Annotated in this window: 40 protein-coding genes and 3 pseudogenes; 24 read left to right on the top strand and 19 right to left on the bottom strand. The window is 54.0% G+C overall.

The window, feature by feature from the left end:
* Positions 1–184: 184 nt before the first annotated feature.
* Together J4D97_RS21145 and J4D97_RS21140 are read left to right on the top strand one after the other, a co-directional pair.
* A complete protein-coding gene (locus J4D97_RS21145) occupies positions 185–493 on the top strand; it encodes a hypothetical protein (protein WP_208309312.1) in 309 nt (102 codons plus the stop codon).
* A 1-nt stretch (position 494) separates the two neighbouring features.
* On the top strand, positions 495–1,265 hold the full coding sequence (locus tag J4D97_RS21140; protein ID WP_208309311.1) for a DUF4113 domain-containing protein: 771 nt from the start codon (positions 495–497) through the stop codon (positions 1,263–1,265).
* Between the two features lie 240 nt (positions 1,266–1,505).
* Here J4D97_RS21140 and J4D97_RS21135 read toward each other — a convergent pair whose 3' ends face one another.
* Together J4D97_RS21135 and J4D97_RS23645 are read right to left on the bottom strand one after the other, a co-directional pair.
* Positions 1,506–2,411, bottom strand: a complete 906-nt coding sequence (locus tag J4D97_RS21135; protein WP_243900449.1) for an IS3 family transposase — start codon at positions 2,409–2,411, stop codon at positions 1,506–1,508.
* 8 nt (positions 2,412–2,419) lie between these two features.
* On the bottom strand, positions 2,420–2,806 hold the full coding sequence (locus J4D97_RS23645) for a hypothetical protein (protein ID WP_243900445.1): 387 nt from the start codon (positions 2,804–2,806) through the stop codon (positions 2,420–2,422).
* Between the two features lie 256 nt (positions 2,807–3,062).
* On the opposite strand from J4D97_RS23645, the gene J4D97_RS21130 reads away from it, so the two are divergent.
* Both J4D97_RS21130 and J4D97_RS21125 read left to right on the top strand, forming a co-directional pair.
* Positions 3,063–3,611, top strand: a complete 549-nt coding sequence (locus tag J4D97_RS21130) for a hypothetical protein (protein WP_208309309.1) — start codon at positions 3,063–3,065, stop codon at positions 3,609–3,611.
* A complete protein-coding gene (locus tag J4D97_RS21125) occupies positions 3,601–4,296 on the top strand; it encodes a nucleotidyl transferase AbiEii/AbiGii toxin family protein (RefSeq protein WP_208309308.1) in 696 nt (231 codons plus the stop codon). The genes J4D97_RS21130 and J4D97_RS21125 overlap by 11 nt, the downstream gene beginning before the upstream one ends.
* A gap of 119 nt (positions 4,297–4,415) precedes the next feature.
* Here the strand turns inward: J4D97_RS21125 and J4D97_RS21120 are convergent, their stop codons facing one another.
* From J4D97_RS21120 to J4D97_RS21100, 5 genes are all read right to left on the bottom strand, one after another.
* Positions 4,416–5,828 (bottom strand): toll/interleukin-1 receptor domain-containing protein, encoded by a 1,413-nt coding sequence (locus J4D97_RS21120; protein WP_208309307.1) that lies wholly within the window; start codon positions 5,826–5,828, stop codon positions 4,416–4,418.
* A 71-nt stretch (positions 5,829–5,899) separates the two neighbouring features.
* The gene (locus J4D97_RS21115) at positions 5,900–6,226 is read right to left on the bottom strand and encodes a 5-methylcytosine restriction system specificity protein McrC (protein ID WP_208309306.1); all 327 of its coding nucleotides are present in this window, start codon (positions 6,224–6,226) and stop codon (positions 5,900–5,902) included.
* A gap of 60 nt (positions 6,227–6,286) precedes the next feature.
* Positions 6,287–6,523 carry a hypothetical protein gene (locus J4D97_RS21110; RefSeq protein ID WP_208309305.1) on the bottom strand — a complete coding sequence of 79 codons (237 nt, stop codon included), beginning with the start codon at positions 6,521–6,523 and terminating at the stop codon, positions 6,287–6,289.
* Between the two features lie 66 nt (positions 6,524–6,589).
* Positions 6,590–6,940, bottom strand: a complete 351-nt coding sequence (locus J4D97_RS21105) for a 5-methylcytosine restriction system specificity protein McrC (protein WP_208309304.1) — start codon at positions 6,938–6,940, stop codon at positions 6,590–6,592.
* Positions 6,937–7,215: a S1 family peptidase gene (locus tag J4D97_RS21100; RefSeq protein WP_208309303.1), complete on the bottom strand. Its 279-nt coding sequence runs from the start codon at positions 7,213–7,215 to the stop codon at positions 6,937–6,939. Before J4D97_RS21100 ends, J4D97_RS21105 begins: the two co-directional genes overlap by 4 nt.
* Positions 7,216–7,562: 347 nt before the next feature.
* Between J4D97_RS21100 and J4D97_RS21095 the strand changes: the two genes are divergently transcribed.
* The 3 genes from J4D97_RS21095 (at position 7,563) to J4D97_RS21085 (ending at position 13,491) form a co-directional block, all read left to right on the top strand.
* Entirely contained in the window at positions 7,563–10,502 is a 2,940-nt protein-coding gene (locus tag J4D97_RS21095) for a toll/interleukin-1 receptor domain-containing protein (RefSeq protein ID WP_208309302.1), read from the top strand.
* Between the two features lie 140 nt (positions 10,503–10,642).
* Positions 10,643–11,998 (top strand): DUF4062 domain-containing protein, encoded by a 1,356-nt coding sequence (locus J4D97_RS21090; RefSeq protein WP_208309301.1) that lies wholly within the window; start codon positions 10,643–10,645, stop codon positions 11,996–11,998.
* A gap of 26 nt (positions 11,999–12,024) precedes the next feature.
* Positions 12,025–13,491: an argonaute/piwi family protein gene (locus tag J4D97_RS21085; RefSeq protein ID WP_243900444.1), complete on the top strand. Its 1,467-nt coding sequence runs from the start codon at positions 12,025–12,027 to the stop codon at positions 13,489–13,491.
* 65 nt (positions 13,492–13,556) lie between these two features.
* On the opposite strand, the gene J4D97_RS21080 is transcribed toward J4D97_RS21085, so the two are convergent.
* A complete protein-coding gene (locus J4D97_RS21080) occupies positions 13,557–17,474 on the bottom strand; it encodes a hypothetical protein (protein WP_208309299.1) in 3,918 nt (1,305 codons plus the stop codon).
* A gap of 799 nt (positions 17,475–18,273) precedes the next feature.
* Here J4D97_RS21080 and J4D97_RS21075 point away from each other — a divergent pair.
* Positions 18,274–19,287: a tetratricopeptide repeat-containing protein gene (locus J4D97_RS21075; RefSeq protein ID WP_208309298.1), complete on the top strand. Its 1,014-nt coding sequence runs from the start codon at positions 18,274–18,276 to the stop codon at positions 19,285–19,287.
* Between the two features lie 674 nt (positions 19,288–19,961).
* On the opposite strand, the gene J4D97_RS21070 is transcribed toward J4D97_RS21075, so the two are convergent.
* The gene (locus J4D97_RS21070; protein ID WP_208309297.1) at positions 19,962–20,504 is read right to left on the bottom strand and encodes a hypothetical protein; all 543 of its coding nucleotides are present in this window, start codon (positions 20,502–20,504) and stop codon (positions 19,962–19,964) included.
* Between the two features lie 14 nt (positions 20,505–20,518).
* Here J4D97_RS21070 and J4D97_RS21065 point away from each other — a divergent pair, with 14 nt between their 5' ends.
* Positions 20,519–20,755: a hypothetical protein gene (locus J4D97_RS21065; RefSeq protein WP_208309296.1), complete on the top strand. Its 237-nt coding sequence runs from the start codon at positions 20,519–20,521 to the stop codon at positions 20,753–20,755.
* 194 nt (positions 20,756–20,949) lie between these two features.
* On the opposite strand, the gene J4D97_RS21060 is transcribed toward J4D97_RS21065, so the two are convergent.
* Positions 20,950–21,891 (bottom strand): helix-turn-helix transcriptional regulator, encoded by a 942-nt coding sequence (locus J4D97_RS21060; protein ID WP_208309295.1) that lies wholly within the window; start codon positions 21,889–21,891, stop codon positions 20,950–20,952.
* A gap of 98 nt (positions 21,892–21,989) precedes the next feature.
* Between J4D97_RS21060 and J4D97_RS21055 the strand changes: the two genes are divergently transcribed.
* Entirely contained in the window at positions 21,990–23,162 is a 1,173-nt protein-coding gene (locus tag J4D97_RS21055) for an FAD-dependent oxidoreductase (RefSeq protein ID WP_208309294.1), read from the top strand.
* 292 nt (positions 23,163–23,454) lie between these two features.
* On the opposite strand, the gene J4D97_RS21050 is transcribed toward J4D97_RS21055, so the two are convergent.
* Positions 23,455–24,027, bottom strand: coding sequence for a transposase (locus tag J4D97_RS21050; RefSeq protein WP_208309293.1), 573 nt, complete (start codon positions 24,025–24,027; stop codon positions 23,455–23,457).
* The gene (locus J4D97_RS24050; RefSeq protein WP_208309292.1) at positions 23,984–24,229 is read right to left on the bottom strand and encodes a transposase; all 246 of its coding nucleotides are present in this window, start codon (positions 24,227–24,229) and stop codon (positions 23,984–23,986) included. Before J4D97_RS24050 ends, J4D97_RS21050 begins: the two co-directional genes overlap by 44 nt.
* A gap of 204 nt (positions 24,230–24,433) precedes the next feature.
* Between J4D97_RS24050 and J4D97_RS21040 the strand changes: the two genes are divergently transcribed.
* The 7 genes from J4D97_RS21040 (at position 24,434) to J4D97_RS21010 (ending at position 32,513) form a co-directional block, all read left to right on the top strand.
* Positions 24,434–24,886 (top strand): hypothetical protein, encoded by a 453-nt coding sequence (locus J4D97_RS21040; RefSeq protein WP_208309291.1) that lies wholly within the window; start codon positions 24,434–24,436, stop codon positions 24,884–24,886.
* A gap of 282 nt (positions 24,887–25,168) precedes the next feature.
* Positions 25,169–25,468, top strand: coding sequence for a hypothetical protein (locus J4D97_RS21035; RefSeq protein WP_208309290.1), 300 nt, complete (start codon positions 25,169–25,171; stop codon positions 25,466–25,468).
* A gap of 296 nt (positions 25,469–25,764) precedes the next feature.
* Positions 25,765–26,265, top strand: coding sequence for a hypothetical protein (locus J4D97_RS21030; protein WP_208309289.1), 501 nt, complete (start codon positions 25,765–25,767; stop codon positions 26,263–26,265).
* 465 nt (positions 26,266–26,730) lie between these two features.
* Positions 26,731–27,717, top strand: coding sequence for a hypothetical protein (locus tag J4D97_RS21025; RefSeq protein ID WP_208309288.1), 987 nt, complete (start codon positions 26,731–26,733; stop codon positions 27,715–27,717).
* Between the two features lie 16 nt (positions 27,718–27,733).
* Complete coding sequence (locus tag J4D97_RS21020; protein WP_208309287.1) at positions 27,734–29,428, top strand: serine protease; 1,695 nt, start codon at positions 27,734–27,736, stop codon at positions 29,426–29,428.
* 303 nt (positions 29,429–29,731) lie between these two features.
* Positions 29,732–31,072 carry a TIR domain-containing protein gene (locus J4D97_RS21015; protein ID WP_208309286.1) on the top strand — a complete coding sequence of 447 codons (1,341 nt, stop codon included), beginning with the start codon at positions 29,732–29,734 and terminating at the stop codon, positions 31,070–31,072.
* A gap of 43 nt (positions 31,073–31,115) precedes the next feature.
* Positions 31,116–32,513: a TRAFs-binding domain-containing protein gene (locus tag J4D97_RS21010; protein ID WP_208309285.1), complete on the top strand. Its 1,398-nt coding sequence runs from the start codon at positions 31,116–31,118 to the stop codon at positions 32,511–32,513.
* A 130-nt stretch (positions 32,514–32,643) separates the two neighbouring features.
* Here the strand turns inward: J4D97_RS21010 and J4D97_RS21005 are convergent, their stop codons facing one another.
* Complete coding sequence (locus J4D97_RS21005; protein WP_279592472.1) at positions 32,644–33,177, bottom strand: IS630 family transposase; 534 nt, start codon at positions 33,175–33,177, stop codon at positions 32,644–32,646.
* Entirely contained in the window at positions 33,159–33,572 is a 414-nt protein-coding gene (locus tag J4D97_RS21000) for a transposase (RefSeq protein ID WP_208309284.1), read from the bottom strand. The genes J4D97_RS21005 and J4D97_RS21000 overlap by 19 nt, the downstream gene beginning before the upstream one ends.
* Before the next feature lie 284 nt (positions 33,573–33,856).
* Between J4D97_RS21000 and J4D97_RS20995 the strand changes: the two genes are divergently transcribed.
* A protein-coding gene (locus J4D97_RS20995; protein WP_432207223.1) for an IS3 family transposase occupies positions 33,857–34,964 on the top strand; the annotation gives its coding sequence in 2 pieces (ribosomal slippage) (positions 33,857–34,114 and positions 34,116–34,964; 1,107 coding nt in all).
* Positions 34,965–35,000: 36 nt separating this feature from the next.
* On the opposite strand, the pseudogene J4D97_RS20990 reads toward J4D97_RS20995, so the two are convergent.
* The 3 genes and pseudogenes from J4D97_RS20990 to J4D97_RS20980 form a co-directional block, all read right to left on the bottom strand.
* A pseudogene (locus J4D97_RS20990) lies at positions 35,001–35,237 on the bottom strand (DDE-type integrase/transposase/recombinase); the annotation flags it as partial.
* Positions 35,238–35,305: 68 nt separating this feature from the next.
* Positions 35,306–35,515, bottom strand: a complete 210-nt coding sequence (locus tag J4D97_RS20985; RefSeq protein ID WP_208309283.1) for a hypothetical protein — start codon at positions 35,513–35,515, stop codon at positions 35,306–35,308.
* 200 nt (positions 35,516–35,715) lie between these two features.
* Positions 35,716–35,859 carry a hypothetical protein gene (locus J4D97_RS20980; RefSeq protein ID WP_208309282.1) on the bottom strand — a complete coding sequence of 48 codons (144 nt, stop codon included), beginning with the start codon at positions 35,857–35,859 and terminating at the stop codon, positions 35,716–35,718.
* Between the two features lie 296 nt (positions 35,860–36,155).
* Between J4D97_RS20980 and J4D97_RS24045 the strand changes: the two are divergent.
* The 6 genes and pseudogenes from J4D97_RS24045 (at position 36,156) to J4D97_RS20945 (ending at position 41,235) form a co-directional block, all read left to right on the top strand.
* Positions 36,156–37,159: pseudogene (locus J4D97_RS24045) on the top strand (IS701 family transposase).
* A gap of 212 nt (positions 37,160–37,371) precedes the next feature.
* A complete protein-coding gene (locus J4D97_RS23930) occupies positions 37,372–38,175 on the top strand; it encodes a J domain-containing protein (protein ID WP_208309279.1) in 804 nt (267 codons plus the stop codon).
* A gap of 26 nt (positions 38,176–38,201) precedes the next feature.
* The gene (locus J4D97_RS20960) at positions 38,202–38,993 is read left to right on the top strand and encodes a hypothetical protein (RefSeq protein WP_208309278.1); all 792 of its coding nucleotides are present in this window, start codon (positions 38,202–38,204) and stop codon (positions 38,991–38,993) included.
* Between the two features lie 151 nt (positions 38,994–39,144).
* A complete protein-coding gene (locus tag J4D97_RS20955; RefSeq protein ID WP_208309277.1) occupies positions 39,145–39,471 on the top strand; it encodes a transposase in 327 nt (108 codons plus the stop codon).
* Between the two features lie 340 nt (positions 39,472–39,811).
* Positions 39,812–40,651: pseudogene (locus tag J4D97_RS20950) on the top strand (IS3 family transposase); the annotation flags it as partial.
* A gap of 305 nt (positions 40,652–40,956) precedes the next feature.
* Entirely contained in the window at positions 40,957–41,235 is a 279-nt protein-coding gene (locus J4D97_RS20945; protein WP_208309275.1) for a helix-turn-helix domain-containing protein, read from the top strand.
* A gap of 314 nt (positions 41,236–41,549) precedes the next feature.
* On the opposite strand, the gene J4D97_RS20940 is transcribed toward J4D97_RS20945, so the two are convergent.
* Both J4D97_RS20940 and J4D97_RS20935 read right to left on the bottom strand, forming a co-directional pair.
* Complete coding sequence (locus J4D97_RS20940) at positions 41,550–42,065, bottom strand: hypothetical protein (protein WP_208309274.1); 516 nt, start codon at positions 42,063–42,065, stop codon at positions 41,550–41,552.
* The coding region (locus J4D97_RS20935) for a hypothetical protein (protein WP_208309273.1) at positions 42,066–43,169 on the bottom strand (1,104 nt) is incomplete at its 5' end. It abuts the gene before it with no gap.

Here is a 43,169-nt window from a genome sequence, read left to right as displayed (position 1 = left end):
GGTGAAAGTCTCACGCACGGTTCTGAAGTGGCAGCCGGGGGAGCGATTCCCCGGCTGACCATAACGTCGTGAGCCGCTCCCTAGAGGCCAAGCAGCTCGGCATTCCCATGGGTGCCGCGCGCTATTACGCCAGCACCAGGGCCACGCCCTGAGCTCCAATTACCCGCTCTCGCTCTACGGGGACATGAGCCGGCGCGTCATGGCCCGCCTGGCCGAGCAGGTCCCCGCCGTGGAAGTCTACAGCATCGACGAAGCCTTTCTGGATCTGCAGGGCCTGACCACCTGGTACGGCACGCTCGACACCCGCGCCCAGGCCCTGCGCCGGGATGTGCTGGCTTGCACCGGTATTCCCACCTGCGTGGGCATGGCCCCGACCAAGACCCTGGCCAAGGTGGCCAACCGCTTGGCCAAGAAGTATCCCGAGCTGCACGGCATCCTGCGCCTAGACACCGCCAGCCGCCGCGAGCGGGCCCTGCGCGCTGCCCGCCGCTGATGTGTGGGGCATCGGCCGCCAGTACGCGCAGCTGCTCACGGCCCACGGCATCCGCACAGCGTGGGAGCTAAGTCACGTCTCGGAAGTGTGGGCCCGCAAATACCTAGGTGGGGTCGTTGGCTGGCGGCTCGTGCAGGAGCTGCGCGGGCAGCCCTGCCAGGGACTGCAGCCGAGTGAAGAGGGTACTCTCGCCCGGCAGAGCATTAGCTGCTCGCGCAGCTTCGGCCAGCGGCTCACCGCTTTCGAGGACTTGTGGGGGGCGGTGAGTACCTACCTGAGTCGGGCGGCTGAAAAGCTGCGCGCCCAGGGTGACCAGGCCCACCTGCTCACGGTCTTCGTTAGTCAGGACCGCTACGACACTAGTGTTCCGCCGCCCTACACCCGCTCGGCCACGCTCACGCTGCCCGGTGGTCCAACCAACGATACGCTGCGGCTGCTGGCCTACGGCCGTCGGCTGCTGGAAAAGATTTATCAACCGGATCGCCGCTACGTGAAAGCCGGCGTCGTGCTCGACGGGCTGGAGCCGCCGGGCCGGGGGCTCCAGCTGAGGCTGTTTGACTCGGCTTCCACCGCCACCATCACCGTGCCCGATGCTCGTGTGCAGCAGTTGATGCACTGCATGGATACGCTCAACCACCGCTTTGGTCGGGGTACCGTGCGCCCGGCGGCCGCAGTAGCGCAAGCGGGCCAGCTCACTCCCTGGCAAGGCAATTCTCAGTACCGTAGCCCGGCCTACACTACCCGGCTGACGGATCTGCTCCTGGTCGGATAAGCAGCGCTATTTTTCTCAAGAAGTCAAGGAACGCGAAGACGGCTAGTCGTTGATTCGTGAGAACAAGCAATAGGACAATCGGCAGTAGCTTTTGGGGGTACCAAGTAGCTGGGCTAGGCATCTTGAGAAACCTCCGTTTCGCGGGACGGGCGAGACACTGTGACTCGTCCTGAAATAAGTTGACCGTTTGAAGTTAGTCCGTCCCTACGTTGACCACTTTTTCGGTAGTCCTAAGATAGCTCATTTCGCGCTTACAGGGGCGGGTGGTTTGTAGTAGTTTTTCCATCGTCTTTCCAACGGCCCCCAACTGCCGTGGGCCTCGTTCGGGCTCTGCATGTCGCAGCTCAGGTGGGGGCGTTTGTAGTTGTAGAGAAACACGGCTTGTTCTACATGCTGCTCGGCTTCTAGCAGCGTGTGCACGGGTTGCTGGCTGAGGTATTCCTGCTTGAGAATACCGTTGACGCGCTCGGCGATGGCATTTTCCAGCGGATCAGAGTTCTCCGTCATGCTCACCTGGATGTGAAACGGGGCCAGGGTTTCCTGGTATTCCTGGCTGCAATACTGAATGCCGCGGTCACTATGGTGAATCAAGTTCCGCCCCGCCCGTTTGCTGATCTGCCGCAGGGCCATCTCCAAGGCGCGGCGCGTATGCACCGTGGCCAGCGTCTCGGCCACGGCGAAGCCCATGATGCGCCGCGAGTAGGCATCCGTGAGCAACGAGATGTACAGGCAGCCCGCCTGGGTGAACCAGTACGTGATGTCGGCCACCCATACCTGATTGGGCCGCAGCAGGGTCAGCTCCCGGATCAGGTTGGGGTATTTGCGAAAACGGTGCCGCGAGAAGGTCGTTAACGCTTTCCGGCGGCGCTTGCGAATCAGCAAGTTATGCGCTGCCAGCAGCGAGAACAGCGCATCTCGGCCCATTTTGATGCCCTGCTCGCGCAAGCCCTGTTCCAGCAGGTGGTAGAGCTTACGGCCACCCATACGGCCGTGCTCTTGACGCAGTTGCGCGACCTGGTCCAGGATATACTGCTCGCGCTCCTGGCTGCTCCACTGACGCGTTTGGTGTTGATAATAGGCCTGCCGGCTAAACCCAAGTACCCCGCTGATCCGCCGCAGGCAAAAGTGCGGACAGCTTACTCGCAGGAGCTGGACTACTTGGTAGCGGACTTTTTTTCGATGCTTAGGCCCAGCTCCTGCTCGGCCACCCGGATCACGTTTTTGTAGTAGAGCACCTGCAACTCGGCTTGCTCGAGCTGTTGTTGCAACTGCTTGACTTGCCCAGTGAGCGCATCGGCATGCTGCACGACGTGCTCGACCAGGGTGGTAGGCGGCTTCTTTCGGTTGTCTTCCATGGCGTGGGTACGAGCCTGCTCTTCCTGGCGGACACGTTCCAGCCACTTGGTGACGGTTGAGCGGGTGAGCACCTGGTACTTGCTCATCGCTGACTCAATCGTGTGGCGGCCGCAGGTGATTTCCTCGACCATCTGACGCATTTTCAACTCGTGCGCCTGCTTGCGAAACAAAAATAAGTGTTCCATCTGACTGAAATTGATGGTCAACTCATTTTAGGACGAGACACTGCTTAGAGTAGGTTTATCTCCCCCGCTGCTATATAAAGGGCATTTACCGCACATCATGCAGAGAATATTCTATAGCCACAAACTCTGATCCTGGACAACATTTGGCGGACAGCCGGCCCGCCCAAGGAAGGTTGCTGGGTGAGGTGCGCTCCCAGCCAGACGGGGGGACACAGAACGACAATGTGTTATATTCGCAATTCGCAAATCAAGAATCATGCGTAAGTTCAACGGGCTTCGGCCCCAGGATATCGTTGTGTTACTGAAGCTGGTGGCCAGCGGCAGCCAGCGAGTCTGGTTAGGGAAAGAGTTAGCCCGTGAGCTATCGCTAAGTGCTTCTGAAGTATCGGAAGCACTGGCCCGGTGTCGCTATAGCCGCCTGTTAGCTCCGGACCCTGGCATCCATCAGCCACGCGCGCGGGCAGTGCTGGAATTTCTCTTGCATGGCTTGCCCTACGTATTCGCCGTGCATGCTGGAGCGCATGTACGCGGTACGCTGACGGCCTCCAGTGCGGCTCCACTCGATAGAACGTTCGGCGTGGAGCCGGCTTACGTCTGGCCCAATGCCGCGGGCGAGGCTTGGGGAGCCGCCGTGGAGCCGCTCTACCCAGGCGTCGTAGAAGCCGTGCAGAAAGATGCCCGCCTGTATGAACTGCTGGCGCTGGTAGATGCCTTGCGGCTGGGCCGGCCCCGTGAACGGCGGGTAGCAGCGCACCTATTGGAAGCCGCCCTTACCGACAATAATCATTTATTGCATGCCAGCTGAATCACGCAACTTGCCCCGACTCATGGCCGTGGCCCACGCCCTGGGTACGCTGCGCGAGCGAGTCGTTTTCGTTGGCGGAGCCACGGTGAATCTGTATAGCACCAGTGCCACGCCCCCGCCCGAGCCCCGCGTGACGGAAGACGTGGATTGCATTGTGGAAATAGCCCCGCGTACGGCGTACGATGTCTTGGAGGAGGAATTACGGGCGCTGGGGTTCATCAACGACATCGCCTCGGGCGTGATTTGCCGGTGGAATTATCAGGGCCTGACCGTGGACGTGATGCCCACCGAGCCGGAAATCCTGGGTTTTAGCAACCCCTGGTATCCCGCCGGATTTGCCCAGGCCACCGCGTACCAGTTGCCCAATGGGCTGGAAATTCGCGTACTAAGTTCCGTCTATTTTGTCGCGACTAAGCTCGTTGCGCTGCGCGACCGGGGCTGGGCTGACCTACGCTTGAGCCAGGATTTGGAGGATCTGGTGCACGTCATAGATAACCGCTTGGAACTGGTCACCGAACTGGCAGCCGCTGACGCCGCTGTACGCGTTGATATTACGCAGCGGCTGTTAGAGCTATTCGCACACCCCGATTTTTTAGAAGCCGTAGAGTGGACCCTGCCCGCCGGCTCGGGCTATGAGCGCAAGTATGAGATTGAACGGCGGCTGCAGCAGCTGATGAGCGAATGAGGATTTGAAGCTTTACTCAAAGCCCATCTTAGTACTGATAATCCTTACTTGTCGGTACTAAGAATGTGCGGAAAGGCTTTGGAAGTCTCTTTCTGTTTTAAATAGTTAAGAATTAAAAATCAATAGGATCGGATAGGCCCAAGTAGAACAGCCTTTTCGTTAGCTCCAGCAAGTGAACAGATACCCTTTACCCGCACTGTGATTGGCGCATCACGATGGCCAGCATCCCGTTGACCTTCAAAATCAATGGAAACGCTCTGGCCCTTCAGCGTTAGACTGAGGTGGAGAATGTGCTGGACCGTATTGGTGAAGTGAAGAAACCAAGTAAGGACCAACGGAGCCACTTGTTTGAAGCGAGTGGGAGAATTGCCAACCTGCCGGAAAAGCGCGGGCAGCGGTGAAGCTGCCAAATCGTTGAATCCACCATTGGAGAGCCACCGCATCGGGCTTTGTTCTGGGGGCTGCGTGTTCAACAAGAGCAGCTCGGCTCTTGCTTGGGCCTGCATATCGGGCGTGAGGTTGCTATAGGTTACCTCCGTGCGGGCAATGAGCTCCTGCGTGTCGGCGGTGAGGTGCCACGTCTCGCGGTTGTTTTCTGTCACGGCGTGCAAGTCTCGTTGCGTGCAGCGGTAGGAGTGCCACCTGAAAACCACGCTAGCTAAGCCGTCGCCGGACTGACGCAGGGTGGTTAGAAACGCTACTTGGGAAGGAGTTGCCGGGCGCAAGGCCATTTCCAGCTGCTTCCCAATTTTGGCGTGATGAACAGGTATGACTCCCCACTCCCCACTGAGTTTCACCAGCAAAGCCTGCTGGGTGCCGGATGCGCTAGCAGCTGCCCGTTTGGGTGCAGCCGTTGCTGAAGCTGCTTTTGGGAGTCCACTAGTGGTCGTCTTTTTATTCGCTTCGACTGAGGCTACCGCTGGCTTTGTGGTTGCCTTTTTTGCAACGGCAGTGGACGTAACCACCGGCCTTGCCACAGCCTTCTTGGCTGGAGCCATGAAAATCTCGTGTACCCGCTTCGCTACTTGAAACAGCGTCTGGTTGACTTGCCCCTCTGAAAGCAAGTCCAGAGGTTGGTCAGGTCCATTTACGGCCTGAAACTCACTGAGAGGCGTCAGAGAAAAGGCGCTGGTGCTCAAGAGCAAGGGCAAAATGATAGTGCCTTCCTTAGCAGCAGCTTTCAGCAGTGGGGGTAGCTCATCAGAATTGATAAAGTCCGAAGCCAGAAAATTGGAACTGATGAGCAGAATAGCTACCCGTGTTTTAGCAAGTGCACTTTCAATTTCCACCCGCCACTTATCCCCCGACCGCAGTTTGGTATCTACCCAAACATTGATTTTAAAATCACGCTCCAGCGGTTTCAGGTGCGTTTTCAGCCGTTCCATCCAGGCTTTGTCGCGCTGGCTGTAGCTGATAAAGATGTCGGTGCGGGCCACCGCTGCATTTTTAGGGGCACGCTTCACCGGAGCTGCTTTCTTGGTCGCAGCAGGAGCAGCAGATTTCTTAGAAGGCGCGGTTTTTTTGGTAGGCATACAGCAAGTAAGTTAAACTAGTAAAGTAACTTCCTAATGATGTTGAAACGGCTAAAAGCACTCATGAATACTCACCACTCCAGCAGGCCCTGCAACTCGGCTTCTACCGCTTGCCAGCCCTGGTCCAGGTTCACGGTGGCGACCCGGAGCCGATGGGCAGTGTCGAGGAGTTGGTAGGAGTGCCTTAGCTTCCTATCTACCACGGGGTAGAGTAGCAGCCCGTCCACTTGGCGGGTAGGCTCCTGACGCTGGGCGTGCTGTACATACGCAAAGAGCTGGTAGAGGTGAGCAGATATAATCTTTTCCTGATTGTAGTTCTGCTTGAGGGCCTTGCGGTAGTACTTGCAATCCAGAATAAGCTTGCGCGTCGGGCTGGTGAGCAACACATCAGTTTGCATGATGGGCAGCAATGCCTTAGCTTCATCAGTAGCCGGTTTAACCGCCCATTTTAGCGTTTCTTAACCCGCTTTATAGCTCTTTTGACGCCGCCAGTAGAAGTTGCGCACGAACCGCTCTAACAGGGCCGCCATGCGCTTGTCGTTGCCCGTGAAATTGTGAAATAACCGCTCGCCAACTTGCTGCGTAAGCAATACCACCTCGTTCACTAGCTGACAAACGCTGAGCAGAAGGCGGTAATGGACCGTGTGCCGATGCAGCACCACTTGGTCGTACACCCGGACATTAGGAACCGTCACCGGGGTCACATCGGCCAGGCGTATGTACAGCCCCCGGATTTCCCGGCGTAAGGACGTATCCAGTTCCTAGGCCGTGAGCAGATAATGCAGGGTGGACTTAAGCAGTCGGTTTACGGATACGTCGTGTCTCAGCTCATCGAAGGCGCACCAGCCACGGGCCGTGAGCAGGGTTTGCTGTCGGATAGACTCGCTAAGCGGCAGCTTGCTGCGCAGCCGCCCGGTTAGCGCTACTTCGGGCACGTAGTCGCGGGCTAGGCCGCGCTTGAGCACGTGCGTAGTGCCCTGCACTAGTACCCGCGCCAGTAGGTCCAGCAGCGAGTCGGCGGGCTCGGCCGTGACGGCTACCTCGTCGGCCTCGTAAAGCTGGTCCCAAGCGTAAGTGAGCAGGTGGTAGGGGTTCTGAACCGGGATGCTCATGCCGGGCCGTGCAACGACATAATACCTATTAGCTGCCACTGCTGGTTGAAAACTGGGCTCCCAGAACTACCCCCTACCGTGGGGGTGCGGTAGTGTATCAGTGGTTCTTGGTAGTCGAGCAACAGATTGTCTTGGAGCGACAAGCTTAGGGTACCCCCATCTGGATGGCCGATAATGTAGATACGCTGTGGCGCGTCGTGCGCTATGGAAGCCTTTTCGCCAGCGGGACCTCCCCGCAGGTAAAAGGCGATGCTGGTCCAAACCGATGTATACAACGGGGGGTGGCAACAGCAGCTGCGACAGTAGAACGTAAAGCCATTTTCACAGTGTTGAAGAGCTATGAATCAACAAGTAAAAGCAAAATGCGTAATGCCGTCGCAGCCAACAATCACACCTCACATCAAGCAGACCGTACATCAAGTTAGTTGCCATCTTCCACTAGAACAAGCCAGAGGATGGCCGGTCACCATTTACACTTGGATGCGCATTATACTAATCGAAGTAGATACACCCACCGGACCGGACCGGCCGGTGCCTTGCGCACCACAGCTATTCCTGCTCACCGTTAGCGGGGCAGTGCTTTTTCCGCTAGTCCGCCACGCTCGTCACAATTCTCTCGCCAATGCTCTCACCACCTACCCTCTTCGTTAGTTTTTCCTTTGCTGACCGGCCATTGGCAGAACAGGTTGTCGCCGAGTTGCAGGTACAGGGGATTGATGCCTGGCTTTGCACGGAGGAGTTGCGCGCAGGGGGGACCTTCGATGCCCAAATTCAGCAGGCCATTGATACACGAGACCATGGCCTGTTTCTTCTGTCTCCAGCTTCGGCGGGCAGTGAAGAATGCCACGCCGAGTGGCGCTATGTCCTGCAACAGCCTGGGCACCGTCTGTACGTAGCACAATTGGTTGAAACGCCCCCGGCCCTCATCAGCTACCGCCTGCTCATTTATCAGTACGCCGACTTAAGCCAGAACTTCTCAACTGGAATAGCCTCGTTGGCCCAAGCCATCTTGGCCAACCGCGACTTAAATCCTGATGACCCCACGACACGACGCGCGACGCGCGTGGCTGGTGAGCTGCCCGCGTGGCAGCTGTTTTTACCACTCATCGGGCGCGATGATGCCTTGCTTGCCCTACAACAGCGTCTTATCAGTGATCGACGGGTACTCGTGACGGGGGCAGGTGGGGTAGGCAAAACAAAGCTGGCCCTTGAATTTACTCTTTCTACTGCTTTTGCCGACGGCATCGTGTGGTTTCGGATTCCGGCGGCCGACTCGGTGGCACAGTCTACTACTGACTTAGGCACCTTGACTGACTTGCTGCGCGAGCACCTGCAACTGTCGGCGGCCACTGATGAGCGCGCTGTGTGGAACCAACTAGGGCAGGTGAATCTGCTGTTGGCGCTTGACAATGCAGAGGACTGTCAGCATCCGCAGCCTTACTTAGAGCGGCTGAATAACCTCTCGGACCGTGGAGGTACGGCGGTGCTCCTTACCAGCCGTCACGACGTGCCAGGCCTGCGTCATTTTTCGGTCTACACTCTGCTGCCTCCCGACCAAGAGGCATCCATCCAAATCCTATATAATCTAGTAGCACGCGATGCGAGTCGTCAGCCACTGCTAGATACCGAAGCGGCAGCAATTGCTGAGGCTGCTTATTACAACCCGCGCCTGCTGACAGCGGCCAGCCCACTATTGAAAACATATCCGCCCAGCCAAGTTGTAACCCGCCTGACAACTCTGAGGGGTAGCTCAATTGAGGTAGCAGTACAGGAGATAATCCAGCACACGTTGGAGTTAATGGCACGCCAGCCTGACGGCGCAGAGGCCTTAGCAGCGCTGCGTAAGCTGGTCGTATGCCGAGGCGGCTTCACACTTTCTGCTGCCACAGCCCTGCTCGACCAAGACCTAGACCCGCTCGAAACTCTACGAGCTTGGAGCTTGCTGCGCTTCGATGGCCAGCGGTACTCTTTCGATTCTCTCGTGTTGCGGGCGGTAACGGCCGATGACAGCATCTATCCAGAGTTTTACCGCTTCTATGGTGAGTTGACCTTGAAGCTCAATGACCAGCAGCGATACGCCGAGCTAGCTGCCGAACTAGAAAACCTAGAATCTGCTTTCGGGTGGGCTTTGCAGGCCAACCGTATTGGTAATGCGTTTGGCTTGGTGGCAATTGCGGGTGAAACACTGCATAACCAGGGCCTCTTCACCCAAGAGCTAGACTGGCTGCAGCGGGTGGAAGCGGCACTGCCCGCTGATGCCCCAGATGAGTTAGTGGCCGAGTTGGATAATTGCTGGGGGCGATATTATTTACGGCAGCCCCTAGGTGACCAGCGAGAAAAGTTGGTGACCAGCGTAGCCAAATTCGAGCGGGGGCTAACTTTCTGCTCTCCTACCCACGAGCCACAGCAATATGCGGCCATTAAGAGTAACCTAGGGGCCGCCTACTGGCGATGGGCGCAGCTTGAGCAACCGGGGATGTACCTGCGGCTAGCCATCAGTGCGCTGGAAGAATCCATTCGGGTTGGCTCCGTGACTGACAACCCATTGGGCTATGCGAATACTCAGGATAACTTGGGTAATTCATTTAAGGAGCTTTCGCAAATCGAAGACCGTCCCGGTAACCTGGCCCGCGCTTTCGCGGCTTATGAAGAGGCGTTAAGGTACCGCACCCCCATCACTGCGCCAATGGACTATGCGCATACCCAGAATAACCTAGGCACTGCTTACGTCGCGTTAGCAGATTTGCGCGACCGCAGTGCGAACCTGGAGTTAGCTATCGCTGCCTTCATCGAATCAATCCGGTACCGTACGCGACAGGCAGCTCCTAGTGCATACGCCCTGACCCAGGTTAATCTGGGAACTACTTATAGCGAGTTGGCTCAGCAGCACGATAGACAGGCAAACCTGACGTTAGCCCTCGCTGCTTTTCAGGAAGCATTGCGCGTATATGTGCCTGATGCATACCCAGTTGAATACGCTGTTGTTCAGAATAACCTTGGTAGCACGTATAATGAGCTAGCGAAAGACGAAACCCCTGAAGCCAACATTGAACGAGCCATCGGAGCTTATGAGCAGGCATTAGAATATCGCAGTGCCACCGCCACGCCTCGCTACTATGCTACCACGCTTCATAACCTAGCGGTAGCCTATCGGTCGCTCTCTAAAATTACTAATCAACTCGTGAATCTAGAGCGGGCGCTAGAGTTATATGGTCAGGTACTGGCGCTCAGAACAAGGGAGGAAGAACCAGAATCCTACGCCTTAACCCATAACAACTTAGGCAATACTTACTGTGACTTAGCCCGTGTAACTGGCCAATTCGAATACTTGTCGCAGGCTATCAGCGCCTTTGAGCAGGCTCTGACGGTCTATACGCCAACCAACTCTCCACTAGGCTATGCGCTCACCCTTTTCAACCTAGGAATGGCTTACCGGGATGCGGGCAACATTCCGTTCGCCCTCGGCAGTTGGCGAGCGGCAGAAGTAATCTACCAGCAACAGAGCGATGAGACGATGGCCAGTAATTGTGCAGAGCTGATTGCTGATTTTCAGCCTTTGTAGCCCCATAGTACAGCTACCTAGCTGGTTGTGCTAACTTCGCTGTACTGAGGTAGCCTGCATTTTAGCCACCACGTATTCGGACCGACGCGGCGCATGAATGATAAGTACTGCTGTTTCGACCAGAATCGTTTAATTCCAGCATGAAATACAGCGTTTTCATTAGCTCAACTACACAAGATTTGCACAATGAGCGCTTTGCGGCTGAACAGGCCATAGTGGCGGCGCAGTGTGTGCCTAGGATGTTTGAGAAAACTTTTCTGGCACAGGATGCTAGTTCGCTCGCGGTCTGCATGGAGGAGCTAGCTGCCGCCGATATTTATGTGCTTATCATGGGGGCGGCGTATGGGTGGGAGTATAACGGCAAGTCGGCTACGGAATGGGAATACCTGAAAGCTGTAGAGTTGGAAAAGCCGCGTATTGTTTTTACGCTGCCTTACCTAAAAAACCAGGAGGCAAAACAACAGGAATTTGCCAGCCGGGTGGGCAAGTTTGATGAGGGTCGGTTCTGGAAGTCCGTCAATAACGCGTTTGAATTGAAAGATGCCATAGAAGCGGCTTTGCGTCCCTTGGTAGAGAAGCTCAATCGCAACCGGGTAGAGCGCAGTGAAACGGTACTATCGAACCTAATTCCGGTGCGCTTTCCTACCCGCATTTATGCCGCGAGGGTTAGCTATGACCGAAAGGACATTATCGAGCAGTCGCAAAGGGCTGCCACTTGGAAGCTGCGCTGGTCTACTGGGGAAGAAACCGTGGCCGCCCGTGCCCTATCGTTCGCCACGGGTGATTCCTTTAAGGAAAAGCACTTCGACTTTCTAGTCAAGTCTGGCGTGCTCTATACTTTTACTGACCTATCGAATCTGACCAATCCTTACCGCAAAATCATAGACCTGGGGTCAATAGAAACCATCGCCGCCACTGAACTAACCGATACCCTCGACGGCGAGAACTTAGTAAAGTACCTGCTAAAAAGTTCGTTGCGCCAGAAGCTAGCTGGCCAAAACGTGGCATATATGGGCGGCGAAGACTTGTTTTACTTTGGAGGTAAGCTGGTAGTAGCCGACGTTTCCATCAACTGGGGCAATAATAAGAACGCAAAGCGTGAAGTGATCAGCTCGATATGGAATAAGGAGAAGTCACATATAGTCTGCTTTCGCCATTTTGCCATGCACGTTAGCTTTTCGCTGTTCGGAGGCATCTGGTACGCTTGCGTAAACCCTACATACATCTGCACCACGAATGGCTACCGCAAAAGCCGGTTTTCTGAGCACTACGTAACGGGCAAGAAATCCTTCGAGGACAACAGCGCCTTTTACCAGAATCTGCGCTGCTGGGCTTGGTATCTCTCGCCCAGCTACCCCAGCTTTTTACCTTACCCTTTTTTGCAGTTTGACCCCGCCATAAAGTTTGATGACCTGCCCCTATTGGACGACCGACTTTGGCTGCCAGTCAGGAAAGCAGAAACAGAAAAGACTGGCGCCCTAACATTTGATTTCTAGTCGTTCCATACATGACCAGTCACTTTTTGCCTGAACCCGAACTTATTTTTGCTAATAGCCTGCACGTATGTCCTAAGGCAGGCATGAAGGAGTCCGGTGTGTACGACCTCGACCAAATTCGGCCCGATAGCATCAAAGTTGCGGTGGTAGGACTGGGAGAGAGCGTAGACAAGGTGCTAGAATGGTTACGTGTAGCCTCGCTGCCGCTGGCCGAAAAGAAGTCAAATCAGCCCACACTGTTTCCACCTTTTCCGGGCTTTAACGCCGCTAACACGTTCTTTTCGCGGGTGGTATATGACGAAACGTACATCCGAAAAATTACCAACACGGTTTTTGACCAAGCGCTGACGACTACAACTCACAACGAATTGTTGGAAAATCTGGTCAATTTATACCTGACGGAAATAGCTTTTATTGCCAAAAATAAGAGGGCTGATGTTATTATTTGCGCTCTGCCAGAAAAGCACATTCAAGTGATTATAAGCGGTGAAACGGAAGAAAATAACGGGACCACTGCCGATGAGGACACCTTGAAAAACGGGGTGCAAGCCGCAGGTGCAGAAGAGACCGAAAAAGAGCCCCATGAGGCTGACGAAGAGCCGGAAAATGAAGTAGAAAAGAACTTTCGCCACCTGCTGAAAGCAAGGGCGATGCAGTACGGCATTCCCTTGCAACTAGTGCGCGACCGCATTGGTAAGCCCACGCGGGAAATGCAGGACCCTGCCACCATCGCCTGGAATTTCTTTACGGCTCTGTACTATAAAGCAGGTGGTACGCCCTGGGCCCTCAGCCGCCGGTACCTGAAACCGGTGTGCTTCGCCGGTATCAGCTTTTACAAGTCACTCGATGGCAAAGAATTACAGACCAGCATCGCACAAATCTTCAATGAGTTTGGTAAAGGAGTAATCCTGCGCGGCACGCCTGCCATACTGGACAAAGACGACCGTCAACCACATTTAGATGCGGAAGCCGCCTATCAGCTTCTGCTGACCAGCCTAACAGAATACCGCCAGGCAATGGGCATCACACCAAGCCGGCTTGTGCTTCACAAGACCTCCAACTTCAAGCCTGCCGAAGCTGCCGGCTTCACACGGGCAGCTTCGGAGTTCAAGATTGACAATCTCGACATGGTCACGCTAATGCCGACCGACGTCAAGCTTATGCGTAAACACCAGTATCCACCCCTGCGCGGGACGTGCGTGGAATTGGATGCCCGCAACTACTTGCTTTACACCCGTGGCTCGGTAGAATACTTCCGGACATACCCTGGCGCGTACGTCCCTAGCCCCATTCTGGTGCGCCTGTTTCGCAACGATGAGAACGCGCTAACTATTTGCGAAGAAGTATTGGCCCTCACCAAGATGAATTGGAACAATACGCAGTTTGACCGTAAATGGCCGGTGACCATTGAGTGTGCCCGCAAGGTGGGCGACGTGATGAAGTACCTGCCGGAGAACGTGCCGCCGCAGATTAGGTACAGCCACTATATGTAGTCTTGCCCCAAGCCGCTCACTGGTCAGCAACAGCCCGAGCGGGCATACCATGTACGCGCTCGGTGCTAATAATATGGTTCATCGTCCCGTGTTTGCTCGCCTGCTATTTCAACTGCTAGCTGCTGCACATTGAGCCGCGCCCAGGCAGCTACAGCCTGCAACGGATGGTCCAGCAAGGCGTGGAAAAGCCGGTGCCGGGCCTTGAGCAGCGGCACTAGCGAGCCAGTCCAGGAATAATTGCCCAGGTTTATGCTCAGACCACTGAGCACTCCGGGCAACTCGCCAAACTCGTCAAGCAGCCGCCTCGCTGCAGGATGCCAGTCCTTCAGGCGCGGCTGCTTCGCCTCGGTTTCAATTTCCGGCTCGGCTGGGTGGCTGTAGGATGGCCCCGAGTACTCTTGGTCAGCGAAGACAGGGACAAGCTCTGCTAGTCGGGCGGGGGCTAGGGGCTGGTTAGCCCGGCACCAAGCAAAAATCGCCTTCATATCACCCGCCATCAGCACTCCAACGCTGCGACTGGTCCGCCCGATACCGGAGCCCAGAATGTGCTTCAGTCCGTAGAACTTGATGTATTCCTCCTGCTGCCCTAGTAGGGCCGCCCCTAGTTCCGGCCAGACTGCGGTGAAGTGCTTTTGCAGCAACAGTTCGTAAATGCGCTGCACGTTGTTATCCAAGTGATAAGAGTTTTCCAAAGAGATGGCCGCGATAAAGGCCCGGTTAACGGCTTGGGCGAATTTGTGACGGATGCCATCCTGTAGCAGCCAGCTAATGGCCAGCATCCCCTGGTAGGCCTCGTGGCGGCCGGCTATCACCGGGGCGATACCGAGGCCGCATACGCTCGTTTCCAGCACGGGCAGCAGCGCCGGACGCAACTCCTCGTGGCGGTAGGCTAAGCTGAAATATACATCCAGCACGAGAGCATACCCTTCCTTCTCATAGACGAACAGCTGTTCCGCCAGCTCGGTAAGCTGGCTGGCCGGGAGTTGCTCCAGCCAGTCGCTGTACTTGAGCGCCGCAAATTCGCCTACCGAGCAACTGCCTGCCGTCACCAACTGGTGCAGGAGCGGCAGGTACTGCTTGCCTGCCGCGTCGGTCGCCACGAAGTAAAACAGTTGGCAGCGCAGTTCAGCATCGTTCAGCAGGCGCTGGTAGAAGGCGGATCTGAATGGGTGGGGGGCTTCGGCCAAAAAGCCGGCCAATAGCGCTCGGTCGCGCCGGGCCGGTTCCTCTCCACGCAGGCTGGCCAACGACAGCGCTACGAATTTCTCCACCAGTGTCTCATCCGTCCGCGTCAATTGATACAGGCGCTGACCAAAATAGTAGGAGTAGGGCTGCGGCTGCTGGTAGAGTGCCGGCAGGTTCCCAGCCCAGTCCAGCCCCTGGTTGATAAACTCGTTGGCCAACCGGATTATCTGTTCGCGGTGCCGGGCCCCTGGGTTTTCCTCCTCCGACAAATAGATGGCCGTTTGCAGGCCAAGGTAGCTATTCAGGAAGCTGGCATGCGACTTATCCAACTGGTGTAATAGGCGGTCGAGGCTGGCTAGGTCGGCGGCTGGTAGAGTGGCCTGCTCAAACCGGCGTGTCTGCTGTAGTGCCCTGAGTGCCTCCGGCCAGTCGAAGTGCCGCTGGCCTGCCAGCAGTTCCAGCGTAGGCAGCAGCAGGTGCGCACGCCCAGCCCGGCAGATACCGCGCAGGCTATCAAGCAGGATGCGGCTAGCTTGTTCTGCGTAGGCCGGCTTATGTATAGCAAAGTCCTGCAGTTGCTCGATGATGCGCGTCCAGTATTGGGTAATTTCCACTTCTTCCGGCTCGTAGTCCACCAGTGTTTTGCCGCCCTGGGTTTCGGCCCCGTTGAAGCGACTGAAGTGACCGAAGGCCAGACCTGCACGCATGGCCCGCAACGCCAGCGCGTCATATTCTTCCTGCTGCCGAGCTAGGCCCCACTCGATTACCTGCCAGCGCTCGGTCAGGTTTGCCTCAGTGCCCGCCAGTAAGATGCCAAATAATTGGAGCAGCTGGCCGGTCGCGTTGTTGGCCCACGTTTCGTTCTCTGCTATGGCAAACGTGTAGAGCAGCCGGCTGCCAATGGCAAAGGTGCGGCGGTCAAAGCACAGCTTCTCCAGCACCCAGACCAAGTTGCGGCGGCCTTTGTCTAGGGCCAACAACTCTGCCTTGGGAACGGCAGCAAGCTGCCGCCATAGGTTATCGGCCACTGCTATAGGGTTCACTTCCACGAACGAGCGAAAGAGGCGTGAACCCGGCTCGGTATTGAGCACTTTCGCATTATCAAAAGGGCCGCCCGGCCCCACCAGCTTTTCTACAATCACTAGGGCCCGATCGTCGTAGCCCAAGTGCCGCATTTGCTCGGCCAATGCAGCGGTCAGTTGCCGGCCATCGGGTTCGGGCCGTCTGCCCAGTTCGTCCAGCACTTGGGCCAACTGCGCCGACGGGCAAACCTCCAGCCACTCCTGCGCCAAGTACAGAGCGAGTGGGAACGGGCGCAGGCCCACTAGGCGGCCGCGCTGCTCGAAAATCTCCCGCTTCAGATAGTGCACCCGCACCTCGTCAAACTCGCGCAGCAGGACGGCTGGCTTTCCGTCCAGAGCGGTGATGGCCTCGTTGGTAGCCACGAACTCCACCTGCGACCGCAGCTCGCCCTCTACCCCCAGGTAGCTGAAGAGAGCGTATGTGCGTAGAATAACCCGCCAGCGGACATCCTGCCCCTTCACCCCCAATAATTTGTCGAGCAAGGCTTTGTCATTAAGCTTGCCTACAAACTGCTCACCGCTTTTCAATCCGTTCACAATCAGCACGGCCATTAGTGGAATGCCCTGCGCGAACTCTTTAATTTTGGGAACGTTCTCCGGCCCTACCAGGGTGGTTTCGGCCGCCAGCAGCTCGTCCACCACCGTGCTCAGGTCGAATTTACTGAGCATCAAGTACTCAACTCCGTCAATTCGGCTTTTGTGAAACTCCTCAGGGTTGGAATCTATTGTTATCAGAAACAATTGGTTGCGGGCCTTGTGCACCACCGGCAGCCAGGCTCGGTGAATTTCCGCTGGGCAGTTGTCCAGCACCACTATACGCTCCTCGCCACCCGTCACCAGCTTATCCCGTAACTCCGCATGGACGGACTCTGGCTGGTGGTTGCAGTCTAAATATAGCACCCGGCTACTGAAGGTGACCGTCGGCTCCGATGAGGGCAGAGCCGGTCGGAACAACTCTAGCAGGATGCGCGTCTTACCTAGGCCTGAAAGGCCCAGCAGCCGGATGCTGCTAGCGCCGGCCTGAATGGCCTGCTTCAACTGCTGGTCGAGCAGGTCGATGGCCTCGTTGCGGTAAAATCCCACGGTTGGGTCAATTTGCTCTTCCCACTGCTGCCAGCCTACCAGCGGCGCATAAAGGCTTTTTCGGTGTTGCAGCGCGTACAGCGTCGTCAGTCTAATCGTCCGGAACAGCTCCGCTACCAGCGCCGCCTGAATCGCCGCCAACTGTTCTTCGTTGTCAGCCGAGTACTCGTATTCGATGGGAAATCGCAGGTGCCTTACGTCGAACGGAAGATTCTCAGGTTCTATTGTCGGTGATCCATATGTTTTATTCAGCAGGCAGATGATTCGCTCCGGCCCCAACGACCGGTATGCTATACCATTTTCCCAAAGCACATTGTTGTTCAGGAAGGGCTTGTGCTTTTTCCCCGTCAGCTTCTCCACCTGTTCCCGTATTTCTGGGGCTAAGAAGTTGCCTACAGAAAAATCCGCAATAAAAATGTCGCAGGTTGGAATCAGTCGGTCGGCTATCGTGCCCGATACAGGCGGCGAACCCGGCTCCTCGCGCACACTGTCTATTATCGTGAAATCAATCCCGCTGAATTCAGGAGTTTCCTTCAGCTGACCGGTGGCTTCAAGCAAGCAGGTGTGAATAAAGTCTTTATTGTACTTCTCAAGGGTGGTTACCTGCCACGAGTAAAACAAGTTTATTTTCATTAGAATAGCTGAACGGTTTTTAGACTCCAGATTTTTAAATTCCTAACTCCTAGGCCTTGCCGCCAATTGGTGGCCCGCAACTCGGCTGCAGTGGCTGGATCCAGTTCCGTACTACTAGAAGCAGGCACCGGTTTGAGTATTTTCGTTTGGCACTTCATAGAGGCTCTTGAGCTCGATATTTAGTGTATGGGCTGCGCGGCTTTCAGTGACTAGGAGCAGGGCTTCGGCCCGTAAGGCGGCATCGTAAAGCTGAAATCTATTGTGTTAGGAACTGTCTTTCATGATATTCGAAAGACAATAACCTATTATGTCCACATTTACCCGAACACCTCACAATTTTCAAAACTACTGCTTCTCAGACGACTTAACCACCCGCCTTGTAGGTTACTGGAAAGTCAGTTTGATGGTCATTTCTAGGAAAGGTTTCTGCAAACACATTTCTTGGACCTTAAATCGAAGTGTTTTCTCAGTTCCTACCTACTGCTCTTTAGAATCTGCCTTCAAACTATTGGCTACGGGATTGTAAATTCCATAAGTAGAAAAAGCATGAAGCCCAATCATACTTAGATTGGGCTTCATGCTTTCTGTCGGTGGTAAGGCTATTCACCGATTACATACACCGGCACGGCCTGCGCGTCGACACCCGGCCGTTTTCATTCTTAACTTCTTTGCCAACCAGTAGGATAGCGCAGGTGATTTCCGAGGCCGCCGTGCCGCCGTCGATACTGGCCAAGATGGTAAGGTTGTCGCCCTGCTTCTTGGTCTGCTGGAGTCCACGCCCCGATATCAATGGGGCGACTTGAAACTGCTACAAACCGAGGCGGTGGGCTTTCCATGGCAGATGGAGGGCTACCGCGTGGTGGGAAAAGCTCAGTTCCGCAAGAACGCCTACGCCGACGCCTGCGAAACTTGGGAAGCCGTGCACGATGACGCCCTCGACGATCTGGAAGCTAACCTGTGGCTAGGCACCATTTATCAACGCTTAGGCAAGCTTGCCGATTCCGACCTCGTCCTCCGCCGTGTAGTGGAAAATAGCGCCACTACACCGTGGAGGCAAGCCGAAGTGTACGCCCTGATGGGCCGCAACGACAAAGAGCGCTGGAAAGCCGCGTGGGAAACCGTCGCCGCCGCGCAACGCCAGGAAGAAGCTCTTCGCTCTCCTTTCCTAGCCGAGTCCTATACAAACTACCTGCTGGGGTTTCAGCAGGATTTAAACCACTACTACTCGGGCATCAACGCATTAAGCCTGCTAGTTACGCAGATAGCACTAGCCGATGCATCACCGGAAGTTTGGAACGAAAACTTTCAGGATTCAGAAGAAGGGGTGCGGCAATTGGCCAGACGCAAAGACGAGTTAGTGAAGTTGCGGGGCAGCGTCGCAATGTCGCTTGAAGCGGCCGAGGCCCGGCGGCAGCGTGCGGGTAAGGATGACGTATGGCTAGGCATTACCCTAGCCGACCTGGCTTGTCTTACTTCAGGTAGTCCAGCGTTTGTGGCCAGCCAGTACCGCAAAGCCTTAGCCAGTGCGCACGACGTCGACCGCGAGGCTGTGTTTCGGCAATTAACCTTATATAAGCAATTAGCAGTTATGCCAGCCAACGTGGCGGCAGCACTGCAAGTGGTTTCGTCGTGGCAGAGCAAACCGCCGCATACGCTGCTATTCACGGGAGACCGCCTAGATGCACCCGGCCGCGCCGCGTCGCGTTTCCCAGCTAATAAGGTGGCGGAAGCGCGGCAGGCAATAAAGGACGCTATCTGCCGCGAAGTGGCCCGCGTGCAGAAGCCAGTTGTAGGCATTGCTGGGGGGCGCTAACGGGGGCGACATCCTCTTTCACGAGATCTGCGCCGAACTGGGCCTTGAAACCACGCTGTATCTGGCCATGCCGTGCGAAGAGTACATGGCTGCATCGGTGCAGGACGGCGGCCCCGATTGGGTGGACCGTTTCAACGTCCTGTATGACCAACTACCGCGGCGCGAGTTATGTCCATCCGATACTCTGCCACGCTGGCTGCAGCACAAGCCCAACTATGGAATCTGGCAGCGCAATAATCTTTGGACACTCTACAATGCCCTGGCTTACCTTAATTGCGCTTTGGGACGGCGAGAAAGCAGAAAATGGCCCGGGTGGGACACGGGATATGTTGACACAAGCCAAGCGAAACGGAGCTAAAATCATTGAACTAAATACAAAGAAAATATTTGGCTTGTAGCACAACTAGCAGCGCTTCCTGAAGCCCCAAAACTCGGCACATCTATATCATCTTTTTTACTCCCGATGGCTGTCTTGCGTTGGATAATGGCCTTGGTTAAAGGTTTGGTACAAAAGTTAAACGGCCAATCTTGGCTTTGTGGGCTCAGACGTAGTAGGCGGCGCCAGTTAATTATCGTCGAGGACAAGGCCGGGACCTATGCACAACTCGTAGCGGTAAGTAGTAGTCCCCCATTCCAGCCAGACGTGCCAAAAGCTAAACTGCGCCTGAAACAGCTTATTTAGTTCGGTTCCAATAGGCAAGGCCCGTTGGGCCCGGTCTTATTGAAGGCGTAGGCTGACCAGAGGCGGGAGCGAGGGGCAGCGTGTCGCAAGAGGGCTGGCAAAGTTGTGCTGCCACTTCGTGCCCGCCGCCGGGCACCAGCTTGTAGGTGATGACGCCTGCCGTGCGGTTCGTCGCGGCCGGGTGCAGGTTACCCGACGCGTCACTCCAATACGGCAGGGCCGTCGCGTATGCGTTGCGCACCCAGTACCAGTGGCCTTGGTGGCGAGCCAGGTGGTCGAGCGGTTGATGGCCGCCGATTCGCAGGTGTGGGAGCCCCAGCGAGTCGGCGGTTTGGGCTTGGCGCAAGCGGGGCACGTCGGACGCAGACACGACCGCCGAGTCCAAGCGGTAGCGCACGGTCAGCAGCAGAGTATCCCCTGTGTGGTTCATGAGGTGCCACTCCACCCTGTCTTGGGGAGGGTGGTAAGGAGGGGTGCAGGCTGCTAGGCTGGCAACGGCACTTAGCAGCAGCAGAACGGTTGGTTTCGGAGACATACGAAAGGCAATAGATGTCCCCAGTGCGTGGGCAGCCGAGCCGTCAGTGGACAATTCTAACGGAAGCAACTCTGCTCAATAAAATCAAGGACAACGATTTTCTGCATTTCGGCACCGCCAAGCAAAAATACCAAGAGTTTGTCAAGCGCTACCCGGACTTGCTGCTGATCATCCCTCAACACTACATCGCGTCTTATTTGCATATAACGCCGCAGTTGCTGAGTCGCATCCGCAAAAGTGAGTTGCTGTAAGTGGTGCCTATCTTTTACTCGTGGCCAATGGCCATTTCATAGCAACGGGAAAACTTGCTTTAAGCTGCTATAAGAAGGCCGAGACGAAGTTGCAGCCCTTGCGCGACTAGGCCCAGCGCCTCGGCTTCGCCATCGTCGAAGAATGCGTGAACCAAGCCTCGGGCACTAGCGAGGAGCAGACTCAGTACCAAAGGCTACGGTATCCTACTCCATTTCTTAGGTTTCATCCCAACGTGTGCTTCAAATAACCTTCCGAAATAACTCAAATTACTGAACCCAAGGCGGTAGCCCGTTTCGGACACGGATAACCGCTCTTCTTTAAGTAGCCGCGCTGCTTCCTGCATCCGAAGGTGTTGGTAGTAGTCATATAGTCCCTTGCCGAACACTTGCGTGAACAGCTTGCGTAGCTTCAACTCATTCATCCCGCTTAAGTTGAGTAGTTCCTCGGTCGGCAATGGCTCCGTTAGTGAGGCGGCCATGGCGTTTCGGACCCGGTAAATGGCTTCAATCTCGGGGGCACTCAGCTGCTTTGGCGCGCCTGACGCGCGCCGCGAAAGGTTATCAAACAAATGATAGAGCAGCGCTACGGATTTCAGGCGGTAGTAAAAGTCCGGTAGACTCACCTGCCCCGTAGCGTTGACCAGTTCATCGACCAGCGAACTAATGGCCGGGGACAGGAAGTCTTCAATCCAGAAGGTGCGCGCCGCGTCAAAGAGGTACTCGAATTTGTGCCGCTCGTTACCCAGTAACTCCTGTAAATAGGTGGCCTCGATGAGAATGGTGACCTGCTTGCTATGAGAATGTTTCGGAAAGCTGACTTCGCTCGCCAGGTGCAGGGGCATCACGCGCACATGGGGCGGCTCCTGTCTCAACTCTGCAGTTCCCTCCTGCCCGTCGTCGAACGCGTTTTGAAAGGAAATCAATAAGCCCTGCCCTACCGCCGTGATGGGCTCGCGCTGAAAAGAGATGGTTTCCTGCGCGACCAAGGAACGGACCATGACCAGCATCTGTGGCAGCAAGTCGACTATTTTGATGTGGTGCAGGTGCAGGGGAGCTACTTCGCCCGCATGGGCCGCCATCGGCACACCCAGTTTAGCCGCTAGCTGCAACAACTGCTCCTTCGGAGTAACTGCCATTTTAAGGACTATTATTAGTAGTTAAACGGCTATTTTACCCGTAAAGCTGCAAATAAATTTGTCGTGTTGAAAACTACCCCCAACCCAACACGACAACCATGAAAAAGCGAATAATCATTTCTGGCGGCGGAATAGCTGGTTTAACCGCAGCCATGCTGCTGCAGCGCATGGGCCATGAAGTAACGGTCATCGACCGGGCACTCGAATTTACCCCGGCCGGCTTCCTGCTTTCCTTGAAAAGTTTTGGGGTCACCATCCTGGAGCAGCTCGGGCTTGCGCCAGCGCTCCAGGATGCCTCGATACCGGCTGAATGTATGGACTTTGTGGATGCAGCAGGAAGCCTGATTAGTCATAATAGCTACCAGGAGCTAGCTGAGAACACGACCCCCTCCATTCTGCTAACCCGGGGAGGACTTCATCAGGTGCTATACGATTCCATTAAGAAGCAGGATAACCTGGTATTTGGCACCACCGTCGAACAGGTTCAGCGCGAAGGCTCGCTGGTACGGGTTATCCTTTCCAATCACCAAGCCCTTGAAGCCGACTTGCTTATCGTTGCCGAAGGGTTACGTTCCGCCACCAGAGGCACCTACTTTAAAAACAGCTACCTGGAGGATTTTAACGTCTTCTATGTAGGCGGCAGAATAAAAAAAGCTCATTCCTACCAAGTGGGCTCCTTCAACACGATTATTACTGTGGACTCCATGCTGTCTATTTACCCCATCAGTCGGGAGGAGGTGGCCATTCAATGCTACGTTCGCTGCATGGATGAGGAGGGTGATTACCGCTCTATTTCGCGTCGTCTGCTGCAGGAAAAGGTAAATGGCTACCAGCCCGAAGTGCAGCACTTGCTGGCAGAATTCCTGCAAAGTGACCGGTTTTATGCCGATAAAATGGGGATGGTCCGGGCGCCAAGCTTGGTGAACGACGGTATGGTCTTGCTAGGGGATGCGGGGTATTGCCCAACTGCGCTGTCGGGTATGGGAGCCTCTCTGTCCATCTACGGGGCCAAAGCCCTGGCCCATTTCATTGGCCAATCACCGGATAATATGGCATTGGCCTGCCAGCAGTACGATGCCCTTATGCAGCCAATAGTTGAAAAATTCCAGGGCAATGCTCGGAGCAACGCCGCATCGTTTCTGCCCAAAGATGAGGCAAGCCTGGGCGAATTCAAATCAGCCTTCAGCAGTACGTCTGAATCTGTCCTGCAGAAGCGACTAGCTAACCAGACTGGATTGACTGAGGACCAGTTGCAGGTCATCCTTCATTAATCACCGACAGAGGAACAATTGTGATACACTGCTAGGCTGGGCTCCACCGCCGCTTCGGCAAACGAGAAGAGCAAGTAAGCTTGACGACCATATATCTCTTCCACTTCGTTGTCGTTCTAAGAACCTATCCGGAAAGTCCAGAACGTCATGCTGAGCTTGCCGAAGCATCTCTACCGCTTCGTTCGATAGTATTCAACGAAGCGGTAGGGATGCTTCGGCAAGCGGACGCCATATGGAGCATGACGGCCTTTTTTCTCGCAGACAACTTTCCGGATAGGCTCTTAGAAGCTGTTTAAGTTAGCTTGGAGAATCGTCGGATGTTGGCTAGGTAGAGCCAGGCGTTGGCATGCTGGGTTTTTCGTTCGTAGTCTTTAGCTAATCGGCGGTTGGTGCCAGCCCAGGCAATGCTGCGTTCCACCACCCAGCGCTTGGCATGGATAAAAAAGCGGCCCTTGTCGGCCACCACGCCCATGGGCACCTGTGCCTGCAGGCCCCGGCTTGCCAGGTGCTGGCGGAAGCGGCGGCCGAAGCCGCCGTCCACAAACACGGTCTGCAGCCGGTCGAGCAGTTCGTTGTTCAGTGTCAAGGCGTCCCAGAGGCGGGTCGCGGTGGCTCCGTCGTGGCAGTGGGCCGCTACTACGCAGCAGGCGAGCAGGTTGCCTAAGGTGTCCACGAGGAAAAAGCGCTTGCGACCCTTGATGCGCTTGCCCGCGTCATAGCCCACACAACGGGTGCTAGTGGCCGTGTTCTTCACGCTTTGGCTGTCGAGGATAGCCGCTGTGGGCGGGGCGTTTTTTTTGCCCGCTCGCGTGCTTCCACCGTTAAACAGCCACTGACGCGCTGCCAGGTGCCATCTGCGGTCCACTTCGTGAAATAGTAGTACACCGTGGGCCAGGGGGGAAGTACGCTGGCACGTCGCGCCACACGCACCCGTTCTTGAGCATGTAGAAAATGCCGTTCACTATCGCCTGCAACGGCCATTTGCTTGTGCGCTGGACCACGAACAACGGCACCAGCTTTGCCCACTGTCGTTCCGTCAGATCTGAACTGTAACGCTTCTGTTGCATCCTCAAAGCTACTCGCTAACTTAAACAGCTTCTTAGGCGAGTGGTAGGCCCAACGCCTGTCACTTGGGCAATATTTACTAGCAGTAAGCTCGGCGCTGAAAGGTACCTTTCTGGCTCCTACCGCCGCGCAGTAGGGTGCGTGGACATGTCCATTGAATCCTCGGTCGTTTAACCTTTGTACCAAACTTTTAACCAAGGCCGATAATGGTAGCCGGTACAGGTCGGCAGAAGGCGTTACCCACACCGGTAGCGCTGCTGGCAGAGGCGGTCGGGCGCGAGTTGGCCAAGCAGGGCTACGGCTTAGTGGTGGGCGGCTGGCCAGGCGTTGATTACCTAGCAGCCCGTGGCTTCGCTCAGGTACTGGCAGCCCAAGGGCTGCCCCTTGCCGATTACCTTATTCAAGTAGTTAGCACTAGCCGGCCGGTCGTTTATCCGCCGGGTGCCGACTACCCAGACTTTCGGGGCGGACACATTATTGCCGTGCCAGCCGGTGTGCGGGAGTGGGTCGAAGCCCTCAAGTACGCTGAGGCCGTAGTTCTGCTAGGCGGCGAAGGCGGTACCCGCGAAACCTTCTGGTATGCCACGCAGGAGCAACGACCGTGTTTCCAGTTCCAGGTACGCACGGTGATGCTGCGCTGGCTTTTGCAGATTGCCTAGAACGCTGGGAACTGTTTCCATACCAAGGTTTCGGTAAAGAGCAGTTCAGCAACGTACTCTCCCAGCCGGTGGAAAATGCTGCCCAGGCCGGCGCGTTAGCGACAGGTATAATGACGCTTTTGCAAGTCCAGTTTACCGCAAGAGCCGAGGCACGAGAGACGGTTTTTGTCAGCTATGCACACGAAGACCGGCAGTGGCTGCTGAAGTTGCGCGGTGCCCTGCGTCCGTTAGAGCAAAGCGTACAACTTTCGGTATGGGACGACCAGCGACTCCGGGCCGGCGATGCATTTAATCCTGGCCGGTATTGCACAAGCCCGCGTGGCTATTTTATTAGTAAGCGCCGCCTTTCTGGCCTCAACGTTCATCCAGGAGCAGGAACTGCCCCGGTTGCTGTTTAAAAGCCGTCAGCGTACCTGTCGGGTCCTGTGGCTAGTAGTAGAAGACTGCGACTGGCAAACGTCCCCGCTTCAAGAAATTATCGCCCTGCACGATCCGGCCGTGCCGCTGGCTACTTTACCGGCCGCCCAGCAGCAGGATACTTTGATTCAGCTTCGCCAAAGCGTAGCCGCTGCTCTCGCCTAACTCAGTACTCATGCCTAACCATTACATCCAATACATTCCCCGCCGTGTAGTGAAAACCGGGCCAACAAAAGCTCCTACTCCGAGCGAGGTAGCCAATGCCGCGCAGGCGTTGGGCTTTCATCGCCCCAAATATCATCTAACGAAGTCAAAAATTGGGATTGTAGCCCGCATACAACCAGGTGATACCATCTGGCTTAATTGGTCAGCTTCACTCTCCTTGGGGTAAATTGCTGCCATCCGTCGATGCCCGGATTGATGTATCGGAATGTCGCGCTCACGAACAAGGGTACACCTTTATGGCAACCGATACTTCCCGCTGGTTTCCGCTCGCGGATGCCAGCTATTTACTGCCAACGCTCTTGACTCGCCGCCAGGACAGCTCTACGTACCCGCTGCTGCCCGACCGCAACTTACCTATTGGAATAGTCATGCAGCAGCTACGTCGGCTAGCCGATGCACAACCGCTCATGAAATGGGCAAAAGACGTCGATGCTCAGGGCTATGATTTTGTGAGCTACCGCCTGAAAGATGGTACTCGGCAAGCATTCGACTGCGTAAAGTGTCTGTTGGCCAACTGCAAAACCGTTTTTTGGGACAGATGGTCGCTGCCGCGCCAACTAGCTGAGCAGCACCGGACGGTAGAAGATGCCTTTTTGCGGAATTATCTAGAGCAAGCTATTCAGCAAGCAAATACCACGTGGGGAATCCAAAGCCGCTACTACGGTGCTGTCGACAGCTTTTCGGCCTACGAAAGAGCAATAGCTGCCCAATTAGGCAATTTCTTTCTGCTCGCGTAAGTGCACCAAACAACTTATAAATTATGTCGCCAACGTTGTTGCTGTTACGCAGTAGTATAAGCGGACAGGTGAAAAGCGCACGTAGTGATACATTTTCCCAACTTGGAATACTGAAGTAATACTGGCGTTATAATTTCCACTTACGAACTCCGCTTTGCTCTTTTAGCCAGCTGATTGCCAAAATTTATCGATAAACCAACGTGGTAATGCCTTTACCTATCGGGCCATAGATTCTGGCCGTCGCCTTAGGCGGCCCGAACCGCATACGCACTTGGTAGAAGCGCTGGCACGCTGACTACATCGGCAACTTGTACGCAATCAGCTAGCTAAAACGGCAGAGCAGAGTAGAGTAGTCAACTGCTGATATCTTATGGCCAAAGAACCAAAAAATGAATGTGCTTTATGTAAAAGCAGTGAGTATGTACTATATTTAATTAGCTCTCACTACTCATCTTTTTGCTCGTCATGCCCCACATCACATTTATCCATGGAATTTCAAACAAGCCAGACGAGGATAAGCTGCGCGAGATATGGTACCGTGCATTGGCTCAAGATACCCTCGGCAATGACGATGCCATTGATTTGGGTGCAGCTGAAGTTACTTTTTCAATGGTATACTGGGCCGATGTTTTGTATGATAAGCCGTTGGAGGGCGAATCGATAGAAGAAGAAACACTGCAGGAAGGTGCTGAATTCGAATTAGCAGGAACTTCACCCGATGCAGTGAATGGCGACCCGAATACGGCATGGCGAGCGAACTTACAACCTGACGAAGAACGATTAGTGGCGGCACTGGAAGCAAAGCTTGATGCCAACATGCTCGCGGACGAAGTGCTGACGGAACCTATACCGATAGCAGATGCGACCTTAGAGAGAATTCCCATCCCGTGGTTCATCAAGCGCCGAATAATGGAGCAGTTTCTACGCGACGTGCACCATTACCTATTCAACGTGAGCTTCAGCCCACGCCCGGGTGATACTTACCAAGTACAGGACGTGATTCGAGAGCGCATGCTGGCGCGCCTGCGGGAAGGGGCTTCGAAAGAGGGGCCCCACGTCGTCGTCAGCCACAGTATGGGCACCGTGATTGCCTATGATTGCCTGATGCGCGTACCGGGCTGCCCCGCAGTGGATGCGCTCATGACTATCGGCAGCCCGCTAGGGCTTGACGAGGTGCAAGACAAGCTTATTCCGGAAGGGACCGTAGGCAACCACTTTCCGGCGCAAAACGCCTTCCCGTCGAAGGTGAAGGGCACTTGGGTAAACGTGTACGACCGTCTGGACCCCGTGACGGGGCTCGATGGAAATATTGCCAATGATTTCAAAAAAGAAGGCAGGGAGGTCATCAACGTCATTCAGGAGGCCAATTGGGGCAAGTGGCGCCATAACATCGTGAAATACCTAGCCGGCCCGAAGCTACGGGCAGCCCTACGCGAGCAACTGGGGCTGTAATTCTTAGTAACCAGTTATGGATTTTCGCCCTTCGGATTTGGTTGGCATACTGGACGACTTGCTCCAGAAATTCGATAATTCGGCGTGTCTAGCGCTGTGCAACGAATTTATTGCCTGGCTATACCAAAGCAATGATTCCTTTCCAGCGTCGGAGGCAGCACAGGTGATGCAGCTGTTACGAAATAAGCGCCAATTTGCTCTGATGCTAAAAGTCGGAGACGCGTTGCTGCAAACCGGTCGGGCTTCTCATCGGGTCCACCGCCAATACGCCCAGGCTCTCATCGACGAAGGCCGACTGACGGCCGCCATTGCCGTGCTCACGGATTTGCTGCGCAACATTGGGAACGATGGCGAGCCGGCGGCTGCGGCGGCCAGAGAAAGCGCGGAAGCACGCGGGCTACTGGGTCGAGCACACAAGCAACTATATATCAATGCCAAGAGCAGCCATAATCAACAAGTGCAGCAGCACCTTCGTCAAGCGATAGAAGCCTACTTGGCGGTGTATCGGGCGGCGCCGGCTAAAAATGACTGGCACGGCATCAACGTGGTGGCCCTGACCCGCCGCGCTGAGCGGGATGGCGTGACGCTAGGAGAGACCATTGACGTGGCACAGCTGGCCAGCGCCCTCCTGGCGGCCGTAATGGCTAAAGAAGAGGAAGAAGCCGCAACCGTCTACGATTTCGCCATTGCCGCAGAAGCCAATATTGCGCTCGGTCAGCCTGCAGAAGCTCTATATTGGATAGAGCGCTACGTGCGCCAACCTCAGGCTGATGCCTTTGAGCTGGCCAGCACCTTGCGGCAGCTAACTGAAGTGTGGCAGCTGGAACAGGCAACCGGCGACGAAAAGCTGCTCTTGCCTATCCTGCAAGCCAAATTGCTGGAGCGACAAGGCGGTCAGCTGGAGTTACCCTTCACTACACTGCAACAGCAAAAATACGATGAACTCAATACGATGGGCACATACGAAAAGGTGTTTGGGGCAGATACCTACAGCACGTATAAATGGTATACGAAGGGGGCCGCCCGCTGCTTAGCGGTAGCCCGCATTGGTCAAGAGGCTGATCGAGGCATTGGCACCGGTTTTCTCGTTCAAGGATCGGATTTGCATCCGATACTAGCGGGCGAAATACTGTTGCTAACCAACGCCCATGTGTTGACCGATGACCCAAGCGTCCGCGAGGCTCTGCGCTCCGATGAGGCCTGCATCACCTTTGAAGTGCTGGGGCGGGATGATATGTACAAAGTAGGCGAACTAGTATGGTCTTCTCCGCCAGCCCAGCTTGATACGACAGTGGTACGGTTTGCTCCCGAAGATCAAGCGCAACTGCAACAGCTATTAGAAAATATAGACCCATACCCCTTAGCAAAAAGGCTCCCGCTTAGGGAAGGCTCGCAACAGCGGGTCTATATCATTGGTCACCCGGCAGGTGGGGCTCTGTGCCTGTCGTTGCAGGATAATCTGTTACTCGACCACCAAGAACCCTTAATACATTACCGCACGCCTACTGTCGGCGGCAGTTCTGGAAGCCCGGTCTTCAACCAGCAGTGGGAATTAATAGGCATTCACCACAAAGGCGGCACTTTGCCAAAGCTCAACGGCCAAGCGGGAAACTACGACGCCAATGAGGGCCTATGGATACAGGCTGTCCGATCCGCTCTAGCAAGATTCTTTACAAAAGACGGTTCAGTACCGCTGGCGACGGGGAACTGAACAGCAGGTTTTTGCACTAGCATCACAGATTGGACGAAATCATTCCCCGCGCATGGTACATCCCCAACCTTACAGTTGCCAAACGAACTACCGTCGGCACAGCTTGCAACGCACATTCTTGTTTCCTTAGCATTAAATCATCGGTTTTGGTCGGCTGTCCGGCCGCATCGTCACCCGGGCACGCTCCCCGTAAGGAAGGGCTCTACCCTCTGTGCATGCTCAGCCTTCTCCTGCTCTGGTTTACATGATGGGTAGTACCTATTCATTCTGTTCTCTTCTGCCACATTCCTTGCAGTCTCGTGCATGATGGACCTTTCCGATAGTCTTGCGTTCTACTTGCGTAGTAACCTGCGAGGTCATGATTTCTTCATTTCTTATAGCCGCGCCGATGCTACCGCTTATGCACTAGCTCTTGCTCACCGCCTTGATAAGGAAAATCTGACTTGCTATATCGACCAATGGGGGGCGCTTCCAGGAGAGAAAGTACCCCTCACTTTACTCCGAAAGCTCACCCACTGCCAAGTATTGCTGATAATTGGTTCGCCACGTGGGCTGGCGTCTGAGCCGATGCGAACCGAAATTGGTCTCTTTGCGCAGACGGGTAGGCCAATCGTACCAATTGCATTTGGCAACGTCCAACAGGCGGTCTGGAGCAAAGAAATATTGGGACTTGCGGTAACAGTAGAAACCATTGAGTCGCTGAATGGGGCTCAACCTTCGGAGCCACTGGTTGCTCGGGCCAAGAGTTCGTTAACTTACACCCGACAAGATAAACGCATCAAACGGGCCATTTGGACAACGTCTGGCCTAGTGCTGACTCTTGGGTTGTTGATTGCTTATGTAAGTTTTAACCTTAAGGACACATTACGACAGGTTGAGAAAGGAAAAATTCAAATCGATACAATCCAAAAAAAGCGCGCACAGGCGGAAAAACTGAGGGAACGTGCCGTTCGGGATTTGAATTGGACCACAAGAGAAAGGGACTCGGCCGCCGCTGAATTGCTCATTGCCACACAACAAGTTACTTATACCCGGGCCACGCTAAGCCATACGCAAGACTCGCTGGGCGTTACTACGCGCAAACTACAGGCTGAGCGGAAGAATTTGGTCGCTACGCAAAAACAACGCGACCATTACCTAGCAACGGCTTACAAGCGCGCGGCCGCGGCCACAGAGATGTTGGCGACTATAGAGAAAGGATTGGGTGGATTGTACCAACAACCAGCCTTGGGGCAATGTCTCTTGGAAAACGTAGCTATTCGGCCCTTGGTGATTTACATGTATTCGGATAAGTACAGCTTAGATCCAGTTGGACGGGCCAGGCTTGACACCTTAGCGGCCTGCTTAAAGGAAAATCTGGCCTATTCCGTGCACATAAGCGCGCACACAGCCAATGCGTGGGTTCATGAAGGAGAACGGCTCGGAAGCGATGATATTGGAATGCCGGAGAAGCAGCTCGGAACCGGTGAGTATAGCTATGTAATAGGCAATAACATGGCTAGTGCCGTCCAAAATTATTTAAAAACAAAAGGGGTGTCGGTGGGCCGAATGGTTAGCATCTCGTATGGAAACAGTAAGCCACTATACTCACTAGAACTTTTGAATAATCGAGTGGAAGTTCGGCTCGTTCACGAGAAGCCATAGTCATCAAAGCAACGGGAAGAAAATCAATTAAAAACAACGATTCATGAGCACCCAAATCGTGGTTACCCCCCCCCATCGCCCGCTATGTTTCGTGCTGATGCCCTTTGGCACCAAGTCTGACGGCATGGGCGGCACTGTCAACTTCGACAAGGTGTATCACCAGATTATCAAGCCCGCCATCGAGCAGGCGGGCCTGGAGCCCCTGCGGGCCGATGAGGAAGTCATTGGGGGCTTCATTCACAAGCCGATGTTTGAGCGCCTGATTTTGTGCGAGTACGCCGTAGCCGATTTGACGGCCGCCAACGCCAACGTGTTTTATGAGTTGGGCGTGCGCCACGCCGTGCGCCCTTGGAGCACGGTTATGCTTTTTGCCCAGGGCGGGCGCCTGCCGTTCGACATCGCGCCCATTCGCACGCTGCCTTACCAACTAGACCCGGTTGGCAACCCCAGCGCCGCCGAAACAGACCAGTCGGCCCTCACCGCTTTGCTGAATGAGGCCAGGAGAACGGCCGGAGAGCACGAAAGAGGCCCCATCGACAGCCCGCTTTACCAGATAGTGGAAGGCTATCCAGCCATAGACCATACTAAAACGGACGTTTTCCGGAACAAGGTAGCTTACTCAGAAGCAATTAAGAAGAAATTGGCAGAAGCTCGCACGCAAGGGCTGGCAGCCGTTCAGGAAGTAGCTGTAACTCTGGGCGACCTGAGTAACCAGGAAGCCGGCGTGCTTATTGATTTGTTGTTGTCTTACCGAGCCGTAAATTCCTGGACAAGCATGACCGAACTGGTTGAGCGTATGCCACGCCCCCTGGCCGATACAGCATTGATACAAGAGCAGTATGGCTTTGCACTGAATCGTGCCGGCCGGGGGCAGGATGCCGAGCGGGTACTAACCGACCTAGTTAAGCGCCGGGGGCCAAGCAGTGAAACCCTCGGTATTTTGGGGCGGGTTTACAAAGACCAATGGGAAGCTGCCCTGGTGAAGGGCGATAGACGAGTTGCCAACGCCTTGCTGGACAAGGCGATTACGACCTACTTGTGGGGCTTCGAAGCCGACTGGCGAGATGCCTACCCAGGCATTAATGCTGTGACACTTATGAGCATGAAAGACAACATTGACCCACGTCAACAGCAGCTCCTGCCAGTAGTTCGGTACGCCGTTGAGCGTAAAGTAAGCGCTGGCACCCCTGACTACTGGGATTACGCTACCTTACTGGAACTGGCCGTTCTGGCCGACGATGAAATAGCTGCCGACCAGTACTTGGGCCTGGCCTTCACTACGGCTTACGACTCTTTTGCGCCTACAACGACTGCTCGTAACCTCCGTTTGATCCGGGAAAGCAAAGAGCGCCGGGGAGAGTCAAAGAACTGGATTCAAGAGTTGGAAGCCGAACTGCTAGCGAAAGCAAATCCGCCCGCAAAAGCCAACGGGAATAGTTGAAATGTTGAGGTTTATTAACTGGAACGTTCAGTAAGCAGTCTTGCTCATCCTGCCCTAAGTGAGTGCTTCAAGGGGAGATGAATGGTCTGCAAACCTGTATCACAGCGAGACACTTAGAGCAGTTCTCAGGTCAATGTACGTGGTAGCCGCAGTGGGCAAACCAATTCCGGGCATCTAGGTCGCTGATCCACTCGGCGGCGGCTTGGAGGGCTTCTTCCAAGGCCTGCTGGGTGCGGGTTTGCAGTTGGCGTAGCTTGGTTTTGAGCTTGCTGAAGGCGAGTTCGATGAGGTTGAAGTCGGGCGAGTAGGGTGGCAGGTATAGCAGGCGGGCGCCGCGGGCGGCGACGAGTGGGGCCAGGCGCTCGAGCTTGTGGGCGGGCAGGTTGTCGAGCACGACCACGTCGCCCGGCCGCAGCGTGGGCCCGAGCACCTGCTCGAGGTAGGCGGCAAAGACGTCCCCGTTGACGGCCCGGCTCACGGTCATGGCCGCCCCGAACCCATGCGGGGTGAGGGCGGCGATGAGCGTCACGTTCGGCCCGGCGTGCAGCGGCACGCCCTGGCCCACACGCGCCCCACCCGGGGCCCGGCCGTAGCGCCAGCAGTAGGTCAGGTTCGTGCTCGTCTCGTCCACGAAGTGGAAGCGGGTCACGTCCTCGCCCTGCATGGCTTCGACGAATGCTCCCCGTGCCGCCCTGACCCGTTCGGTGTCGCGCTCGGCAGCGTGCAGGTGCTTTTTTTACGCCGCCAGTCCAGCCGCTGCACCGCCCGCCCCAGCGTAGACTTGCTGACGGCCGGCCCGCCGACGGCCGCCAGCCATACGCACAGTTCGTCGAGCGTGGCGTCGGGCTGCTGGCGCAGGCAGGCGACGTGTAACTGCTGGCCGGCGTCGGTCAACTGCGGCGCCGGGCCGCCGCGGTGGGGCAGCGCCGCCACGCGGCCGCTGGTGCGCTGGCGTTGCCGCAACTTGGTCACGAACGAGACCGACACGCCGAAACGCGCCGCTACCGTGCCGCTCGCCGCCGCTACCCGTTCACGCAAATCATCCGAATACGCTTTCATGCCCGAAATTTACCACAGTAACGATACACTGACTTGGGAACCGCTCTAAAATAGAGCATATCGGATGTATCTTGCTGTAGTAATAGGCAGCTTTCAAGTCCCCTTCACTAGTATCCTTAACGTTCTGCATCATGTCGGCGACCAGCAAACGTAAACACGTATTTATTGAGTCACCACAGCAAGGATGACGCGAAGATAACGGTGACCTCCCCCTAAGAAACTGGACCACGCTAAAGTAGAGCAATCAGGCACTTGTTGTATCTTAAAACCAAGAGACACTTGCCATGAAAAAGACCAAGTTTACCGAGGCCCAAATCGTGTTTGCGCTGCGCCAAGCCGACACGGGCATAGCTGTCGCGGAGGGATGCCGCAAGATGGGTATCAGTGAGGCGACCTACTACAACTGGAAGAAGAAATACGGTGGGTTGGGCGTACTCGAACTGCGCCGTTTGAAGCAACTGGAAGAGGAGAATCTGCACCTCAAACAACTCGTGGCCGACCTGAGCCTGGACGCAGGACGTACTGAAAAAAAAGTTTTGAGGCCCCAAGCAGCGTCGGCACGCGGCCCAACACTTGATCGACGCCTACCGGTTGTCTACACGCCGGGCTTGCCAACTCGTGTCGCTGCAGCGGTCAAGCTGGTACTACCAGCCGCACGGACGGGATGACACGGTGCTGCGTCAGCGCCTACGGGAGTTGGCGCAAGTGCGCATCCGCTATGGGTGTCAGCGCCTGTTCACGCTGCTACGGCGCGAAGGCTGGGCAGACAACCACAAGCGCGTCCATCGGCTTTACTGTCTGGAAGGCTTGAACTTACGCAGCAAACGGCCCAAACGCAGTCGGGCCGCTGCCCACCGGTTGGAGCGGGTCGCACTCCACCGTCCGCACCAAAGCTGGAGCATGGATTTTGTGGCGGATAATCTCTTTGATGGCCGCAAAATTCGGGCCTTAACAATAGTCGATAACTTTAGTCGCCAGTGCTTGGCTATCCACGCCCCGAGGCAGTCGCTCAAGGGCGAAGATGTCGTAACCGTGATGACACGCTTACAGCAGCAGTTGGGCGTAGTACCCGAGCGCATCCAGGTCGACAACGGCAGCGAGTTTATTAGCAAGGCGCTGGACCGCTGGGCCTACGAACAGCAGGTCACGCTAGACTTCTCACGACCGGGCAAACCAACGGATAACCCGTATATCGAGTTTGAGTCGTTTAACGGCAGCTTCCGCGACGAGTGCTTGAATGTGCACTGGTTCCTGTCACTGACCGATGCGCAGGATAAAATCGAGCACTGGCGGCAGGAATACAATGGTTTCCGACCGCACAGTTCCTTACAGAACTTACCGCCCAATCAGGTAATGGCTGCGGCCACTACGGTCGAGCTTCAGAACGCCTGAACCCTAGTTTTGGACGGATCAGTAAATGGGAGGAGGTCAGTTCCCCGGCCGGCTATAGCTAGCCAGTGCCTGGGCTTTTTCGATGCGCGTCCGGCAAGTCAAGCTGGTGTATTGACTGCCGCGGTCGGCGTGCATAATGAGGCCCGGAGCTGGTTGGCGCAGCGTCAGCGCTTGCTCCAGGACCGTGAGTACTAGTTCGGTAGACATCTGCTGGTCCAGGTGCCAGCCGACTACGCGTCGCGAGTAGGTATCACGCCAGGTAGCCAGATAACACCAACGCCCGCCAGGGGCAGATAGGCGATGTCACCGACCCACACCTGATTTGGGACCGTGGGCACAAGCTAGCCCAGCAACAGGTTTTCGGCCACCACGGCCGCGGGGTCGGCCACAGTGGTGCGGGGGCGTTGCGAACGGGTACTCAGCGCCCGCCAGCCGCAACGACGTAGCCAGCTGCGCAGGGCATAACGCTCAACAGCGTGTCCTTCCGCCCGCAGACGCCGCGTACCATAGCGCTGAGCATGGCGCGAAAAGGCGGTGCTGACCTGTAGCACGCGGCAGAGCACCTACACAGGCTGCTCAGTGTCTGCAACTTGCTTGATAAACTGGTAACGGCTTATGGGTGAGGCAGTTGTGCAAAGATAGTCACGACTTTTTTTAACATATCGCGCTCCTGCTCCATGCGTTCGAGTTCGGCGCGCAGACGTTTTATCTCTTCGCGCTCTACACTGCTAGGAACAGCTTAGGCCAACGCCTAGCGCTGCCAGCGGCCCTGGGCGCGGGCCACGTCGGTTTGTCGGGCACCAGCGGCTTCTTGGCGCACGCACTCGGCTTTAAAAGCCGACGTGTATTTCTTGCGGGTTAGTGGCGAGCCGCTCGGATTATTGTTGTCGGGCATGAGCAGTGGAAGGTAAGACTTGCCACTGTCTGTTTATACTCGACCACCCCAGTTCGGGAAATGCTTGCGCGGACACATGGTTGGCGAGGGTAAACGCTTCGGCCACATGTCACGCGCGAGCGAATGAGACAGCTAATTCATTTAAAGTCTTATCTATTACACCTCGGCTTAATATAGCCGTCATCATTTGCTGAAGATCACCCGATTGCTTGATTAGCATAAAACGCTTTTGGTTGCGACCATTCAGTTTTACTATTAGGACTTACGCGAAAGCGGGTTAACTTGAGTAAAACGGCGTGAAAGTCACGGCTCAGCTTTACGGGCAGTTTCTGCTCAGCAGTCAGGTCACCTATACCGGCACCTACCTGGCCGAGTACTTGGCCAGCCTCAGGTACGACAACGTGCAATACTTCCTCAAAACCCGCTGTTTCAGCCAGAGCCAACTCTGGCAGCAGGTGTGGGGCGAGTTCGTGGTCAGCGCCCGCGGCTACGTGCTCTTCGACGACACGGTGCTCGACAAGTCGCACAGCCATAAAATCGAGCTGGTGCGGCGCCAGTACTCGGGCAACGCCCACGGCATCATCCCCGGCATTGGGCTGGTGAGCTGCGTGTACGTCAACCCCGACACGGACAATTCTGGCTGCTCGACTACCGCCTGTTCGCCCTCGACGTCGACGGTAAAGACAAGCACCAGCACGTGGTGGACATGCTCACGTAGTTGCGCGTGCGCCAAGTGCCCTACTGCACCGTGCTCATGGACAGATGGTACGCCACCACGGCCCTATTCAAGTGGCTCATCGAAGAAAAGAAGCTGTTTTACTGTCACTTGAAGAGCAACCGCCTGGTCGATGACTCGGGCGGGCAGCAGCCCTACCAGCCGCTGGCGCTGCTCGCCTGGTCAGCCCAGCAGGTGGCCCAGGGCAAGCTACTCAAAGTCAAGAAAATGCCCCAGGATGTCAAGTTGAACTGTTTCCGCGTACTGGTGTCACCCCACCGGACGGACTATCTCGTGACGAACGAGCTGGCGCAAAACGACACGCAAGCTGCCGAGCAAGAAAGCAACGTGCGCTGGTTGATCGAGCAGTTTCACCACGAAGCCAAACAACTCACCGGCTTGCAGGCCTGCCAGTGCCGGCTGGCGCGCAGTCAGCGCAACCTCATTGCCCCGGCCCTGCACACCTGGGCGTGTCTGAAGTATTTAGCCTACCAGATCAACACCACCGTTTATCAACTCAAGCAAAGCTTGTTAGACGACTATCTGCGCCGCGAACTCGCTCAGCCTACCCTGCGCTTTGCGTAAGTCCTAGCATATAAATACATAAGTTAATTAACTATATTACAAACTAGTTTAAATGTTCTGAAGCTTAGATACCTCGAAATATGAAAACTTCAATAACATGTCAATATTGCAAGAAAAGGCACATTGAAATAGTTAGAAGCATCCGCTATATGTATGGGCTGATTATATTTTGTGTACGAGGCAAAAAACTATTTATCGGTTGTAAGCAATGCGTGAAAATTAAAGTTGTAAACAATTTATTAAGAACTTTCTTGCTTGGATGGTGGAGTCTACCATGGGGACTGATAAATATATTTTTTATAATAGATAACATATATAAACTCATTTGGCCCTTTGAAGAAAAGGCAGAAATAAAAGAGATGGAAAGATTTTTATCAGAAGTTGATATTGATATCAATGATATTTTGTTAGGAGAAGATGGGCTTAGTAAAAGTCAGCGGGAATTTATGCAAAGATTAAGCTATGTGTTATTTCAAGCGATCAATGCTGATGGAGAATGGCACAAAGATGAAGAGGCAAGAGCAATAAAAGTTATATGTTCCAACGTTAATGACATCTTGACGCCTATTCAAGCAAAGTCACTACTTGATAAAGCTGGCCTGCTTAGATTAGATTTATTAAATATTGATGAGGAAGAAAAGATAATGTTATTACAAGAAGCAATAATTTTAACCGGTATAGATGGCGTCTTAAAAAGTTCAGAAAGAGAATATTTATATAATTTAGGACTGCGCTTAGGTTTGCATAAGGAATTTATTGATAGCAATATCAATAAAATATTATTTGATAAATACGTTGAAGAATTGAGTGAAGAGCTGGAACATGCATGTAATATTATGAACCTTAGTATCAGGTCATCATTAAAAGATATTAAGAATAGGTACAGAGAAATGATGTTAATAAACCATCCAGATGTCGCTCATGGATTACCTAGAAGTACAGCAGAAGCAACTGCAAAGAAAATAAATTGGGCATATAAAGTGTTAAAGGATCATGCAAAAGTTAATCCTTTGTAGAACAATCGAAATTAAAACTTGTATACATGACAGCAAGATCATTCACTGAAACTTGTAAGCTTCGTCAAAGAACAACCATTTATGGTCGTAATATTTTAGGCTTTGGAGTATTGCTGTTGTTGTTTATTGCCTCTAAATATGAAGGGAAAGGCTATTCTGATTACTTTGTATTATATATTTTTGTATTAATTTTCGTCGTTGTGTTATCAATGATGAATGCTTATAAAAGCAAACCTAATAAAATTTTATTATTGCGTCCATTTAACGTTAGTAGTAGCAGTAAATTTTTAAAAAAAATAGTCAAAAGAGAAATTTCTTTTGCTGGTTATACATTTACGCTTGAGGATAAATATTTGAAAAATAACGTGTTTAAAGATAAAATATTGGATTTTATCTTTAAATTAGGTAGGGTAACTTATTTTTTGTCACCTATTTCGTGTTCGATTCATAAGAAATCAAATTTAGATGAGTTAGAAAGCTTGTTGAACAATAATTGGAAGTTGGCTTGGCAATATTTGATTTATGGGGACAGGCTTATTAAGATTAGTTCTTCAGATTTTTACTGGCAGAGAACGGTGGAATTGATAGCCGAAAATGTGGATATTGTATTATTCGATATCTCTGAAATAGGTCCTGGCAGTGTTTGGGAAATATCACAAGTAAAAAGATTTATTAATTATAAAAAAGTAATATTTATATGCAATAAAGCGGATAATATCAATGCAAGAAGAATCATTAGAAAGTTTTTCCCAGACGTAGAGGCAAAAGTGTTCGATTATGAAAATGGTGAATTTAAGGATAAGCAAATATTTATTTGATAATATATTGTAGCTGTTGCAGAAGTAGGTAGCTGGCCAATGGTATCTTAGGTATATACAGGGCCACAAGCAGTTCACCGGTAAAGTCGTTAAGCGCTTCTGAGGTGGTCGGATAAATCTGGACAGAATAGGGTCTACTCTTTCGAGAGTCATGAAAGACAGCCCTCAACCCGTCAAACGCCAGCGCTACGATGCGGCTTTCCGCGCCGAGGCCCTGCGCCTAGCCGGTGAAAGCCGCTCGACCCGCGCCCTCAACATCAGTCCCAAGATGCTCTACAAGTGGCAAAAAGAAGCGCTCACGCCGGTCACAGCAGCCCGCGGGGCGGAGTTGGATCCGGATATGGCAGCCGAATTACGTCAGCTGCGGGCCTTGGCTCGGCGGCAGGCGCAGGAACTGGACATTTTAAAAAAGCCATCGCCATCGGAATGCTCTAGCCGCATTATCGCAGACCGAGACCCCATGAGGGCCTTCTTATAGCAGGGAGAGGGTAAAATTACTGTAAGCTATTCTGAAGGAGGGTCAGAAAGTCGCAACTTATTGAGCTACTACAGATTGCAGGTATTTAAGCCCAATAAGCTCGCAAATTGGGTCCAACAAGACGGTTCAGAAAAGAAGAGGGACTTTGCTTTTTAACCCTGACTTGTTGAACTAACCATATGGCCTATTTCAGTACAAAGTTCTATTATCGACTTCAATTAATTCCATTGCTGGACTGTAAAGTCCTTAGAGTAAGTTTATCCCCCCGCTGCTATAAGAAGGTCATGAGCCGCTATCGCTTCATTGCGGCGTAGCGGGAGCAGTACGCCGTGAGGCTTGCCAGTTGGTGCAGGTGCTGGCCAATGGCTATTACGCGTGGCAACAGGCGCAACGACAGGCAGCAACCAAGCCGGAGCCGGCGTGGGAAATGGCGCTGGTCAAAGTCTTCGGCGTGCACAAGCGCTGTTATGGCACGCGCCGCCTCCAGGTCGCGCTGCGCAACAAGGGGCATCGGGTGGGGCGGCAGCGCCTGCGGGCCACCATGCGCCGCCGGGGTCTGTACGCGCTCCAGCCGAAGGCGTTTACGCCGCGCACCACCAACTCCACCCACGGGCTGCGCTGCGCGCCGAACCGGCTGCTCAACCAGCCTAAGCCGACCCAGGCCAACCGGATATGGGCCAGTGACATCACCTACCTGCCGCTGGCCAACGGCGACTGGGCCTACCTGTGCTCTTTCCAGGATATGACTAGCAAGCAGGTAGTCGGCTGGCAGATCGGCGCCACCATGCCCGAAGAACTTATTGCCACCGCCTTGCAACGGGCCTTTTGGGCGCAGCCACCGACGCCCGGCCTGCTCGTGCACTCGGACCGGGGTGGGCAGTATTGCGGCAACGCTTACCGGCAACTGCTGCGCGACCACCAGGCCGTGCGCTCGCAGAGCCGCCGTGGCGATTGCTACGACAATGCGCAGGCCGAAAGTCTGTGGTCGCGCCTCAAAACGGAGGTCCTGAAAGTCCGTAAGCGGCACGTTTTTGCGGACCTAGCCGATGCGCAACGCAGCGTGGCCGAGTATTTTGACTACTATAATTACGAGCGACTGCATTCCAGCATCAACTACCAAACACCGTATCTTACTCATCAACAGCTTCTTCAACCTAATGCCCTAAACTGTCCAGCATAATCGGACCACCTCACGGTGGGACGGTAGGGTCCAACGGTGTAGAAGTCGGTCAGGTGCTCCACGAGCTGCTCTGGGTTTTGGCCAAAGACCTCAGCGTCCGGGAAAAGGCTATAGATAAAATCGTTGAGCGCGTGGGTAATAATCATTAAGCAGTTGTTACTTGTCGAAAGCAGCTAGGGTGAAGAGGTAAAGATAAAGTAGGCTGTCTTCTCTGCCTATGCTTGATGGTGATACCCTTTGCCGGGGCTTTCGTGGTTACCTAAGTCCCTTGTTCATGATGGTGCTCTGGAGCAATTGACAAAATTATGGATAATCCCTTTGAAGTACTTGACAAACGCCTGCGTAATCTGGAAGCACTCATGCAGGAGATCCTTCAGCATCTGCGCGCTGGTGCTCCCGTTGCTGAACCTATGATAGGTGGCATTGAACTGGCACAGGAGATTACCCGCCTAAGCAAGGCTCGCATTTATGCCTTGGTATCTGCCCGCCAGATTCCCCATGCCAAGCGGGGGAACAAACTGTATTTTACCCGCAATGAGTTACAGACTTGGATTGCTGTCGGAAATCGCACTCCTTATCCTTAGTACTATTCGCACAAAGCGCTGTATCATCGTATTTACGGCCTCAGTGCTAGTGCTCGTCACGAGGCTGGGCAGAGCATGAGCTGGCGCGGTATAACGTCTATGCGAAATCCTTTTGGAGTCGGCTCAAGACGGACTTACTTGCTAGTGGCAGCTTTGCTAAGCTCGCCGAAGTTGAGCTGAAAAATTAGCCATTATATAGTCTACCACAACGCTAAATGCCGGCATTCGGCACTTGGTTAGCTTACCCCCAAAACCCACTTGCAAACTACGTCCCAACTCTGTGCGGCCTAGCTAGACTACCTCACACAATAATATTAGGCCGTAACGTTAAATGCTTCAACTTCCTGTAAGAAGTGGATTACACTATGATTGTAATCGAAGTACTGCTTGTCTTCCTTGAGTTTACTGCGCATTATATCAAACCCTCCGTGGGCGTACTCTTCCATCAAGCGCATTAAATTCCACGCTTTATCGTCTGTTTGCTCATCCGTAAGACCCTCTAAATCAATAAGATTAATATCGGAAAGGGCCAACAGGCCCATGAAGATATACCTTGTCATGTCTCGGGGACGCCATGCATCTATCTCTATAAACTTTGTTCCTTCCGCACGATCAAAAGGTATTCTGTAATTAAGGCGCATTCCTAAAATAGTTGCATACAGATAGCACTGGTAATAATTACTGAAGAGCTTGCCTTGCGATGATTTTTCCTTCTCACTACCGACTGATGTATCAAAAGCGCGTTTTCGCGACATGCTTTCAATTATATCTTTAAATGCGTTGGGATAGTGTGGCGTTTTCCTCACGAAAATATCAAAGAGCGTTTTCATCTAGCAATCAACTTTCTTAATTTGTACTTCTAATTCATTTCTGAACTTGTTCGTAGCATCATCTTTCATATCTAGCTGATACACATTTAGCTTCTTGTCCGCTAGCTCATCCTTAAGTTCACGTAGGCGATCCGCGTCAGGAGAGTAACGATCCCTACGACTAGGATCCTCAATGAGGAGCTCTTTCATGATGATAATGCTCTGGCTAAAAGTATTGGCCGTTTCCTTTAAGAAAGCCTTTGTCTTGGCTATGTCAAAGTCCGATACCGGCGCATCTGATATTAGCGGGTATCTTGATGCCTCATTTCGCTGTTTGTTAGTTGAGACGGTAGCCAAAATGATTGAAAGCTTCAAAGAACTTACCAAAGAAGTATTCAAATTCCCGACTTCACGTTCATTTGAGTCGATAATTACCGGACGATAGCCACCATTTACTGTCTTGACGAACTTGATTGCTCCGTAAAAAGCACCCGTAGGGGAGTTGATGTTTGCATAATGGCTATTCGCCGTTTCCTCCAAAGCGTCAACTAGCTCCTGATACTTCTGGCTTTTTACCTTCTTGCACAACTCTTCCAGATCCTGCAGTAGCTCTTTCCGTTTCACTAGGTAATCGGGGACTTCACCTTGTGAAAGGTTGTTCAGCTCATCGTTTATCTCTTTTAAACGAATCTGCTTCTGCCTTCTCTTCTCAGTATAAGTGGCAACATCGGCTGAATACTTGCTGATATCTGAAGTAGCTCCGTACATCGTATTGATGACATCCGCAGAATTTGTAATGCCGCTGATTCTGATTACATCCCTGATTTCACGGTCTTGTGTTTCGAGTTCTTCTTCAAGCAGAGCTTTGCTTTGCTTCAACTCGTTCATTTTTTCGAAGGCAACCTTGATGCTTTTCTTCGACTGTTTAATAGGCTTTTTCAGGGCCAATCCATCGGAATAAAGGCGTTGAAAAAAAGATTGAAGCCGAAATTTTGGCGCTTCATGTTGCTCTTCTAGCGCGGTTGGCAGAAGCTCTAAAATGGCATTGTAGCCTTCGCTTCCCTCCGGGGTTGGCTGATTGCATACCAAGCAGCGCTCTTCTTTAAGCATTTGCTTTACATAGAC

This window comes from Hymenobacter defluvii (assembly GCF_017589435.1).
GTDB lineage: Bacteria > Bacteroidota > Bacteroidia > Cytophagales > Hymenobacteraceae > Hymenobacter > Hymenobacter profundi.
The sequence above is the reverse complement of the archived record's forward strand: the minus strand, read 5'-3'. Positions and strand labels throughout refer to the sequence as shown.

Excerpts from the sequence above, each read along its gene's own strand:
- J4D97_RS21145 (WP_208309312.1), top strand. The coding sequence starts at position 185 with ATGAGCCGGCGCGTCATGGCCCGCCTGGCCGAGCAGGTCCCCGCCGTG.
- J4D97_RS23645 (WP_243900445.1), bottom strand. The coding sequence starts at position 2,806 with ATGGAACACTTATTTTTGTTTCGCAAGCAGGCGCACGAGTTGAAAATG.
- J4D97_RS21130 (WP_208309309.1), top strand. The coding sequence starts at position 3,063 with ATGCGTAAGTTCAACGGGCTTCGGCCCCAGGATATCGTTGTGTTACTG.
- J4D97_RS21125 (WP_208309308.1), top strand. The coding sequence starts at position 3,601 with ATGCCAGCTGAATCACGCAACTTGCCCCGACTCATGGCCGTGGCCCAC.
- J4D97_RS21120 (WP_208309307.1), bottom strand. The coding sequence starts at position 5,828 with ATGCCTACCAAAAAAACCGCGCCTTCTAAGAAATCTGCTGCTCCTGCT.
- J4D97_RS21115 (WP_208309306.1), bottom strand. The coding sequence starts at position 6,226 with ATGCAAACTGATGTGTTGCTCACCAGCCCGACGCGCAAGCTTATTCTG.
- J4D97_RS21105 (WP_208309304.1), bottom strand. The coding sequence starts at position 6,940 with ATGAGCATCCCGGTTCAGAACCCCTACCACCTGCTCACTTACGCTTGG.
- J4D97_RS21095 (WP_208309302.1), top strand. The coding sequence starts at position 7,563 with ATGCTCTCACCACCTACCCTCTTCGTTAGTTTTTCCTTTGCTGACCGG.
- J4D97_RS21090 (WP_208309301.1), top strand. The coding sequence starts at position 10,643 with ATGAAATACAGCGTTTTCATTAGCTCAACTACACAAGATTTGCACAAT.
- J4D97_RS21080 (WP_208309299.1), bottom strand. The coding sequence starts at position 17,474 with ATGAAAATAAACTTGTTTTACTCGTGGCAGGTAACCACCCTTGAGAAG.
- J4D97_RS21070 (WP_208309297.1), bottom strand. The coding sequence starts at position 20,504 with ATGTCTCCGAAACCAACCGTTCTGCTGCTGCTAAGTGCCGTTGCCAGC.
- J4D97_RS21065 (WP_208309296.1), top strand. The coding sequence starts at position 20,519 with ATGTCCCCAGTGCGTGGGCAGCCGAGCCGTCAGTGGACAATTCTAACG.
- J4D97_RS21060 (WP_208309295.1), bottom strand. The coding sequence starts at position 21,891 with ATGGCAGTTACTCCGAAGGAGCAGTTGTTGCAGCTAGCGGCTAAACTG.
- J4D97_RS21055 (WP_208309294.1), top strand. The coding sequence starts at position 21,990 with ATGAAAAAGCGAATAATCATTTCTGGCGGCGGAATAGCTGGTTTAACC.
- J4D97_RS24050 (WP_208309292.1), bottom strand. The coding sequence starts at position 24,229 with ATGCAACAGAAGCGTTACAGTTCAGATCTGACGGAACGACAGTGGGCA.
- J4D97_RS21040 (WP_208309291.1), top strand. The coding sequence starts at position 24,434 with ATGGTAGCCGGTACAGGTCGGCAGAAGGCGTTACCCACACCGGTAGCG.
- J4D97_RS21035 (WP_208309290.1), top strand. The coding sequence starts at position 25,169 with ATGCATTTAATCCTGGCCGGTATTGCACAAGCCCGCGTGGCTATTTTA.
- J4D97_RS21030 (WP_208309289.1), top strand. The coding sequence starts at position 25,765 with ATGGCAACCGATACTTCCCGCTGGTTTCCGCTCGCGGATGCCAGCTAT.
- J4D97_RS21025 (WP_208309288.1), top strand. The coding sequence starts at position 26,731 with ATGCCCCACATCACATTTATCCATGGAATTTCAAACAAGCCAGACGAG.
- J4D97_RS21020 (WP_208309287.1), top strand. The coding sequence starts at position 27,734 with ATGGATTTTCGCCCTTCGGATTTGGTTGGCATACTGGACGACTTGCTC.
- J4D97_RS21015 (WP_208309286.1), top strand. The coding sequence starts at position 29,732 with ATGATGGACCTTTCCGATAGTCTTGCGTTCTACTTGCGTAGTAACCTG.
- J4D97_RS21010 (WP_208309285.1), top strand. The coding sequence starts at position 31,116 with ATGAGCACCCAAATCGTGGTTACCCCCCCCCATCGCCCGCTATGTTTC.
- J4D97_RS21005 (WP_279592472.1), bottom strand. The coding sequence starts at position 33,177 with ATGCAGGGCGAGGACGTGACCCGCTTCCACTTCGTGGACGAGACGAGC.
- J4D97_RS21000 (WP_208309284.1), bottom strand. The coding sequence starts at position 33,572 with ATGAAAGCGTATTCGGATGATTTGCGTGAACGGGTAGCGGCGGCGAGC.
- J4D97_RS20980 (WP_208309282.1), bottom strand. The coding sequence starts at position 35,859 with ATGCCCGACAACAATAATCCGAGCGGCTCGCCACTAACCCGCAAGAAA.
- J4D97_RS20960 (WP_208309278.1), top strand. The coding sequence starts at position 38,202 with ATGACAGCAAGATCATTCACTGAAACTTGTAAGCTTCGTCAAAGAACA.
- J4D97_RS20955 (WP_208309277.1), top strand. The coding sequence starts at position 39,145 with ATGAAAGACAGCCCTCAACCCGTCAAACGCCAGCGCTACGATGCGGCT.
- J4D97_RS20945 (WP_208309275.1), top strand. The coding sequence starts at position 40,957 with ATGGATAATCCCTTTGAAGTACTTGACAAACGCCTGCGTAATCTGGAA.
- J4D97_RS20940 (WP_208309274.1), bottom strand. The coding sequence starts at position 42,065 with ATGAAAACGCTCTTTGATATTTTCGTGAGGAAAACGCCACACTATCCC.